The organism is Streptomyces sp. NPDC051310, from assembly GCF_044455245.1.
GTDB lineage: Bacteria > Actinomycetota > Actinomycetes > Streptomycetales > Streptomycetaceae > Streptomyces.
The window spans coordinates 57,513-115,183 of the sequence record NZ_JBITEO010000022.1 but is presented as its reverse complement, the minus strand read 5'-3'; the positions used below and the strand labels follow the sequence as shown (position 1 = coordinate 115,183).

44 protein-coding genes and 1 pseudogene (1 of these 45 only partly in view) are annotated in these 57,671 nt (G+C 73.0%); 20 read left to right on the top strand and 25 right to left on the bottom strand.

Features of this window, described 5'->3' with window-relative positions; genetic code table 11:
* On the bottom strand, nucleotides 1-164 hold the beginning of the coding sequence (locus ACIA79_RS27130; protein WP_399430963.1) for a helix-turn-helix domain-containing protein. 1,000 nt of this gene lie to the left of the window's left edge; the window shows 164 of its 1,164 coding nt (coding positions 1-164); it begins with the start codon at nucleotides 162-164; its stop codon lies beyond the left edge, outside the window.
* Nucleotides 165-1,356: 1,192 nt separating this feature from the next.
* Here ACIA79_RS27130 and ACIA79_RS27125 point away from each other — a divergent pair.
* Both ACIA79_RS27125 and ACIA79_RS27120 read left to right on the top strand, forming a co-directional pair.
* Nucleotides 1,357-1,878: a universal stress protein gene (locus ACIA79_RS27125; RefSeq protein ID WP_399430962.1), complete on the top strand. Its 522-nt coding sequence runs from the start codon at nucleotides 1,357-1,359 to the stop codon at nucleotides 1,876-1,878.
* Nucleotides 1,879-2,092: 214 nt separating this feature from the next.
* The gene (locus tag ACIA79_RS27120) at nucleotides 2,093-2,662 is read left to right on the top strand and encodes a GPR1/FUN34/YaaH family transporter (RefSeq protein WP_399430961.1); all 570 of its coding nucleotides are present in this window, start codon (nucleotides 2,093-2,095) and stop codon (nucleotides 2,660-2,662) included.
* Nucleotides 2,663-2,841: 179 nt separating this feature from the next.
* Here ACIA79_RS27120 and glmS read toward each other — a convergent pair whose 3' ends face one another.
* The 3 genes from glmS to ACIA79_RS27105 form a co-directional block, all read right to left on the bottom strand.
* The gene (gene glmS, locus ACIA79_RS27115) at nucleotides 2,842-4,659 is read right to left on the bottom strand and encodes a glutamine--fructose-6-phosphate transaminase (isomerizing) (protein ID WP_399430960.1); all 1,818 of its coding nucleotides are present in this window, start codon (nucleotides 4,657-4,659) and stop codon (nucleotides 2,842-2,844) included.
* Between the two features lie 55 nt (nucleotides 4,660-4,714).
* Complete coding sequence (locus ACIA79_RS27110; protein ID WP_031076157.1) at nucleotides 4,715-4,990, bottom strand: hypothetical protein; 276 nt, start codon at nucleotides 4,988-4,990, stop codon at nucleotides 4,715-4,717.
* Nucleotides 4,991-5,080: 90 nt separating this feature from the next.
* Complete coding sequence (locus tag ACIA79_RS27105) at nucleotides 5,081-5,965, bottom strand: DUF4429 domain-containing protein (RefSeq protein WP_399430959.1); 885 nt, start codon at nucleotides 5,963-5,965, stop codon at nucleotides 5,081-5,083.
* 176 nt (nucleotides 5,966-6,141) lie between these two features.
* On the opposite strand from ACIA79_RS27105, the gene ACIA79_RS27100 reads away from it, so the two are divergent.
* A complete protein-coding gene (locus ACIA79_RS27100; RefSeq protein ID WP_399430958.1) occupies nucleotides 6,142-7,758 on the top strand; it encodes a beta-N-acetylhexosaminidase in 1,617 nt (538 codons plus the stop codon).
* 53 nt (nucleotides 7,759-7,811) lie between these two features.
* Here ACIA79_RS27100 and ACIA79_RS27095 read toward each other — a convergent pair whose 3' ends face one another.
* The 10 genes from ACIA79_RS27095 to ACIA79_RS27050 all read right to left on the bottom strand — a co-directional run bounded on the left by ACIA79_RS27095 (nucleotide 7,812) and on the right by ACIA79_RS27050 (nucleotide 20,869).
* Nucleotides 7,812-9,596 (bottom strand): IucA/IucC family protein, encoded by a 1,785-nt coding sequence (locus ACIA79_RS27095; RefSeq protein ID WP_399430957.1) that lies wholly within the window; start codon nucleotides 9,594-9,596, stop codon nucleotides 7,812-7,814.
* On the bottom strand, nucleotides 9,593-10,150 hold the full coding sequence (locus ACIA79_RS27090) for a GNAT family N-acetyltransferase (RefSeq protein WP_399430956.1): 558 nt from the start codon (nucleotides 10,148-10,150) through the stop codon (nucleotides 9,593-9,595). The genes ACIA79_RS27095 and ACIA79_RS27090 overlap by 4 nt, the downstream gene beginning before the upstream one ends.
* Nucleotides 10,147-11,409, bottom strand: a complete 1,263-nt coding sequence (locus tag ACIA79_RS27085) for a lysine N(6)-hydroxylase/L-ornithine N(5)-oxygenase family protein (protein WP_399430955.1) — start codon at nucleotides 11,407-11,409, stop codon at nucleotides 10,147-10,149. The genes ACIA79_RS27090 and ACIA79_RS27085 overlap by 4 nt, the downstream gene beginning before the upstream one ends.
* Nucleotides 11,393-12,835, bottom strand: coding sequence for a pyridoxal phosphate-dependent decarboxylase family protein (locus ACIA79_RS27080; protein WP_399430954.1), 1,443 nt, complete (start codon nucleotides 12,833-12,835; stop codon nucleotides 11,393-11,395). The genes ACIA79_RS27085 and ACIA79_RS27080 overlap by 17 nt, the downstream gene beginning before the upstream one ends.
* 154 nt (nucleotides 12,836-12,989) lie before the next feature.
* A complete protein-coding gene (locus ACIA79_RS27075) occupies nucleotides 12,990-13,871 on the bottom strand; it encodes a siderophore-interacting protein (RefSeq protein ID WP_399430953.1) in 882 nt (293 codons plus the stop codon).
* Between the two features lie 5 nt (nucleotides 13,872-13,876).
* Nucleotides 13,877-14,929 carry an ABC transporter substrate-binding protein gene (locus tag ACIA79_RS27070; RefSeq protein WP_399430952.1) on the bottom strand — a complete coding sequence of 351 codons (1,053 nt, stop codon included), beginning with the start codon at nucleotides 14,927-14,929 and terminating at the stop codon, nucleotides 13,877-13,879.
* Nucleotides 14,930-15,131: 202 nt separating this feature from the next.
* Nucleotides 15,132-16,292 carry an acyl-CoA dehydrogenase family protein gene (locus tag ACIA79_RS27065; RefSeq protein ID WP_399430951.1) on the bottom strand — a complete coding sequence of 387 codons (1,161 nt, stop codon included), beginning with the start codon at nucleotides 16,290-16,292 and terminating at the stop codon, nucleotides 15,132-15,134.
* A gap of 7 nt (nucleotides 16,293-16,299) precedes the next feature.
* Nucleotides 16,300-17,286, bottom strand: coding sequence for a hydroxymethylglutaryl-CoA lyase (locus ACIA79_RS27060; RefSeq protein ID WP_399430949.1), 987 nt, complete (start codon nucleotides 17,284-17,286; stop codon nucleotides 16,300-16,302).
* Nucleotides 17,283-19,220 (bottom strand): acetyl-CoA carboxylase biotin carboxylase subunit, encoded by a 1,938-nt coding sequence (locus ACIA79_RS27055; protein ID WP_399430979.1) that lies wholly within the window; start codon nucleotides 19,218-19,220, stop codon nucleotides 17,283-17,285. Before ACIA79_RS27055 ends, ACIA79_RS27060 begins: the two co-directional genes overlap by 4 nt.
* A gap of 32 nt (nucleotides 19,221-19,252) precedes the next feature.
* Nucleotides 19,253-20,869, bottom strand: coding sequence for a carboxyl transferase domain-containing protein (locus ACIA79_RS27050; RefSeq protein WP_399430948.1), 1,617 nt, complete (start codon nucleotides 20,867-20,869; stop codon nucleotides 19,253-19,255).
* Between the two features lie 98 nt (nucleotides 20,870-20,967).
* Between ACIA79_RS27050 and ACIA79_RS27045 the strand changes: the two genes are divergently transcribed.
* The 3 genes from ACIA79_RS27045 to ACIA79_RS27035 all read left to right on the top strand — a co-directional run bounded on the left by ACIA79_RS27045 (nucleotide 20,968) and on the right by ACIA79_RS27035 (nucleotide 23,814).
* On the top strand, nucleotides 20,968-21,600 hold the full coding sequence (locus ACIA79_RS27045) for a TetR/AcrR family transcriptional regulator (RefSeq protein WP_399430947.1): 633 nt from the start codon (nucleotides 20,968-20,970) through the stop codon (nucleotides 21,598-21,600).
* Nucleotides 21,601-21,815: 215 nt separating this feature from the next.
* Entirely contained in the window at nucleotides 21,816-23,027 is a 1,212-nt protein-coding gene (locus ACIA79_RS27040) for a DUF418 domain-containing protein (protein WP_399430946.1), read from the top strand.
* A gap of 16 nt (nucleotides 23,028-23,043) precedes the next feature.
* The gene (locus tag ACIA79_RS27035) at nucleotides 23,044-23,814 is read left to right on the top strand and encodes a phosphatase (protein WP_399430945.1); all 771 of its coding nucleotides are present in this window, start codon (nucleotides 23,044-23,046) and stop codon (nucleotides 23,812-23,814) included.
* A 30-nt stretch (nucleotides 23,815-23,844) separates the two neighbouring features.
* Here ACIA79_RS27035 and tesB read toward each other — a convergent pair whose 3' ends face one another.
* From tesB to ACIA79_RS27020, 3 genes are all read right to left on the bottom strand, one after another.
* The gene (gene tesB, locus ACIA79_RS27030) at nucleotides 23,845-24,717 is read right to left on the bottom strand and encodes an acyl-CoA thioesterase II (protein ID WP_399430944.1); all 873 of its coding nucleotides are present in this window, start codon (nucleotides 24,715-24,717) and stop codon (nucleotides 23,845-23,847) included.
* 5 nt (nucleotides 24,718-24,722) lie between these two features.
* A complete protein-coding gene (locus tag ACIA79_RS27025) occupies nucleotides 24,723-25,880 on the bottom strand; it encodes an acyl-CoA dehydrogenase family protein (RefSeq protein ID WP_399430943.1) in 1,158 nt (385 codons plus the stop codon).
* A 104-nt stretch (nucleotides 25,881-25,984) separates the two neighbouring features.
* The gene (locus tag ACIA79_RS27020) at nucleotides 25,985-27,166 is read right to left on the bottom strand and encodes a helix-turn-helix domain-containing protein (protein WP_399430942.1); all 1,182 of its coding nucleotides are present in this window, start codon (nucleotides 27,164-27,166) and stop codon (nucleotides 25,985-25,987) included.
* Nucleotides 27,167-27,332: 166 nt separating this feature from the next.
* Here ACIA79_RS27020 and ACIA79_RS27015 point away from each other — a divergent pair, with 166 nt between their 5' ends.
* Complete coding sequence (locus tag ACIA79_RS27015) at nucleotides 27,333-27,938, top strand: hypothetical protein (RefSeq protein WP_399430941.1); 606 nt, start codon at nucleotides 27,333-27,335, stop codon at nucleotides 27,936-27,938.
* 290 nt (nucleotides 27,939-28,228) lie between these two features.
* Nucleotides 28,229-28,585, top strand: a pseudogene (locus ACIA79_RS27010) (M48 family metallopeptidase); the annotation flags it as partial.
* A gap of 52 nt (nucleotides 28,586-28,637) precedes the next feature.
* Here the strand turns inward: ACIA79_RS27010 and ACIA79_RS27005 are convergent.
* The gene (locus ACIA79_RS27005) at nucleotides 28,638-30,035 is read right to left on the bottom strand and encodes a PucR family transcriptional regulator ligand-binding domain-containing protein (RefSeq protein ID WP_399430940.1); all 1,398 of its coding nucleotides are present in this window, start codon (nucleotides 30,033-30,035) and stop codon (nucleotides 28,638-28,640) included.
* A gap of 143 nt (nucleotides 30,036-30,178) precedes the next feature.
* On the opposite strand from ACIA79_RS27005, the gene speB reads away from it, so the two are divergent.
* The 6 genes from speB (at nucleotide 30,179) to ACIA79_RS26975 (ending at nucleotide 39,934) form a co-directional block, all read left to right on the top strand.
* A complete protein-coding gene (speB, locus tag ACIA79_RS27000) occupies nucleotides 30,179-31,174 on the top strand; it encodes an agmatinase (protein WP_399430939.1) in 996 nt (331 codons plus the stop codon).
* A gap of 152 nt (nucleotides 31,175-31,326) precedes the next feature.
* Complete coding sequence (locus ACIA79_RS26995; RefSeq protein ID WP_399430938.1) at nucleotides 31,327-33,009, top strand: thiamine pyrophosphate-binding protein; 1,683 nt, start codon at nucleotides 31,327-31,329, stop codon at nucleotides 33,007-33,009.
* An 80-nt stretch (nucleotides 33,010-33,089) separates the two neighbouring features.
* A complete protein-coding gene (locus ACIA79_RS26990; RefSeq protein ID WP_399430937.1) occupies nucleotides 33,090-34,028 on the top strand; it encodes a serine hydrolase in 939 nt (312 codons plus the stop codon).
* A 166-nt stretch (nucleotides 34,029-34,194) separates the two neighbouring features.
* Nucleotides 34,195-37,923 carry an ABC transporter ATP-binding protein gene (locus tag ACIA79_RS26985; protein WP_399430936.1) on the top strand — a complete coding sequence of 1,243 codons (3,729 nt, stop codon included), beginning with the start codon at nucleotides 34,195-34,197 and terminating at the stop codon, nucleotides 37,921-37,923.
* 113 nt (nucleotides 37,924-38,036) lie between these two features.
* Entirely contained in the window at nucleotides 38,037-38,444 is a 408-nt protein-coding gene (locus ACIA79_RS26980) for a hypothetical protein (RefSeq protein ID WP_399430935.1), read from the top strand.
* A gap of 89 nt (nucleotides 38,445-38,533) precedes the next feature.
* Complete coding sequence (locus ACIA79_RS26975) at nucleotides 38,534-39,934, top strand: S28 family serine protease (protein ID WP_399430934.1); 1,401 nt, start codon at nucleotides 38,534-38,536, stop codon at nucleotides 39,932-39,934.
* 40 nt (nucleotides 39,935-39,974) lie between these two features.
* Here the strand turns inward: ACIA79_RS26975 and ACIA79_RS26970 are convergent, their stop codons facing one another.
* From ACIA79_RS26970 to ACIA79_RS26960, 3 genes are all read right to left on the bottom strand, one after another.
* Nucleotides 39,975-40,586 carry a hypothetical protein gene (locus tag ACIA79_RS26970; protein ID WP_399430933.1) on the bottom strand — a complete coding sequence of 204 codons (612 nt, stop codon included), beginning with the start codon at nucleotides 40,584-40,586 and terminating at the stop codon, nucleotides 39,975-39,977.
* 89 nt (nucleotides 40,587-40,675) lie between these two features.
* Complete coding sequence (locus ACIA79_RS26965) at nucleotides 40,676-42,490, bottom strand: glycoside hydrolase family 3 protein (protein ID WP_399430932.1); 1,815 nt, start codon at nucleotides 42,488-42,490, stop codon at nucleotides 40,676-40,678.
* A gap of 576 nt (nucleotides 42,491-43,066) precedes the next feature.
* Nucleotides 43,067-43,975: a LysR family transcriptional regulator gene (locus ACIA79_RS26960; RefSeq protein ID WP_399430931.1), complete on the bottom strand. Its 909-nt coding sequence runs from the start codon at nucleotides 43,973-43,975 to the stop codon at nucleotides 43,067-43,069.
* An 88-nt stretch (nucleotides 43,976-44,063) separates the two neighbouring features.
* Here ACIA79_RS26960 and ACIA79_RS26955 point away from each other — a divergent pair, with 88 nt between their 5' ends.
* The gene (locus tag ACIA79_RS26955) at nucleotides 44,064-45,014 is read left to right on the top strand and encodes an EamA family transporter (RefSeq protein ID WP_399430929.1); all 951 of its coding nucleotides are present in this window, start codon (nucleotides 44,064-44,066) and stop codon (nucleotides 45,012-45,014) included.
* A 47-nt stretch (nucleotides 45,015-45,061) separates the two neighbouring features.
* Here ACIA79_RS26955 and ACIA79_RS26950 read toward each other — a convergent pair whose 3' ends face one another.
* Both ACIA79_RS26950 and ACIA79_RS26945 read right to left on the bottom strand, forming a co-directional pair.
* Nucleotides 45,062-45,844 (bottom strand): sugar phosphate isomerase/epimerase family protein, encoded by a 783-nt coding sequence (locus ACIA79_RS26950; RefSeq protein ID WP_399430928.1) that lies wholly within the window; start codon nucleotides 45,842-45,844, stop codon nucleotides 45,062-45,064.
* A gap of 130 nt (nucleotides 45,845-45,974) precedes the next feature.
* Nucleotides 45,975-47,054, bottom strand: a complete 1,080-nt coding sequence (locus ACIA79_RS26945; RefSeq protein WP_399430927.1) for a LacI family DNA-binding transcriptional regulator — start codon at nucleotides 47,052-47,054, stop codon at nucleotides 45,975-45,977.
* A 130-nt stretch (nucleotides 47,055-47,184) separates the two neighbouring features.
* On the opposite strand from ACIA79_RS26945, the gene ACIA79_RS26940 reads away from it, so the two are divergent.
* The 5 genes from ACIA79_RS26940 (at nucleotide 47,185) to ACIA79_RS26920 (ending at nucleotide 54,284) form a co-directional block, all read left to right on the top strand.
* Nucleotides 47,185-48,336 (top strand): Gfo/Idh/MocA family protein, encoded by a 1,152-nt coding sequence (locus tag ACIA79_RS26940; RefSeq protein WP_399430926.1) that lies wholly within the window; start codon nucleotides 47,185-47,187, stop codon nucleotides 48,334-48,336.
* Complete coding sequence (locus tag ACIA79_RS26935; RefSeq protein ID WP_399430925.1) at nucleotides 48,333-49,475, top strand: dihydrodipicolinate synthase family protein; 1,143 nt, start codon at nucleotides 48,333-48,335, stop codon at nucleotides 49,473-49,475. The genes ACIA79_RS26940 and ACIA79_RS26935 overlap by 4 nt, the downstream gene beginning before the upstream one ends.
* A gap of 29 nt (nucleotides 49,476-49,504) precedes the next feature.
* A complete protein-coding gene (locus ACIA79_RS26930; RefSeq protein WP_399430924.1) occupies nucleotides 49,505-50,284 on the top strand; it encodes a sugar phosphate isomerase/epimerase family protein in 780 nt (259 codons plus the stop codon).
* 301 nt (nucleotides 50,285-50,585) lie between these two features.
* A complete protein-coding gene (locus ACIA79_RS26925) occupies nucleotides 50,586-52,817 on the top strand; it encodes an ATP-dependent RecD-like DNA helicase (protein ID WP_399430923.1) in 2,232 nt (743 codons plus the stop codon).
* A 177-nt stretch (nucleotides 52,818-52,994) separates the two neighbouring features.
* A complete protein-coding gene (locus ACIA79_RS26920) occupies nucleotides 52,995-54,284 on the top strand; it encodes a citrate synthase (RefSeq protein WP_031076091.1) in 1,290 nt (429 codons plus the stop codon).
* Nucleotides 54,285-54,645: 361 nt separating this feature from the next.
* On the opposite strand, the gene ACIA79_RS26915 is transcribed toward ACIA79_RS26920, so the two are convergent.
* Together ACIA79_RS26915 and ACIA79_RS26910 are read right to left on the bottom strand one after the other, a co-directional pair.
* Entirely contained in the window at nucleotides 54,646-57,147 is a 2,502-nt protein-coding gene (locus tag ACIA79_RS26915) for a heavy metal translocating P-type ATPase (protein WP_399430922.1), read from the bottom strand.
* Nucleotides 57,148-57,228: 81 nt separating this feature from the next.
* Nucleotides 57,229-57,552, bottom strand: coding sequence for a heavy-metal-associated domain-containing protein (locus ACIA79_RS26910; RefSeq protein ID WP_399430921.1), 324 nt, complete (start codon nucleotides 57,550-57,552; stop codon nucleotides 57,229-57,231).
* Nucleotides 57,553-57,671 lie beyond the last annotated feature (119 nt).

Here is a 57,671-nt window from a genome sequence, read left to right as displayed (position 1 = left end):
TAGCGGGGCACTCCTGCGTCCTGGCGGTCAATCCCGAACACAGAGAGCGGAATGGAACTCTCGAAGATGGGGCCGCCGCTGAACAGCAGCACTGCGACGACCTCGCGACGGCGCCGTCCGGACAATTTTCGCCCGTTCTCCGGCGCGGCGGAGTCCTGGCTCATGACGCTAAGCCCCCCTCGGTGTTCGCGTCTCCTCGGTCCTGTCGCTCCTGCACGTTTCCCCTCGGTTTTGCACGAGTCCCCAGTCTTCGATACTCATGATCGAATCTACTGTGTCCCGTGGCGCCGGCGTGACAAGTTCCGCATCCGGGACTATGTCGACAAGGCAACTTGGCGCGAAGCATTCGATCACGAAGCGTTCCACTCGCGGGGCCCGCAGGGAAGTGCGCCTCGCGTGCATGGCCCATCCGCATAGGGTTCCGCGGACGGGGAAGGTGCTTTCTCGCCTGGTGACAAGGGGGTTGGCAGGCCATTTCGGCAAGGAACCGCCACATCCCGGAAGTTGGCTGAAAACATACGGGTGCGCGTGTGCGGCCGCTCAATCCAGGGGTGTACAACGGCCCCCGCGCCGGCCTCCGCCCCCGTTCGGCGTGCCGCCCCCGCGGTGCGCTCCCCCCGCCGCACGGCAGTGCCGCCCGCGGACCGGCCCGCCCTCCGCCCCCGCGGCCGCCTGCGCGGCCGCCTGCGCGGCCGCCTGCGCGGCCAGCCGCTCCGAGCGCCGCAGCAGGGCCCGGCAGGCGGCGGTCACCGCGGCCAAACCGAGCGCGGTCGCCACCGCCCCGCCGACCGACGTCCCGTGAGCCACGAGCACGACCGGGACCAGGGCGCAGCTGAAGGCGGACCACCGCACCACGTCGGCCGCCGCCTGCGAGGCGGGGGAGGGCGCGGGCGGGGCGGCGGGCGGGGGCGCGGGGAGGGGCACGAGGAGCTCCTGGGGCGTGCGGGCCGGCGGACCGGGGCGGACCCGGCGCGACCGGCGGAGGCGGGGGACTGAGGGGCGCGGAGGGGCGCGGACCCGGCGGACGTGTGGCCAACGAGGGGTCCGTGCTCCGGTCACTGCGCGGCCCCGCCGGACCCCGGGGCGGCCGCCCGGTATGCCCGTGAGGTCACCCGGCGGTCGCGCAGGGTGACCGGGGGACGCCTGTAAGACACAACCGGCATTGCCATCCGGGGCGGGCTCGGGCATGCTCCCTGGAACGCCTGTGACCGCCGTGGGCAGGGCGGCGAGCACTGGGCGGGGCGGGAGTGTCGCCGTACCCTTGGGGGTATGGGGTTGGGAAGATGATTCCCGGACACGCCGCCTCCCGTTGTTCCCCCGTTCCTTCTCACGAGGACTGTCTTCGCCGAGACTCCGATGGCCGGTCACGAAATCCCTGAACCCGCGGACCGCAGGCAGGTCGCCGATTCCACGGTCGATCCCCTCGCGGTGGACCAGACGCGCCACCCCTGCGATCCCGCCTTCCTGCACGGGGTCGTCGTCGGTTTCGACGGCTCGACCTCCAGTGAGCGCGCCCTCGCCTACGCGATCGGCATGGCCCGGCGGTCCGGATCCGGCCTGATCATCGTGCACGTCGCCAACCGGCTGCCCACCACCGTCTGGGCAGGCTGCGAGCCTCCCGTCTTCGTCGACGTGCCGGACCACCGCACCGAGGTGCTCGGTCTGGAGCTGGCCTGCGCGGACTACCTGGCCGAGGTGCCGTGGATCCTCGTGGAGCGCGGCGGTGACATCTGCCACGAACTGGAGGAGGTCGGCCGGGAGTATTCGGCCGACGCCATCGTCGTCGGCTCGACGCACGGCCTCGTCGGGCGGATCTTCGGCTCGGTGGCGGGACGGCTGGCGCGGCGCGCGCAGCGGCCGGTTGTCGTCATCCCGTAACCCCCTCCCGCCGGCCCCCAGTCCTCCCGTGGCCGACCTGTAATCAAGGCGTTGCCCCGGCGTCATCGCTGGTGAGGCGGCGTCAACTTCCTTGCCCCGCACCGCGATCCGGTCACGGCGGCAGGTGGATTGTGTGCTTGTGAAGGGTATATCCAGGTGGCTGGGAAGCAGTGCTCAGCACAGGCAGCACACCTGCACACGAAGGGAGCCCGCCGTGGACAACGACGTCTCTGCGGGGAGCACCACCACCTCCACTCTCGGCCACCTCGCACTCGGACTGACGCTGCTGGCCTTCGGCCTCGGCCACACCGGTGTGATCGACAACGTCGCCGCGGCCGATGCCTCGGCACTCGCCACCTGGGTCGGCGGAGTCGCCCTGTTCATGGCCGGCCTGCTCGCGCTGCGCGCGGGCGACGGCACCGACGGCACGGCCTTCGCGGGGCTCGGCGCCTTCTGGTTCACCTGGGGCACGGCCGTCGGCGGCGGGGCCTCGACGCAGGCCACGGGCCTGTTCCTGCTGGTGTGGTCACTGCTCGCGCTCAGCCTGACGGCCGCGGCCTCGGGTCGCGGGGTGCTCGCGCAGGGCGTGTACGGACTGCTGTTCCTCTCGCTGCTGCTCTCCGGCGTCGGTGCCTTCGCGGACGCGTCCGTGCTCGGCAGGATCGGCGGCTGGACCGCCGCGCTGGCGGGCCTGGCGGCCTGGTACGGCGCGACGGCCGCGGTCGCCGCGTGGCCGGCGCTCGGCGGGCGCCCCGCGCGCCGGGGTGTGACGGCCACCGGCTAGGCGACCCGTCCCGCGGCGGCCACGCGGCCACGAGGCCGGTGCGACACGCCCTCCGGGGCGGCACCGGCCGTACGGAAAAAGGGTGACCCCCGGCGCGTCGGTGGCGCGCGCCGGGGGTCACCCGCGTCCGGGCAGGGAACCGGAACGCAAGTCCGGTGCCGGGGACTGCTCGGCCGTGACTACTCGACCGTGACCGACTTCGCCAGGTTGCGCGGCTTGTCGATGTCCCGGCCCAGGGCCAGGGCCGTGTGGTACGCGAAGAGCTGGAGCGGGATGCCCATCAGGATCGGGTCCAGCTCGTCCTCGTTCTTCGGGACGATGATCGTGTGGTCGGCCTTCTCCTGCTCGGCGTGGGCGACCGCGAGGATCCTGCCGCTGCGGGCCTTGATCTCCTCCATCGCCGCCCGGTTCTTCTCCAGCAGGGAGTCGTTCGGGACGATCGCGACGGTCGGCATCGCGGGCTCGATGAGGGCCAGCGGGCCGTGCTTGAGCTCGGAGGCCGGGTACGCCTCGGCGTGGATGTAGGAGATCTCCTTGAGCTTCAGGGAGGCCTCCAGCGCGACCGGGTAGCCCCGGACGCGGCCGATGAACATCATCGACTTGGCGTTCGCGTACTCCGCGGCCAGCTTCTTGATGTCCTCCTCGCCCTGGAGGATCTCCTGGATCTGCTCCGGCAGCCTGCGCAGGCCCTCGATGATCCGCTTGCCGTCGGAGACCGACAGGTCGCGGATGCGGCCCAGGTGCAGCGCGAGGAGCGCGAAGGCGACGACCGTGTTGGTGAAGCACTTGGTGGAGACCACGCAGACCTCCGGGCCGGCGTGGACGTACACGCCGCCGTCGGCCTCGCGGGCGATGGCGGAGCCCACCACGTTGACGACGCCCAGCACGCGGGCGCCCTTCCGCTTGAGCTCCTGCACCGCGGCCAGCACGTCGTACGTCTCGCCCGACTGCGAGACGGCGATGTACAGCGTGTCGGGGTCCACCACCGGGTTGCGGTAGCGGAACTCGGAGGCCGGCTCGGAGTCGGCCGGGATGCGGGCCAGGCCCTCGATCAGCGAGGCGCCGATGAGGCCGGCGTGGTACGAGGTGCCGCAGCCGAGGATCTTCACGCGGCGGATGCCGCGGGCCTCGCGGGCGTCCAGGTTCAGGCCGCCGAGGTGCACGGTGGAGAACTTGTCGTCGATGCGGCCGCGCAGGACGCGGTCCACCGCGTCGGCCTGCTCCGAGATCTCCTTGTGCATGTACGTGTCGTGGCCGCCCATGTCGTAGGAGGCGGCCTCCCACTCCACCGTCTCGGGCGTCGCGGTGGTCAGCGTGCCGGAGGTGGTGTAGGTACGGAAGTCGTCGGCCTTCAGCGTGGCCATCTCGCCGTCGTCGAGGGTGACGATCTGGCGGGTGTGGGCGATCAGCGCGGCGACGTCGGAGGCGACGAGCATCTCCTTCTCGCCGATGCCGAGGACGACCGGGGAGCCGTTGCGGGCGACGACGATGCGGTCGTTGAAGTCGGCGTGCATGACGGCGATGCCGTACGTGCCCTCGACGACCTTCAGCGCCTCGCGGACCTTCTCCTCCAGGGTCTCGGCCTGGGAGCGGGCGATCAGGTGGGTGAGGACCTCGGTGTCGGTCTCGGAGGCGAACACCACCCCGTCGGCCTCGAGCTTCGCGCGCAGCTCGGCGGCGTTGTCGACGATGCCGTTGTGCACGACCGCGACCTTGTTCTCGGGGTCCATGTGCGGGTGCGAGTTGATGTCGCTGGGGGCTCCGTGGGTGGCCCAGCGGGTGTGGGCGATGCCGGTGGTGCCGGTGAAGCGCTTGGGGACGCGGGCCTCCAGGTCGCGGACACGGCCCTTGGCCTTGACTATCTTCAGGCCGGGGGACTTGGGGCTGGTGATCACCATGCCCGCGGAGTCGTACCCGCGGTACTCCAGCCGCGCCAGGCCCTCCAGCAGCAACGGAGCCACATCACGCCTGCCGATGTAACCGACGATTCCGCACATAAAGTTCTGCCCCTCCGAGTGATTGCGTGTGTGCCCGGCCCTCTGTGGCCGTGGATCAGCCGTAGACGATGCGGCGCAGCTGCCGGAGCGAGAGCTCCGGCGGCGCCACGGCGCGGTGCGGCAGCTCGGCCGCGATGCGCTCGAAGATCGTGGAGTTCACCTCGCCGCCCGCCTGCAGCTCGCGGTGGCGGCGGCGGACGAACTCCTCGGTCGTCTCGTCGAAGTACGCCAGCACGTCGAGCACCACCCGGGCTGCCTCACCGCGCGGGAGCGCGGTGCTGCGCACCAGGTGGTCGATGAGATCGTCATGCGACGGGCGGCGTTCGAGCACCCGTAGATACTGAGGGTTATGAGGGCCGTTTCGCAAGAATCCTGCCCGATATCGGGCAGGCGTCTCCGTGTCGACGGTCTGGGGCGCCTTCTACAGCTGCCGCAGCACCGCCTGCTTGGCCGTCGTGAACTCCTCGTCCGTCAGTATCCCCGCCCGGTGCAGCTCGCCCAGTTCCCGGAGCCGGCGCAGCAGGACGTCCTGGTCCGCGGCCTGTGCCGCCGCGGGGGCGGGAGCCGGGGCCGGCTCTCCGGCGGGGACCTCCGCCGCGTTCGGGTGCGGCATCCGGGCGACCACCGCCGCGCCCACCAGCGCCATCAGCGGGTCCTTGCGGAAACCCCACAGCTCGACGGCGTGCGGGTCGTACTTGGGCGCCGGGGGAGCGGCCGACGTGCCGCCCCGGCCCACCCGGAAGCGCAGGTAGCCGTTCTCCAGGCCGATGGACGGCAGCCACTCGACGGCGTCCACGTCGGCCAGCGCGATGGTCCGGGCGCCGCCGGACGCCTTGGACTCCTCCGTCTTCCAGTTCCACTCCAGCCGGACGCGCTCGCCGTCGAAGGTCGCCGTGCCGTCCCCCGCGCCGACGGTGAGGGGCAGGGACGGCCCGGGCAGGAGGTACGCGTCGACGGGCCCGCTGTCCACCTGCTCCAGCAGCAGCGCGTTGCGCACCTCGTCCACGAGGTACTCCGCGACCCCGGCGCGGTCGTTCGCCACGGTGAGCCGGTACGGGTCGGAACCGTCCTCCAGATGGCCCCCGGTGATCGCCAGCAGCGGGCAGGCCCCGTCCCGCAGGCGCAGCCGCAGCCGCCCCGACTTCTTCCCCGCCTCGAACGAGATCCCGGCCACCGCCCGCAGCGGCACGGTGACCTCACCGAGCGTCCTGCGCACCAGCCCGACACCCTTGTCGGTGCCCGGCACGATTCGGATGACGTCCCCGTCGAAACTCCAGGTCCCGTCCTTCTGGATGATTTCCGCCATGGCATGGATTCTGGCATCGGGGCCGCGGGGCCGCGGGGACGGGCGGTCCGGGGGGAGCCTGAAGGTGGTCGCCCCGAATGGTCTACACCTTGACCCGCCCTGAGGTGCACGGTACCCATGGTGAGCGTTCGGTTGCTCCGCACCACAGTTGCGATGCCCGTCGAAGGGACCAGCTCGTGAGACAGCACAGAACGTTCCCCCGCCTCCGCCTCCTCGGTTCGCTGCTGCTCGTCCTGGCCGCCGGGGTCGCCGGGACCGGGGCCGCGCCGGACGGGGCCACCGCCGCGCCGGCCGTCCGGCCGCTGGGCGACATCGTGCCCGCGCCCGCCTCCGTACGCCCCTCCGGGAGCCCGTACACCCTCACCGCCCGCACCGCGATCCGCGTGGACGGCGACTCCCGCGCGGCGCGCCGCGTCGGGGCGTACCTGGCGTCCGTGCTGCGGCCCTCCACCGGCTACCCGCTGCCGGTCGTCGACGACGACGAGGCCCGCGGCGGCATCCGGCTGCGGCTCGACGCCCGCGGGCGGGAGCTGGGCGACGAGGGGTACCGGCTTCAGTCCGGCCGCCAGGGCGTCACCCTCACCGCCCGCACGCCCGCCGGGCTCTTCCACGGCGTCCAGACGCTGCGCCAGCAGCTCCCCGCCGCGGTGGAGCACGACACCCCCCGACCCGGGCCCTGGAGGGTCGCCGGCGGCACGATCACCGACACGCCCCGGTACGCCTACCGCGGCGCGATGCTCGACGTCTCCCGGCACTTCTTCACCGTCGAGCAGGTCAAGCGCTACATCGACCGGATGGCCCTGTACAAGATCAACACGCTGCATCTGCACCTCAGCGACGACCAGGGCTGGCGCATCGCCGTCGACTCCTGGCCGCGCCTGGCCGCGTACGGCGGGTCCACCCAGGTCGGCGGCGGGCCCGGCGGTTTCTACACCAAGGCCCAGTACCGCGAGATCGTCGCGTACGCCGCCTCCCGCCACCTGGAGGTCGTGCCCGAGATCGACATGCCCGGCCACACCAACGCCGCCCTCGCCTCGTACGCCGAGCTCAACTGCGACGGCGTCGCCCCGCCCCTCTACACGGGCACGGAGGTCGGCTTCAGCAGCCTCTGCGTGCACAAGGACGTCACGTACGACTTCGTCGACGACGTCATCCGCGAGCTGGCCGCGCTCACCCCCGGCCGGTATCTCCACATCGGCGGCGACGAGGCGCACTCCACCAGCCACGAGGACTACGCCGCCTTCATGGACCGGGTGCAGCCGGTCGTCGCGAAGTACGGCAAGACCGTCATCGCCTGGCACCAGCTCACCGGCGCCCGCCCCGCCCCGGGCGCGCTCGTGCAGTACTGGGGCCTGGACCGCACCGGCGACACCGAGAAGGCCAGGGTGGTGCGGGCGGCGCAGAACGGCACCGGGCTGATCCTGTCGCCCGCCGACCGGCTGTACCTCGACATGAAGTACACCAAGGACACCCCGCTCGGGCTGTCCTGGGCCGGATACGTCGAGGTGCGGCGCGCGTACGACTGGGACCCGGGCTCCTATCTGCCGGGGGTGCCCGCGGACGCCGTCAGGGGTGTCGAGGCGCCGCTGTGGACGGAGACCGTCTCGTCGAGCGCGCACATCGACCGGATGGCCTTCCCGCGGCTGCTCGGTGCCGCGGAGCTGGGCTGGTCACCGGCCGCCGCCCACGACTGGGAGACGTACCGGCAGCGGCTCGCGGGACAGGGGCCGCGCCTGGAGGCGATGGGCGTCGACTACTACCGGTCGCCGCAGGTGCCCTGGCGCACGGAGTAGCGCACGGGCCGGCGCCCGGGGGGACCGTACCCCCGGGCGCCGGCCCGCCCGGATCACGCGAACCGCGCGATCGGGTTCTTCAGCGTGCCGATCAGCTGGAGCGCGGCCGACGGGTCCGACAGGTCCACCATCTGCTTGTTGTTGCGCAGCTGGAGCCGGTTGAGGCAGGACAGCGTGAACTCCTCGGCGAACATGTCGTACTGCCGGAACTTCTCCGCCAGCTCCGGCTTCGCGTCCTGGTACCCCTTCACGCACTCGGCGACCGTGCGCCAGAAGCCGTCCTCGTCCAGTACGCCCTCGGCGGCGAGCGTCGCCCCCAGGAAGCGGAAGAAGCAGTCGAAGACGTCGGTGAAGACGGACAGCAGCTTCGTGTCCTCGGGCACGTCGGCCCGGATGCGCTCGACGGCCGGCGGCAGGACCGCGTCGGCGTCCATCACCACGATCTCCTCGGCGATGTCCTTGAAGATCGCGCGCTGGACGATGCCGTCCTCGATCACCAGGATCACGTTCTCGCCGTGCGGCATCCACGCCAGGTCGTAGGCGTAGAAGGTGTGCAGGATCGGCAGCAGGTACGCGTCCAGGTAGCGGCGCAGCCACACGGTCGGGGCCAGGCCCGACTCGGCGATCAGCGCGCCGGCGAAGGACGCGCCCTCGTGGTCCGTGTGCAGCAGCGACGCCATGGTGGCCAGGCGCTGGCCGTCCTCGATCGTCGGCACCGGGCTCTCGCGCCACAGCGCGGCGAGCATCTTGCGGTACGGGGAGTACCGGTCGGTCGCGGCCTCGTACTCGAGGTGGCGGTAGCCGACGGCCGCGCGCTCGCGGATGATCGAGAAGCGGGCCGCCTTCAGGACGTCGTCGCCGTCGATCAGGTGCGCCAGCCAGTCGTTGATGGCCGGCGTGGCCTCCATGTAGGCGGCGGACAGGCCCCGCATGAAGCCCATGTTGAGGACGGAGATGGCCGTCTTCACGTAGTGCTTGGCGGGGTCGGTGGTGTTGAAGAAGGTACGGATCGACTGCTGGGCCAGGTAGCGGTCGTGGCCCTCGCCGAGGAAGACCAGGCGCCGCTGGGCGATCTCGGCGGCGAAGGTGACCGACAGCTTGTTCCACCACTGCCAGGGGTGGACCGGCATGAGGAGGTAGTCCGCGAGGTCCAGGCCCAGGCCGGCCAGCGTCCTGGCGAAGCCGTCCACCGTCGTGTCGCCGAGCTCGGCGCGGATGAAGGCGTCGTACTCGATGCCCTCGCCCGCCGTGAAGGTGGTGCGGTCGCGGCGCGCGGCCAGCCAGATCAGCCGCAGGGGGCTCGCGGCCTCGGGCGCGTAGGCGTGGTACTCGTCGATGCCGAAGCCGAGGCGGCCGTTGTTGGCCACGAAGCACGGGTGGCCCTCGGTCATGCCCGTCTCGACGGCCTGGAAGCCGGACTTCGCCAGTTCGGCGGCCGGGACCGGCGGCTTGGCCGACTTGTACGCCGTGCCCGAGAGGGTGGAGGAGATCTCCTCCAGGTAGACCGGGAGGACCTCGTCGCTCAGGCCGAGCGAGCCGCGCAGCTCGATGACGAACCGCAGCGCGTCGAGGGGGAGCTCCTCGCCGCCGTGGTGGCGGCTGATGGACGCGGCGTCGACCTGCCAGTGGTCGAGGGCGTACCGGTCGGCGGTGAAGCGGTACTCGGTCGTGCCGTCGTCGCTGAGGACGCGGTAGCGGTTCTCCCCCAGGGGCTCGGGCGTGAGCAGGCGCTCGTGGGCGAACTCGGCGAGGCCCTTGCGGATCAGGAGGCGGTTGGCGTGGGCCCAGCGTTCGGGGGTGAGGTGCGCGACCGGGTCCGGCGCGCCGGCCGGGCTCATCGGGCGGCCCCCACGGCGGCCAGGAACTGCTCGCGGGTGCACACGCTGAGGTAGGCGTCCTTCTCCGGCTTGGCTATCCGCTCGACGATCTCGAAGCCGACGGCCGCGTTCAGGGCGTGGACGGCCTCGTTGCGGACGTCGGGCTCGACGACGACCCGCTCGGTGGCCGGGTCGCGGAACAGCTCCGCCATCACGGCGGTGATGACGGCGCGGGTGAAGCCGTGCAGCGGGGTGTCGGTCGGGGCGACCAGGAAGTGCATGCCGACGTCACCGGGCCGCGCCTCGTACAGGCCGACGAGCTCGGCCTTCGAGGGGTCGTAGCGCTCCATCAGGAAGGCGGGCTCGCCGTCGTGCAGGCCGATGAAGGCGTCGTGGTGCGGGTGGGCGGCGATCGCCGCGTAGTCGCGCCGCACGTCCGCGACGGAGTGGTCCTGCATCATCCAGAAGGCGGCCTTGGGGTGGGTGACCCAGGAGTGGACCAGCTCGGCGTCCGCGAGCGGGTCGAGGGGCCGGAACGCGAAGGTCCCGATGGCGCGGGTCGTGGCGGTGCTCATACGGAGAACTCCTGGAACGCGATGGTCTTCTCGACGGGGTAGTACTCGGAGCCCAGCAGTTCGCCGATGATGTACGCGTTGCGGTAGGCGCCCATGCCCAGGTCGGGGCTGGTGATCGAGTGGGTGTGCACGCCGGCGTTCTGCAGGAAGATGCCGCGGCCGGTGGTGTCGATGGAGTAGTTGCGGGCGACGTCGAAGCGGCCCTGGCCGTCCCAGCGGATGCGGTCGCGCACCGGCTCCAGGAAGGCGGGCGTGACGTACTTGTAGCCGGTGGCCAGGATCAGGCCCTCGGTCTCGATCTCGTAGTCCTTGCCCTGCTCCTCCTGGCGCAGGCCGAGGACGTACGTGCCGTTCTCGTACGCCGCGGTGTTCAGCGACGAGTTGGTGAGCAGGCGGGTCGGGACCGGGCCGGCGAGGTTCTTCTGGTAGAGCAGGTCGAAGATCGCGTCGATCAGCTCGCCGTCGATGCCCTTGAACAGGCCCTTCTGCTGCGACTCCAGCCGGTAGCGGGTGGCCTCCGGCAGGGCGTGGAAGTAGTCGATGTACTCCGGGGAGGTCATCTCCAGGGTGAGCTTGGTGTACTCCAGCGGGAAGAACCGCGGGGAGCGGGTGACCCAGTTCAGCTTGTAGCCGTGGACGTCGATCTCGCTGAGCAGGTCGTAGTAGATCTCCGCCGCGCTCTGGCCGCTGCCGACGAGGGTGATCGACTTCTTCTTCTGCAGCGCTTCCTTGTGGGGGAGGTAGCGCGAGTTGTGGATGTAGTCGCCGCCGAGGTCCCGGCAGGCCTCGGGGAGGTACGGCGGGGTGCCGGTGCCCAGCACGAGGTGGCGGGCCAGGAACGTTTCTCCACCCTCGGTGGCGACCGCGTACAGACCGGCCTCGTCGTCGTACTCGACCGTCGTCACGGTCGTGCCGAACCGGATGCTGCTCAGCTTGGCGGCGGCCCAGCGGCAGTAGTCGTTGTACTCGGTCCGCAGCGGGTAGAAGTTCTCGCGGATGTAGAACGAGTACAGCCGGCCGTTCTCCTTGAGGTACTGGAGGAAGGAGTACGGCGACGTCGGGTCGGCGAGGGTGACGAGGTCCGACATGAACGGCGTCTGCAGGTGTGCGCCTTCGAGGAACATCCCCGAGTGCCACTCGAAGTCCGGCTTGGACTCCAGGAAGAGGCCGTTCAGCTCGTCGATCGGCTCGGTCAGGCAGGCGAGGCCGAGGTTGAACGGACCCAGTCCGATACCGATGAAATCAAGAGGCGTGGACAAGGTTCTCTCCAAGGTACTGCTCGGCGTGGCCGGCGATCAGGTCGAGGACGGCGGCGATGTCGTGCACGGTCGTCTCAGGGTTGAGCAGGGTGAACTTGAGGTACTGGCGGCCGTCGACCTTCGTACCGGCGACGACGGCCTCGCCCGACGCGAACAGCGCCTTGCGGGCGTGCAGGTTGGCGCGGTCGATCTCCGTGGGGGAGGTGACGTCGGCCGGGATGTAGCGGAAGACCAGGGTGGACAGGGAAGGCTGCACGACGACGTCGTAGCGCGGGTCGCCGGCGAGCAGGTCCCAGCCGGCCGCGGCGAGGTCGCACACCTCGTCGAAGAGCTGCCCGATGCCGTCCGCGCCCATGACGCGCAGCGTCATCCACAGCTTGAGCGCGTCGAAGCGGCGGGTCGTCTGCAGCGACTTGTCGACCTGGTTGGGGATCCTCTCCTCCACGGTGCGCCGCGGGTTGAGGTAGTCCGCGTGGTACGTGGCGTGGCGGAGCGTCGCCCGGTCCCGGACCAGCACGGCGGAGGAACTGACCGGCTGGAAGAAGGACTTGTGGTAGTCGACCGTGACCGAGTCGGCGCGGTCGATGCCGTCGAGGAGGTGGCGGCGGGTGGGGGAGGCGAGCAGCCCGCAGCCGTAGGCGGCGTCGACGTGCATCCAGGCGCCGTACTGGGCGGCCAGCTCGGCGATCTCCGGGAGCGGGTCGATGGAGCCGAAGTCCGTGGTGCCGGCGGTCGCGACGATCGCCATGGGCGTGAGGCCCTGGGCGGCGCACAGCTCCAGCTCGGCGGCGAGGGCGACGGACTGCATCCGCTTGTCGCGGTCGGTGGGGACGGCGACGACCGCCTGCGGGGACAGGCCGAGGAGTTTGGCGGACTTCTGGACGCTGAAGTGGCTGCACTCGGAGGTGAAGATCCGCAGTTTCGCCAGGTCGTCGGTCTTGGCCTCCTCGCGGGCGAGGAGCAGCGCCTGCAGGTTGGACTGCGTGCCGCCGCTGGTGAAGATGCCGTCGGCGGCGGGGCCCAGGCCGATGCGGCCGGCCGTCCAGTCGATCAGGCGGCGCTCGATGAGGGTGCCGCCCGCGCTCTGGTCCCAGGTGTCCAGCGAGGAGTTGACGGCGGAGAGGACCGCTTCGCCGAGCACGGCCGGGATGACGACCGGGCAGTTGAGGTGGCCGAGGTAGCGGGGGTGGTGGAAGTAGACGGCGTCGCGCAGGTAGACCTGCTCCAGCTCGTCGAGCGCGGCGGAGGCGTCGCCGAGCGGCTGGTCGAGGTCGACCGCGGCGATGACGGGAGCCAGCTCGTCCGGGGTGACGCCGGTGAACGGCCGCTGGGTGGAGGCGAGTTTGTTCGCCACCCGCTCGACTCCTTCGGTGACACAGCGCCGGTACTGGTCCGCCGTCGCGTCATTGAGCAGGTGCGAGCGCATGCGTTGTCCTTCCGGGGACAGGGGGGTGTCGGCCCCCCGGGACATGGGGAGGGGGGCGAGGGGCGACATTCGAACTGAGGTTAGCCTAACCTAAGTTCCATGCGCAATCTTCCCTCGCCCCCCATGGGGAACGGCAGTTACTGCGTGATCTGCGTTACGCGGCGTCGCCCGACGCCTCGTCGTCGGACGGCTCCGGCGCCTCGCGCAGGGCGTCCTCGCTCAGCCCCATGCGCCAGTAGCCGACGAACGTCACGCGCCTGCGGTCCAGCCCGCGTTCGTTCACCAGGTGGCGGCGCAGCGCCTTGACCGACCCCGACTCGCCCGCGATCCAGGCGTACGGCGCGGAGCCCCGCAGTACGGCGGCGCGCACGGCCTCGACGGCACTCGGCGCCCCCTCCTCCCGGACGAGCCAGGTGATCGTGGCGTCCGCCTCCGTCACCGGCTCCAGGCGGTCGGCCGCGTACGGCACTTCGAGCCACACCTGGGCCCGCAGGCCCGCCGGCAGCGACTCCAGGATCGACGAAGCGGCGGGCAGCGCCGTCTCGTCGCCCCAGATCAGCACCTCGTCGGCGTCCTCGGGGAGCCGGAACCGCACACCGGTGTTGTCGGCGACGGCCGGACCGAGGACGACCACGCGGTCGCCCGCGGTGGCGTTCTGCGCCCAGCGGCAGGCCGGTCCGCCGTCCTCGTGGACGGCGAAGTCGATGTCGACCTCGGTCGTCCCGTCGCCGGCCGGGCGCTGCTCGCGCACGGAGTACGAGCGCATGACGGCCCGTACGTCGTCGGGCATGGCGCGCCAGGCGCCGAGGACCCCGTACAGGTCGTCGGTGTCCAGCGGCGGCAGGACCGGCTCCGGCTGGCCCGGATGCGGCAGGAACAGCGACAGCGACTGGTCGCGGCCGCCCGAGGCGAAGCCCTCCAGCTCCCCGGCGGTCGCGCCCGTGAAGGTGACGCGGACGAGCGACGGGCCGAGCCGCCTCGTCCGGTCGACCTGGAGGGCGAAGAAGCGGAACGGGACGGTCTCGGCTGTCGTCATCGGGGTCAGGCCACCTTCTTGGCGTTCTCGATCGCCTTGGCGAGGTCCTCGAGGATCGGGGCGCACTTGCCGTACGAGTAGACGGGCTCGGTCACGCGCGGGACGACCTGGCCGGCCTTGACGGCGGGCAGCTGCGCCCAGGTCGGCTTGGACTTGAGGGCCGCGGGCTGGAGCGCGGAGGAGCGGTTGTCCAGCAGGATGACGTCGGCCTTGTACTTGTCGACGGTCTCCCAGCTGAGGCTCTCGAACCAGCCGCCCTGGTCCAGCTTCGTGGGTGTGACCAGGTTGACGCCGAGCTCCTTGAAATACAGCGTGTCGCTGGGCCGGGCCGGGGTGGAGACGTAGAACAGGTCGGCGGCGGCGGAGCCGATCAGGACCTTGATCTCCGGCTTGGCCTTGGCCGCCTGGCGCAGCCGTGCGGCCGCCTTCTCGAAGCGGGCCTTGTCGTCGACGATCTGCTGGGCCTTCACATCGGCGCCGAGGGCCCGGGCCAGGTCGACGTGGCGCTGAAGCACCTTGGGCATCGACAGGTCGGAGGCCCACAGGGCGATGCTCGGCGCGATCTTGAGGATCTTGTCCTTCTGCTCTTCCGGGACGTACCAGAGCTGGTCCTTCTCCCACATGTCCGTGATGAGCAGCTCGGGCTGGAGCTTGAGGTACTCCTCGATCTTGAACTCGCCCCAGGTGTTGCCGATGATCTCGACCTTGTCGATGTCGAGGTCGCCGGCCTGGACGTCGGGGGTCCTCTTCTTGGTCTTCGGGTCCTCGACGTACGTCGGGCCGAAGACGCCCTTGACCTCGACGCCGAAGTCGTGGAGCGCAGCGGCGGTGCCGGTGAAGGCGACGATGTTCTTGGGGGCGGCCTTGAGCTCGACGGTCGTGCCGCGGTCGTCCTTGAAGGTGAACGGACCGGACTTCCCGGCGGCGGCGCCGGAGTCCTTGTCGCCCTTGCCGTTGTCGGTGCCGCACGCGACGAGCGCGGCGCCGAGCCCGAGGGCACCGCCTGCGGCGAGCAGACCACGACGGGTGAGATGAGTGGCTCGGGCGTTGCTGGGCATGGCGGGATCGCTTTCGTACGAGCCGATGATCGGCCTGGGCAAGTTCGAAGGTAGGTTAGCCTAACCTCAGGACTTGTCCAGGGGGTGCCCCTGGCATATTCGTCCGGGCCCGCGGCGCCCTTCCGTGACGACGGCTCCCCCGCACACGCCGGCGGGCCCGGCGCGGGGTCGTCCCCGGCCGGGCCCGCCGTAGCTGCCTGCGTCAGGCCGAGAGGCCCAACTCGCGTGCGATCAGCATGCGTTGCACCTCGCTGGTGCCCTCGCCGATCTCCAGGATCTTGGAGTCGCGCCACATGCGGGCCACCGGATACTCGTTCATGAAGCCGTAGCCGCCGTGGATCTGGGTGGCCTCACGGGCGTTGTCCACCGCGACCGTCGACGAGTACAGCTTCGCCAGCGCGGCCTCCTTCTTGAACGGCTCCCCGCTCACCAGCCGGGAGGCGGCGTCGCGCCAGCCGATACGGGCCATGTGCGCCCGCATCTCCATGTCGGCGATCTTGAACTGGATGGCCTGGTTGTCGCCGATGGGCCGCCCGAACGCCCGCCGCTCCTTGGCGTACTTCACCGACTCGTCCACGCATCCCTGCGCAAGACCGGTCGCCAGGGCCGAGATGGCGATACGGCCCTCGTCCAGGATGCGCAGGAACTGCGCGTACCCGCGGCCCTCCTCGCCCAGCAGGTTGGCGACGGGCACCCGGACCTCGGAGAAGGACAGCTCGCGGGTGTCCGAGGCGTTCCAGCCGACCTTGGAGTACGGGGCGGCCACCGTGAAGCCCGGGGTTCCGGACGGCACGATGATGGACGAGATGAGCGGCTTGCCCTCCGGGGTGCGGCCGGTGACGGCGGTGACCGTGACCAGACCGGTGATGTCCGTACCGGAGTTGGTGATGAAGCACTTCGACCCGTTGATGACCCATTCGTCACCCTCGCGGCGGGCCGTGGTCTTCGTCCCGCTCGCGTCCGAGCCGCCCTCCGGCTCCGTCAGCCCGAACGCACCCAGGATTTCGCCACTGCACATGCGCGGCAGCCACTGCTGCTTCTGCTCCTCGGTGCCGAAGCGGTAGAGCGGCATCGCCCCGAGCGAGACGCCCGCCTCCAGGGTGATGGCCACGGACGAGTCGACGCGCGCGAGCTCCTCGAGGGCGATGCCGAGGGCGAGGTAGTCACCGCCCATGCCGCCGTACTCCTCCGGGAAGGGCAGGCCGAACAGGCCCATCTGCCCCATCTCCCGGACGATTTCGTAGGGGAACTCGTGGCGCTCGTAGAAGTCGCCGATCTTCGGTGCGACGACCTCGTGGGCGAACTCCTCCACGGTGCGGCGCAGTTCCTCGTGCTCCGGTGAGAGCCGGTGGTCCAGGGACATCGGTCGGTCACTCCTTGTGGGAGGCGGCGCCGGCGAGGGCGCGGACTGTGCGGGAGGGGCTGGGACGGCCCAGCCGGCCGGCCAGCCACACGCTCGTGGCGGTGAGCAGGCCGAGGTCGACCCCGGTGTCGATACCGAGGCCGTGGAGCATCCACACGAGGTCTTCGGTGGCGAGGTTGCCCGTGGCGGACTTGGCGTACGGGCAGCCGCCGAGGCCGCCCGCCGAGGCGTCCACGGTGGTCACGCCGTGCTGGAGCGCGGCGAGGGTGTTGGCGAGGGCCTGGCCGTAGGTGTCGTGGAAGTGCACGGCCAGCGTGCCCACCGGGATCCCGGCGTCGTCCAGCGCGGCGAGCAGCTCCCGTACGTGGCCGGGGGTGGCCACGCCGATGGTGTCGCCGAGGCTCAGCTCGTCGCAGCCCATGTCCCTCAGGCGGCGGGCGACGCCGACCACCCGGGCGACGGGGACGGGCCCCTCCCACGGGTCGCCGAAGCACATGGACAGATAGCCGCGCACCGTCAGGCCCGCCTCCACGGCACGGGTGACGACGGGCTCGAACATGTCGAGCGACTCGTCCACCGTGCGGTTGAGATTGGCCTTCGCGAACGACTCGGTGGCGCTCGCGAACACGGCGACGTGCCGGGCCCCGAGGGCCAGCGCCCGGTCCAGCCCGCGCTCGTTGGGCACGAGCACCGGCAGGCGTACGCCGTCGAGGTCCCGGACGAGCGGGAACACCTGCTCGGCGTCCGCCAGCTGGGGCACCCACTTGGGGTGCACGAAGCTGGTCGCCTCCACGGTGGTGAGACCGGCGGCGGCCAGCCGCCGGATGAACTCGGCCTTCACCTCGGTGGGGACGGTGCCCTGCTCGTTCTGCAGGCCGTCGCGCGGGCCGACCTCGTGGATCCGCACGCGCGCGGGGAGCCCGGGCGCGGGCACGGTCATGGGCAGCCCGGCGGGTCCGGTGGGTCCGGTGGGTCCGGTGGGTCCGGTGGTCATTCCTCCTCCTTCGGGACGACCACGGCCAGGACCTGGTCCATGGCGACGGTGGTGCCGGGCGTGACGTCCAGCTCGGCGACGGTGCCGTCGTGCGGGGCGGAGATGACGTGCTCCATCTTCATCGCCTCCACGACGACCAGCCCCTGCCCGGCGACGACGTCGTCCCCGACGGCGACCTTCACCACGGTCACCGTCCCGGGCATGGGCGCGGTGAGCGAGTCGGCTCCGCCGTGCGCGGCCCGGCCGAGGGACGCCTCGACGGGGTCGTGGTCCAGGACGTTCCAGCTGTCCCCGTCCCGGCCCAGCCACGTCCCGGCGCGGCGGAAGGCGTGGGTGACGCCGTCCAGGGTGACCGTGACCGTGTCGTCCGTGACCCGCGCCCGGCCCCGGCTCCGGTGCGCGACGGGTTCGCTGCCCGCCACCCGCAGCCAGTGCGTCAGGGGCGCCGGTTCACCGCCGAGGCGCCATCCACTGGGCACGGAGAAGGGGTCCACCCAGCCACCGCTGTCCGGCCGGGGCCGCAGTGCGGCCTCCCGGACCGCCGCGGCCGCTTCGTAGACCTCCTCCGGGACGCCGTCGGGGACGAGGCCGTCCACCTCCCGCTCGACCAGTCCGGTGTCCAGGTCGCCGGAGACCACGTCGGGGTGGGCGAGGAGGCGGCGCAGGAAACCGGCGTTGGTCGGGACGCCGAGGGTGACCGTGCCGGCGAGCGCGGCGCGCAGCGTGCGCAGGGCGGTCGGCCGGTCCTCGGCGTGGACGATGACCTTCGCGAGCATCGGGTCGTACAGGCTGGAGATCTCCGAGCCCTCGCTCAGGCCGGAGTCGGTGCGCACGCCCGCGCCCCGCGGCTCGTCGAGCGCCAGGACGGTGCCGCCCGAGGGGAGGAAGCCCCGGGAGGGGTCCTCGGCGCAGAGGCGCGCCTCGACGGAGTGCCCGGTGAGCCGGATGTCCTCCTGGGCGAAGCCGAGCGGCTCCCCGGCGGCCACCCGCAGCTGCCACTCCACCAGGTCGATGCCGGTGACCAGTTCGGTGACCGGGTGCTCGACCTGGAGGCGGGTGTTCATCTCCATGAAGTAGTACGAGGAGGGGTCGCCGCCCGGGACGATGAACTCGACCGTGCCGGCGCCGCGGTAGCCGCAGGAGCGGGCCGCCTGCACGGCCGCCTCGCCCATCGCCGCGCGGGTCGCCTCGTCGAGCAGGACGCTCGGCGCCTCCTCGATGATCTTCTGGTGGCGGCGCTGGAGGGAGCACTCGCGCTCACCGAGGTGGACGACGTTGCCGTGCCCGTCCGCCAGCACCTGGATCTCGATGTGCCGGGGCCGGTCGATCCACCGCTCCACCAGCAGGGTGTCGTCGCCGAACGAGGCGCGGGCCTCGCGCCGGGCGGCCGCGATCTCGTCCAGCAGCGCCGACTCGACGCGGGTGAGCCGCATGCCCTTGCCGCCGCCGCCCGCCGACGGCTTCAGCAGCACCGGCATGCCGATCTCGCGGGCGGCCGCCGCCAGTTCGTCGTCGGTCAGTCCGCTGCCCGAGGAGCCGGGCACCACCGGGACTCCGGCGGCCCGCACGGTCTCCTTGGCGCGGATCTTGTCACCCATGAGCGCGATGGCCTCGGCCGGCGGCCCGATGAAGACGAGCCCCGCGTCCGTGCACGCCCGCGCGAACGCGGCGTTCTCCGCGAGGAACCCGTACCCCGGGTGGACCGCCTGGGCGCCGGTGCGCCGCGCCGCCTCCAGCAGCCGGTCCACGCGCAGATAGCTCTCGGCGGCGGGCGGCGGACCGATCCGTACCGCCGTGTCCGCCTCCCGTACGTGCCGGGCGTCGGCGTCCGCGTCGCTGAAGACCGCGACCGACCGGATGCCGAGGGCCCGCAGCGTACGGATGACGCGGACCGCGATCTCGCCTCGGTTGGCCACCAGGACGGTGTCGAACATCGTCGTCCCCATCGTCATCGTCGTAGGTCCCCTCACATCCGGAAGACGCCGAAGCCCGGCTCGCCGAGCGGGGCGTTGGCACACGCGGTCAGGGCCAGCCCCAGCACCTGGCGGGTCTCCATCGGGTCGATCACGCCGTCGTCCCACAGGCGGGCCGTCGCGTAGTAGGCGCTGCCCTGCCGCTCGTACTGCGCGCGGATCGGCGCCTTGAACGCCTCCTCGTCCTCCGCGGGCCAGGTGTCGCCGCGCGCCTCCAGCTGGTCGCGCTTGACGGTGGCGAGGACGGACGCCGCCTGCTCGCCGCCCATGACGGAGATCTTGGCGTTGGGCCACATCCACAGGAAGCGGGGGGAGTACGCCCGGCCGCACATGGAGTAGTTCCCCGCGCCGTACGAGCCGCCGACGACGACCGTCAGCTTCGGCACGCGCGTGCAGGCGACGGCGGTGACCATCTTGGCGCCGTGCTTGGCGATGCCGCCCGCTTCGTAGTCCCGGCCGACCATGAAGCCGGAGATGTTCTGCAGGAAGAGCAGCGGGATGCCGCGCTGGTCGCACAGCTCGATGAAGTGGGCGCCCTTCTGGGCGGACTCGGCGAACAGGATGCCGTTGTTGGCGACGATGCCCACCGGGTGGCCGTGGATGCGGGCGAAGCCGGTGACGAGCGTCTGCCCGAACTCCGACTTGAACTCCTGGAACCGCGAGCCGTCCACGATCCGCGCGATGATCTCGCGGGCGTCGTAAGGCGTGCGCGAGTCGACCGGCACCGCGCCGTACAGCCCCGCGGGGTCGACCTTGGGCTCCTCGGCGGGCTCCACGGACCAGGGCAGCGGGCCGCGGGCGGGGAGGGTGGAGACGATGTTCCGCACGATGCGCAGGGCGTGCGCGTCGTCCTCCGCGAGGTGGTCGGTGACGCCGGAGATGCGGGAGTGCACCTCGCCGCCGCCGAGCTCCTCGGCGGTGACGACCTCGCCGGTCGCCGCCTTCACCAGCGGCGGACCGCCCAGGAAGATCGTGCCCTGGTTGCGCACGATCACGGCCTCGTCGCTCATCGCCGGGACGTACGCCCCGCCGGCCGTGCAGGAGCCGAGGACGGCGGCGATCTGCGGAATGCCCGCGCCCGACATGCGGGCCTGGTTGTAGAAGATCCGGCCGAAGTGCTCGCGGTCGGGGAAGACCTCGTCCTGCATGGGCAGGAAGGCGCCGCCGGAGTCCACGAGGTAGACGCACGGGAGCCGGTTCTCCAGGGCCACCTCCTGGGCGCGGAGGTGCTTCTTGACCGTCATCGGGTAGTACGTGCCGCCCTTGACGGTCGCGTCGTTCGCGACGACGACGACCTCCCGGCCGGCGACCCGTCCGATGCCGGCGATCACCCCGGCGGCGGGCGCCTGGTCGTCGTACATGCCGTTGGCCGCGAGCGGGGCGAGCTCCATGAACGGGGATCCGGGGTCCAGGAGCGTGTCGACGCGGTCGCGCGGCAGCAGCTTGCCGCGCGCGGTGTGCCGGGCGCGGGCCTTCTCACCGCCGCCCAGACGGACGGCGACGAGCCGGGCCCGCAGCTCGTCCGCGAGCTCCTGGTGCGCGGCCTCGTTGGCCTGCCAGGCCGCGGAGGCCGGGTCGGCCGTGCTGCTCAGCACGGGTGCTTGCTGCATCGTGTCGAGCTCCCTTGCTCGTACGACTGAAGTTAATGAGCGTTAACGCGTTTCGTTCAGGTTAACGAGCGCTAACCGCCTTGTCTAGAATCAATCCCATGAGCACCCGCACCGATGCCCCGACGCGCCGCGAGCAGATCCTGAAGGAGGCCGCCCGCCTCTTCGCCGAGCGCGGCTTCCACGGCGTGGGCGTCGACGAGATAGGGGCCGCGGTCGGCATCAGCGGGCCCGGTCTCTACCGCCACTTCCCGGGCAAGGACGCGATGCTCGCGGAGCTCCTGGTCGGGATCAGCGAGCGGCTCCTCGACGGCGGCCGGCAGCGCGTCCGGGAACGCGAGCGCGCCGCCGCCCCGGCCCGGGAGCTGCTCGACGCGCTCATCGAGGGCCACATCGACTTCGCCCTCGACGACCGCCCGCTCATCACCCTGCACGACCGGGAGCTGGACCGCCTCCGGGAGAGCGACCGCAAGCGCGTCCGCCAGCTCCAGCGCCAGTACGTCGAGCTGTGGGTCGAGGCCGTCCGCGAGACCTACCCGGTCCTCGCCGAGTCCGCCGCCCGCGCCTCCGTCCACGCCGTCTTCGGACTGCTCAACTCCACCCCGCACCTCGGCCCCGCCGGCGCCCTGCCCGGCCGCGCCGCGACCGCGGCGCTGCTGCACCGGCTGGCCAGTGGGGCGTTCGCGGCGGCGGCCGACGGCGGGGAACCGCCCACGCCGGCCCCCGGTGCCTGACCCGCGTCCGCGCCCGTCCCCGGCACACCTCTCCACCCCGGGTCGGAGAGGCTGTCCTGCCCAGGTGTGACGCCGTTGCGCCATCCGGCTGACATGCTCGTCACCGGAACCGGCCCACCGGCCGCCGGCTCCCACCGGAACCGGCCCACACCACCGACGCCACCGACCTGGGACGTGAAGTGACGCAGGACCACGCGGACATACCCGCTCGGCCGGTGGCCGCGCGACCGGCCACCGGACCGCGCATCCTCGAAGTGGACGCGCTGCGCGGCTTCGCCCTCGGCGGCATCCTCCTGGTGAACATCCTGGTGATGTCGGGCACCTACGGCCGCACGGCGGCCGACCCGGCCGTGGCGGGTGCCGACCTGGTCGCCCACTGGCTGGTCACCGCCCTCGTCGAGACCAAGTTCTACCTGCTGTTCTCCTTCCTCTTCGGGTACAGCTTCAGCCTGCAGGAGCAGTCGGCGCGGAGCGCCGGAGCGCCGTTCGTCCCCCGGATGCTGCGCCGGCTCCTCGGCCTGTTCGTCCTCGGCGCCCTGCACATGGCGCTGCTCTACAGCGGCGACATCCTCACCATGTACGCCGTGCTGGGCCTCGTCCTGCTCCTCGTCCGCAACGCGGCGGCCGAGCGCCTGCGGCGCGCCGCGCGCTGGGTGTACGCGGTCCCCATCGGCCTGCTGTTCCTCCTGGGCGCCCTCGCCGCGCTCGCACCGGAGCCCGGCGCCGCCGAGACGGCGCAGGCCGCGCGGGACGCCGCCCGGCTGGCCGCGGACATGCGGGGCGACGCCGCCGACGTCATCGCCGCCAACCTCTCCGCCTGGTCCGACGCACTGGTCGCCCTGCTGCTCGCCGGCGGATCCGTCGTCGCGGCCTTCCTGGTGGGTCTGGTGGCCGGACGGCGGCACCTGCTCACCGGCGGCACGGCCGACCCGGCCCGGCTGCGGCGCACGCGCACCATCGGGCTGGCCGTGGGCCTGCCCGGCGGGCTCGTCATGGCCGCGGGAACCGTCGCGCCCCTCCCGGAGCGCTGGGAAGTCCTGTGCTACACCGTGGGCCTGGCCACCGCTCCGGCGCTCACCGCCGCCTACGCGAGCGCGCTGATGCTCTGGTTCGCCGGGCCGCGCGGCGCCCGGGCGGCCGCCCTGCTCGCGCCCGCCGGGCGCATGGCGCTCACCAACTACCTGTGCCAGTCACTGGTGATGGCACTGCTCTTCACCGGATACGGACTCGGGCTGTACGGCCGCGCGGGCGCGGCCGCCGCCGTGGCCGCGGGCCTCGCCGTGTACGCGGCGCAGCTGTTCGTCAGCCCCCGTGTGCTGGGGCGCTTCCGGCAGGGGCCGGTGGAGTGGCTGCTGCGCACGGTGACGCTGGGGCGGCCGCCCCGGCACTCCGGCATATGGGACGGCGGGCCTTCCGGGCCCCGCTGACGGCAGAATGGGGGGCATGCCGATACCCAGCCGCGCCGCCCTCGTCGAGCACCTCGTCCGCACCCGGATCGCCGGAGACGTCGCCACACCCCGCGACAACAACCTCTCCCACTACCGCAAGCTCGCGAACGGCGACCGCCACTACTGGCTCGGCCTGGAGCTGGGCACGCGGTGGACCGACGAGCAGGACGTGCTCGCCGTCATGGCCGAGCGGTGCGGGGTGAACGACGACCCGGCGCACCGCGCCGGGCAGGACACCATCGACCCCGAGCTGACCGTCGACGGGCTCGACCGGCTGGCCGCGCGGCTGCGCAAGGCCGCCGCCGGCAAGGAGCGGGTGCTGTTCGCGACCGGCCACCCCGGCGCGCTGCTGGACGTGCACAGCCGCACGGCGGCCGCCCTGCGGGCCGCCGGGTGCGACATCGTGCGCATCCCGGGCGGGCTGACGGCCGACGAGGGGTACGTGGTGCAGTTCGCGGACGTCGCCGTCTTCGAGCGCGGCGCGAGCCTGTGGCACACCCACTCGCCGGAGCCGATGAACGCCATCCTCGACCACCTGGCGGTCCAGCCCGACCTGGTGGTCGCGGACCACGGCTGGGCGGGCCGGGCGGGCCAGCGCGGCATCGACTCCGTTGGGTACGCCGACTGCAACGACCCCGCCCTCTTCATCGGCGAGGCCGAGGGCACCCTGCAGGTCACGGTGCCGCTCGACGACCACGTCGTCGACCCGCGCTTCTACGAGCCGATGACGGAGTACCTGCTGGACGCCGCGGGCCTCGTGTCCTAGGGGCGTCGTTCCTCGCCCGCGGGGCGGGTCTCAGGCCCTGGGGACGCGGACCACGCCCTCCTGGATGACGGAGATCGCCAGCCGGCCGTCCTGGGTGTAGATGCGGGCCTGGCCCAGTCCGCGGCCGCCCGACGCGGAGGGGGACTCCTGGTCGTACAGGAGCCACTCGTCGGCGCGGAAGGGCCGGTGGAACCACATCGCGTGGTCCAGCGAGGCGCCCACCACGTCGCCGACCGCCCAGCCGCCGCGGCCGTGCGCGAGCAGCACCGAGTCGAGCAGCGTCATGTCGGAGACGTACGTGGCGAGGCACACGTGCAGCAGCGGGTCGTCCGCGAGTTTGCCGTTGGTGCGGAACCAGACCTGGGAGCGCGGCTCGCGCGGCTCCCCGACGCTGCCCCACGGCGGCACCTCGGCGTACCGCAGGTCGACCGCCGCGCGGGCCTCCACCAGCCGCTCGGCGACCGGGGCGGGCAGGTGGCGCGGCAGCATCTCGGCGGCCGTCGGCAGGGTTTCGGGGTCCGGGGCGGGCGGCATGTCCGCCTGGTGCTCCAGGCCCTCCTCGTACGTCTGGAACGACGCCGAGAGGTGGAAGATCGGCTGCCCGTGCTGGACGGCGACGACCCGCCGCGTGGTGAAGGAACGGCCGTCGCGGATGCGGTCCACGGTGTAGACGATCGGCGCGCCCGGGTCCCCGGGGCGCAGGAAGTACGCGTGGAGCGAGTGGGCGAGCCGGTCCCCGGGGACCGTGCGGCCGGCCGCGACCAGCGCCTGGGCGGCGACCTGGCCCCCGAAGACGCGGGGGACCAGGGCCGACCGGGACTCGCCGCGGAAGATGTCCTGCTCGATCCGCTCCAGGTCGAGCAGATCGAGCAGGTCGTCGAGCGGCTGGACGCTTTGGGGCACAGGACCTACAGGCCCATCGACTTGGCGATGATGGACTTCATGATCTCGCTGGTGCCGCCGTAGATGCGGTTGACGCGGTTGTCCGCGTACAGGCGGGCGATCGGGTACTCGTTCATGTAGCCGTAGCCGCCGTGCAGCTGGAGGCAGCGGTCGATGACGCGGTGCGCGACCTCGGTGCAGAAGAGCTTGGCGCTGGCGGCCTCGGCCGGCGTCAGCTCGCCCGCGTCCAGCGCCTCCAGGGCGCGGTCGGCGACGGCCTCGGCGGCGTCGACCTCGGCCTGGCAGGCGGCCAGCTCGAACTTGGTGTTCTGGAAGTGGGCGACCGGCTTGCCGAAGACGGTGCGCTCGGTCACGTACTGCTGCGCGAACCGGACGGCCGCCTTGGCCTGGGCGTACGCGCCGAAGGCGATGCCCCAGCGCTCGGAGGCCAGGTTGTGGCCGAGGTAGTAGAAGCCCTTGCCCTCCTCGCCGAGCAGGTCCTCGACCGGGACCTTGACGTCGACGAAGGCCAGCTCGGCGGTGTCGGAGGTGCGCAGGCCGAGCTTGTCCAGCTTGCGGCCGATGGAGTAGCCCTCGGACTTGGTGTCCACGGCGAACAGGGAGATGCCGAAGCGGCGGTCCTGCTCGCTGGGGGCGGAGGTGCGGGCGCAGACGATGACGCGGTCGGCGTGCACACCACCGGTGATGAAGGTCTTGGCGCCGTTGAGGACGTAGTGCGTGCCGTCCTCGGAGAGCTTGGCGGTGGTCTTCATGCCCGCGACGTCGGAGCCGGTGCCCGGCTCGGTCATCGCCAGCGCCCACATCTCCTCGCCGGAGACGAAGTTCGGCAGGTAGCGCTTCTTCTGCTCGTCGCTGGCGAGCATCTTGATGTACGGCAGGGCGAGGAGCACGTGCACGCCGGAGCCGCCGAACTGGACGCCCGCGCGCGCGGTCTCCTCGTAGAGCACGGCTTCGAACTTGTGCGTGTCGAGGCCCGCGCCGCCGAACTCCTCGGGGACGTTGATGCCGAAGATCCCGAGCTCGCCGAGCTTGTAGTAGAAGTCGCGCGGCGCCTGACCCGCCGCGAACCACTCGTCGTAGACGGGGACGACCTCGGCCTCGATGAAGGCGCGGATGGTCTCCCGGAACGCCTCGTGGTCCTCGTTGAATACGGTACGGCGCACGAGCCGCCTCCTTCGGTTCCTGTCCTGGTCCGGCCGGTCGCTCCGGCGCTCCGGCATGTGCCTAAGCGCTTGCTCAGCCTGTGTCAGTCGAAGTTACTCATCGGTCACCCGGTCTGTCCAGACTCCGTGTCTGTGATCCAGCGCGCTTCGGCGGGGTCGTACACGTACGCCGGCCTCCCTCCGGTCCCGCTCGTGCGGAAAGGCTTCCCGCCGTCCGTGATCCGCACCGTCCCCGAACGGCCCCCGGCGCTCCACTCCAGCTCCAGGTACCAGCGGCAGTCGCAGCCCGCCGTCCGGGCGGAGACGAGCAGCTCCTCGGGGTCGGAGGAGGTGACCTTGTACGGGAAGGAGACGGCCGGGATCGTCCGGACCTCGGCGCCGGAGGCGTCAAGGCCGTCGACGGGCCTCGCGAGCGGGCGCGGCCGGTCGAGGTCCACGGCGAAGTGGCGCGGGGTGACGGCGCCGCCGCAGCCGTTGTCCATCCGGTACGCGCTCCACGGCAGCGGCGCGGCCCGGTCGACCACGCGCACGTGCAGGGCCTGGAGGACGACGGCGTCGGACGGCGACCGGCCCTGGAGTGTGATCCGCACCAGCGCCTCCCCGCCGTGCACGGCACCGTGCGTCCCGGCCCACGCACCGGAGTCGGCCGCAACCGGCGGCGGGGCGACCGCGCGGGGGGCACGGTCCACGAGGTAGGTGTGCCCGCATCCGCCCTGCCAGAGCTCGGAACCGATGGTCCAGGTGAAGGGGAGGGGGGCTGCGGTCCGCCCCGGAGGGGTGGAAGCGGGAGCGGGGGCGGAAGCCGTACGGGTGGGGTGGCCGAGCAGGGCGGCGGCGAGGGCGAGCACGACGAGGGCGACGGCGGCGGCGACGAGGAGGGGAGCGGAGGCGGCACGACGGGGGCGGGCGCGGGGCGCCTCCGGCGCGGTCGGGTCCGGGGCGGGGTCGGGGCCCGGTTCCGGCGCGGACGGTTCCGGGTCCGATTCCGGCGCGGCCGGCACAGGCGTGGGCGAGGGCAGGGGCGAGGCCGCTCGGCGGCGGGCGCGGTCCGCCTCCGTCCAGGCCGCCTCCAGGGCCCGCCGTTCCTCCTCGTCCGCCCCGCACAGCAGGGCGAGGCGGTCGACCACGGCGAACTCCTCCGGGACGGTCGCGCCGGAGCAGTAGCGGTGGAGGGTGGACGCGCTGACGCTCAGGCGCCGGCCCAGCGCCTCGAAACTCCTCCCGTCCCGCGCCTTCAGCGCGTGCACGAGCCCCGCGAACTCCTCGACGGCGGCGTCCTTCGGCATTCCATCCCCCTCGACCCTGCGTCCCACCCTCACGTCCTTGCACGTCAACGGGGGTGGAATGGTTCCGGGACGGATGGTGGGCGCGTGATCGTTGCAGGCGGCGGGCGCCGGCCCCACGCTGGTTGAGCACTGACCGAACGAACGACCCGACGGGGGATCCACCACCATGAACAAGCTCCGTACCGCACTCGCCACCGCCGCCGCTGCCGCCCTGGGCCTCGCGGCCCTCGCCACGGCCCCGGCGCAGGCCGCCGCCCAGCCCGCCTTCCTCGCCGCCTCCCAGATGCCGCCGTCGTCGACGCCGTGGACCGCCACCCAGGTCTTCACCGGCGTCCCGGAGAACGGCGGCGTCCTCTGCGCCCCGTACAAGATCCCGGCGCAGAACACCCGCTACCGCGAGTTCAGCACCGAGCTCGACACCAACGGCGTCCAGGTCACCACCGTCGCCCGCACCGAGGCCGACGCCGTGAAGCTGGTCGACACCCTCCGCAAGGCCCTCGCCGGCTGTGGGCCCCTGCTGGAGCAGCAGAATCCGGGCCTGAAGGCCGTCAGCGCCTCCCACGGCAAGCTCGACGTCGAGGAGGGAGCCTGGGTCTACAGCCTGGACACCGCCGACCCGCAGATCGGCATCACCGACATCCACCTGTTCTCCGTCGGCCGCGACGGCCGCACCGTCACCCTCGTCCGCTGGGGCCAGATGGGCGACCTCAAGGACGCCCCGCTGACCGCCTTCCGCACCACGACGAAGACCGCCGTCAACAAGCTCCACTGACCCGGGGGCTCTTCCAAGGGCTGACCACAACTCCGCAGCGGCGCGGCCGGAACCCGGGCGCGCCGCTGTCGTGCACACCTGCGGCGGAGAGGGGCCGGCACGCTGCTGAGATTCCGAACGGCCAATGTGCGGCCACTGCGCGACGAACAAGAACTGACCTTCGTCGTGCCCGAGGACGCGTCGAGCGCTGCCACCCGGCGCGTTCGGAGGCCCCTGTCCGGCTGGTCGCAGGACGGCTCGTTATCAGTGCGGCACAAGCCGCCGAGGCCACCCTGTGACGGGCGGCGCTCACCACCTGGTACTGCCGGGCCGGCCGTCGTTGGGCCGTGGGACGCCTCCAGCCGTGGGCGGCCCGCATGGGAGTGCCCGAGCCCACCCTGGACGCGTCCGATCTCGGACGCTGGGCCGGTTTCCGGCCCGGTCCCGACAAGCGGGAGAAGGGGCGGATGAGCCTCGGCTGGCCGCTGTTCCAGCTCCCCATGCACCTCGTGGACTACGTCGTGGCCCACGAGCTCGCCCACGTGAGGGTCCACGGCCACGGCCCGGACTTCTGGGCGCTGCTCGGACGGGCCCTCCCTGAGTACGAGGAGCGCAAGGCGGAACTCGACGAGCTGGGGCGGCGCATGTGGATGGGGGACATCGCGTAGGGGCCGTGCTTGCGTCCCCGGCGCCTGCGGTGGTCCGGGTGCTGCCCCAGGGTCACAACCACCGCAGCGCGAACCACAGCTCCATGCGGACCTCGGCGTCGTCCAGGTCGGCCTCCAGGAGGGCGGCGCAGCGCGCGATGCGCTGGCGGACCGTGTTGCGGTGCACGCCCAGCGCCGTGGCCGTGCGGTCCCAGTTGCCGTGCAGCGACAGCCAGGTGCGCAGGGTCTCCGTCAGGGGCTCGGTGAGCGGCCCGAGCAGCGCGCGGGCGTGGGCGGCGGCCTCCTCCGGGTCGACCAGCGCCGCCAGGCCGGCCTCGCGGTGCCGGGCCAGCGGGGTGTGCGCGGCCCGGGCCCGGCGCAGCGCCCGGGCCGCCTGGCGGTCCGCGGCGCCGAGCCCGCCGGGGTCCGCAGGCGCGCTGACCCCGAACGTCCAGCCCGGGGGCGGCGGCGCCGGCTCGCGGCCGGACGGCAGGAGCGCCCGGACCGTCCCCTCCCCGGCGTCCACCAGAGGGGTGCCCAGCGCCGGCACGGGCCCCTCGCCGCGCGCGTGCACCACGGTCCACGGCGCGTCGCCCAGCAGCGGGGCCACCTCCGCGGGCGCCGCGCCCAGCAGCAGGCGCACCAGGGCGCCCGAGCGGGCGGCCTCCTCGGCACCCTGGTGCGGCGCCGTCAGCAGCGACAGCAGCACCACCGCCACCCCCGCGACCGTGTGGTCCCCCGGCTCCCGCCGGGCCGCCGCGACACCGAGCGCGAGGCGCCGCTCGCCGCCGAGGGCGTACGCCGCGAGGTGCACCCCGGCGGCGGTGTCGGTGGCGGAGGAGGGGCGGGCCCCGGTGCGGAGCACCCCGGCCAGCCGCACCAGCGCCGCGGCCGCCTCCGGCGCGACGGGCCGCCCGGCCGCCGCGTACTCCGTGCCGTCCGGCGTGTAGAGCGCGGCCCGGCCGCCCAGCCGGGACGCCAGCGCCGCGAGCACCGCGGGCACCGGATCGGGCCGCGCCGCGGCGGACGCCAGCGCCTGCTGCGCCTGCGTCACGCGCCGCAGCTCGTGGTGGCGGGCCTGCTCCATCAGCCGCCACACCGCGCGCCCCACCGCCGCGAACGGCGTCCCGGGCGGCACCTCCAGCAGCGCCAGCCCGTGCCGCGCGCACGCCGCGACCAGTCCGTCCGGCACGGTGTCGTGCACCGGCGCCACCCCGAAACCGAGCGCCGCCGCGCCCGCCGCCACCACCCGCGCGACGTACCGCTCCGGGTCGGCGAGCTGCACGCCCGCGGTCAGCAGCAGCTCGCCGCCGAGCAGGTACGGGTACGGGTCGGCCATCTCCGAGGCGTGCACCCAGTGGACGCCGGTCCCGGGCGAGCCCGCGATCAGCCGCAGGCCCAGGTCCTCGCGGGCGAGGAGGTCGCCGAGCGGGACGGCCGGCCCCGGAGGGGGCGGCGTGGCCTCGGACATGGACGGTTCCTCCATCCGGAGCGTGCGTGATGGAGGAAACGTACACTTCTGCACCGCGCCCGGACCACCTACTGTCGTCACCGGCCCACGATTAGCCTTATGGGTCGAAAAGCGTAGAAGTCCGTGAAAGAAGGCATCTGGACATGAGCAGCAACGAGAACGTGACGCCGCGCGGCCCCATCGACTCGTCCCGCGTCCCGCGGTACGCCGGACCCGCCACGTTCGCGCGGCTGCCGCGGCTCGACGAGGTCGGCACCGCCGACGTCGCCGTCGTCGGCGTGCCCTTCGACTCCGGTGTCTCCTACCGCCCCGGCGCCCGCTTCGGCGGCAACGCCATCCGTGAGGCCTCGCGCCTGCTGCGCCCGTACAACCCGGCCCAGGACGCCTCGCCCTTCGCGCTCGCGCAGGTGGCGGACGGCGGCGACATCGCCGTGAACCCGTTCAACATCAACGAGGCCGTGGAGACCGTGGAGGCCGCCGCCGACGACCTGCTCGGCACCGGTGCCCGCCTGATGACGCTGGGCGGCGACCACACCATCGCGCTGCCCCTGCTGCGCTCGGTGGCGAAGAAGCACGGCCCGGTCGCCCTGCTCCACTTCGACGCCCACCTCGACACCTGGGACACCTACTTCGGCGCCGAGTACACGCACGGCACGCCGTTCCGCCGGGCCGTCGAGGAGGGCATCCTCGACACCGAGGCGCTGTCGCACGTCGGTACGCGCGGACCGCTGTACGGCAAGCAGGACCTGACGGACGACGAGAAGATGGGCTTCGGCATCGTGACGTCGGCCGACGTCTACCGCCGCGGCGCCGACGAGATCGCCGACCAGCTCCGCCAGCGCATCGGCGACCGCCCGCTGTACATCTCCATCGACATCGACTGCCTGGACCCGGCCCACGCGCCCGGCACCGGCACCCCCGAGGCGGGCGGCATGACCTCCCGCGAGCTGCTGGAGATCCTGCGCGGCCTGGCCTCGTGCAACCTGGTGTCGGCGGACGTCGTCGAGGTCGCCCCGGCGTACGACCACGCCGAGATCACCTCGGTCGCCGCCTCCCACACGGCGTACGAGCTGACCACGATCATGTCCCGCCAGATCGCGGCGCAGCGCGCGGCGGCCGCGGAGTCCCCCGCGCAGTAGCCGTACCGCCGTCGTCCGGCCCTGCGGCCGCCTGCCTCGGCCGGCGCCGGCCCCCGCGGGTACCGTTCCCGCGGGGACCGGCCTCCCCACGGAGCGTCCGGGCCGCCCACCGGCGCCCCGGAGGCGAACCGAGCCCTGAGGAGAAGGCAGACGTGACGCACGACCACGACCTGGTGCTGCGGCCCACCGCCGCACAGACGGAGGCCGCGCTGAACCCGCCGCCCGGCCGGACCGGGGGCGACCTCGTCGTGGAGACGCTCGCGGGGCTGGGGGCCACCACGGTCTTCGGGCTGCCCGGCCAGCACGCGCTGGGCGTGTTCGACGCCCTGCGCCGCTCCTCGCTGCGGTACGTCGGCCTGCGGGCCGAGAACAACGCGGGTTTCGCCGCCGACGCGTACGGCCGCATCACGGGTGAGGCGGCGCCGCTGCTGCTCTCCACGGGGCCCGGCGCCCTGATGGCGCTCCCCGCGCTCCAGGAGGCGGCCGCGGCCAGCGCTCCCGTCGTGGCCATCGGCAGCCAGGTCCCGGCCGCCGGGCTCGGCGGCGGCCGCCGCGGTCACCTGCACGAGCTGCGGGACCAGCAGGCGTCCTTCCGCGACGTGGTGAAGTCCGTGCACACGGTGCGGTCCCAGTCGCAGATCCCGTCGGCGGTCGCCGCCGCCTGGGAGTCGGCGCTGACCGTGCCGCACGGTCCCGTCTGGGTGGAGATCCCGCAGGACGTCCTGGTCGCCGAGACGGCCCTGCCGGTGGTCACGGCTGTCGACGCCACTCCGGAGGAGCTCGCCCCGCGCCCGGAGCTGACGGCCGTGGCCGCGGATCTGCTCGCCCGTGCCGAGCGGCCCGCGATCATCGCGGGCGGCGGCGTCGTGCGCTCCGACGCGTCCGGCAAGCTGCGGGCGCTGGCCGAGCGGCTGAACGCTCCGGTCGTCACCACGTTCGGCGGCAAGGGCGCCTTCCCCTGGGAGCACCCGCTGTCGCTCCAGTCGTGGCTGGAGGACCGGCACACCACCGACTTCCTGGAGGACGCGGACGTCCTGCTGGTGGTCGGTTCCGGGCTGGGGGAGCTGTCCTCGAACTACCACACGTTCGCCCCGCGGGGCCGGATCGTCCAGATCGAGGCCGATCTCGGCAAGCTGGAGTCCAACCACCCCGCTCTCGGCATCCACGCCGACGCCCGGCTGGCGCTCATGGCGCTGCTGGAGACGGTTCCGGCGCGCGAGGACCCCGGCGCCGCCGGGCGCGTCCGCTCGGTGCTGGCGAAGGTGCGTGAGCGGCTCGCCACCCAGGACCTCGCCCTGGAGCAGGAGGTCCTCGCGGCGGTGCGCGCCGCCCTGCCGGACGCCGCGCCGAGCTTCTGGGACATGACGATCCTCGCCTACTGGGCCTGGTCGGCCTTCGACGCCCGCCGGCCCAACACCATGCACTCGGCGCAGGGCGCCGGCGGCCTCGGTTACGCCTTCCCGGCGGCGCTGGGCGCGGCGGTCGCCGACCCGACGGGGCCGGTCCTGGCCGTCTCCGGCGACGGCGGCGCCATGTACTCCCTCGCGGAGCTGGCCACGGCGAAGCAGTACGGCCTGGACGTCACCTGGCTGATCGTCGACGACGGCGGCTACGGCATCCTGCGCGCGTACATGACCGACGCCTTCGGCACCGCCACGGGCACCGAGCTGGACGGCCCCGACTTCGTCGCCCTGGCCGAGTCGTTCGGCGTGCCCGCGGTCCGTACGACCCCGGAGGACCTGCGCGCGGACCTGGCGGCCTCCCTCGCCACGCGCGGGCCGTCGGTGGTCGTCCTCCCGGCCCGCCTGCGGATGTTCGCGCCGACGCACGTGTGAGCCGGGCGCCCGCCGGCGGACACTCCGGCGGGCCCGCCGCCGCCGTACAACCTTCCGCGCACCCGCGTGTCTGACAGGGCGTGACATCCATACACCGCACCCGACGCGGCGCGCTGTGCACGGCCCTCGCCCTCGGGGTGCTGCTGCCCACCGCCGCCACGGCGACTCCCGCCGCCGCCGCGACCCCGGCCGTGACGTGCACGTCCGGCAAGGCGGGGCTCGCCACCAAGCTGTCCCAGGACATCGCCGCCGCCCTGAAGGGCCGTGCCTCCACGACGGCCGTCGCCGTCTACGACCGCACCACCAAGACGCACTGCGAACTGCGCGCCACCCAGAAGTTCGACTCGGCCAGCATCGTCAAGACGACCGTGGTGGCCACCCTGCTGTGGGATGCCGGGAAGCAGAAGCGCCGGCTGACCCAGCGCGAGATCGACCTGAGCACCGCCGCGATCACCAAGTCCGACAACGCCGCGACCAGCGCGCTGTGGAAGCAGCTCGGCGTGGCGAAGATCAGCGCCTTCCTGCAGACCGCCGGGATGACGCAGACCGTGCCCGGCTCGGGCGGCTACTGGGGCCTGACCCAGGTGACCGCGCGGGACCAGCGCAAGCTGCTCGGTCTGCTCACCAACCAGAACGGCGTGCTGAGCGACAGCGCCCGCGCGTTCGTGCAGGGCCTCATGCGCCGGGTGATCTCGTCGCAGCGCTGGGGCACGCCGGCCGGTACGCCGAGCGGCGTCACCGTGCACGTCAAGAACGGCTGGCTGTCGCGCGCCACGCACGGCTGGCGGGTGCACAGCATCGGCGCGTTCACCAGCGACAAGGCGAACTACTCGATCACCGTCCTGACGCACGACAACGCGACGATGACCGACGGCGTCAACACCATCCAGGCCGTCGCGCGGGTGGTCCACCGGGACCTCAACCCGACCGCCTCCACGACCGGCCGGTCGTTCTTCACGCCGCCCGCCGTGCCGCACGAGGTCATGCCGCCGGTGCCCGAGACCGGCCCGGCCTCCTAGCCCAGGCCCCACGCCCACGCCCCGGTTCCGCTCGCGGTCCGTCCCGTCGCGGCACGTCGCGCGCATGCTGCGGCACCGCGGAACGTTGCGACGGGATGAAATTCGTACCGGGGCGTGTTGGTGCCTTCCGTCGGATTGTGTCCGGACGGACAAACGGGAGGCACCAGTGGCGGCGGCTGAGGCGGCGGAACAAGGGTGGGCACGGCGGCTGGCCGGCTACGCCTGGCGGTACCGGCGCAACGTCGTCCTCGCCCTGGGCTCGTCCCTCGCCGGCATGGCCGTCATGGCCGTCGTCCCGCTGATCACCAAGGTCGTCATCGACGACGTCATCGGCGACGGCACGAGATCCCTCGCCGTGTGGACCGGCCTCCTGCTCGTGGCCGCGCTCGTCGTCTACGCCCTGACGTACGTGCGCCGCTACTACGGCGGGCGCCTCGCCCTCGACGTCCAGCACGACCTGCGCACCGATATGTACGGGACGATCACCCGGCTCGACGGGCGGCGCCAGGACGAACTGTCCACCGGGCAGGTCGTCGGCCGCGCCACCAGCGACCTCCAGCTGATCCAGGGCCTGCTCTTCATGCTCCCGATGACCATCGGGAACGTCCTGCTGTTCCTGATATCGCTGGTCATCATGGCGTTGCTGTCGCCGCCCCTCACCCTCGTCGCCCTCGCCGTCGCGCCCGCCCTGTGGTTCATCGCCCGCCGCAGCCGCACCCGCCTGCACCCCGCCACCTGGTACGCCCAGGCCCAGGCGGGACACGTGGCGGGCGTCGTCGACGGCGCGGTCTCCGGCGTCCGCGTGGTCAAGGGCTTCGGGCAGGAGGAGCAGGAGACCGGCAAGCTGCGCGACGCGAGCCGCAAGCTCTTCGCCGGCCGGCTGCGCACCATCCGCATGAACGCCCGCTACACCCCGGCGCTGCAGGCCGTGCCCGCCCTCGGGCAGGTCGCCATGCTCGCCCTCGGCGGCTGGCTGGCCACCCGCGGCCAGATCACCCTCGGTACGTTCGTGGCCTTCTCCACCTACCTGGCGCAGCTCGTCGGGCCCGTCCGGATGCTCGCCATGGTGCTGACCGTGGGCCAGCAGGCCCGCGCGGGCGTCGAGCGCGTCCTGGAGCTGATCGACACGGAGCCGGTGATCCGTGACGGGACGAAGGAGCTGCCCGCCGACGTCCCCGCGGGCGTCGAGTTCGACGACGTGTCGTTCGCGTACGAGGACGGGCGGCCCGTCCTCGACGGCTTCTCGCTGGAGATCCGCCCCGGCGAGACCGTCGCCGTCGTCGGCGCCTCCGGCAGCGGCAAGTCCACCGTCTCGCTGCTGCTGCCCCGCTTCTACGACGTGACGCACGGCGCCGTCCTGGTCGGCGGGCACGACGTGCGCGAGCTGACCCTCGCCTCGCTGCGGGCCGCCATCGGGCTCGTACCGGAGGACAGCTTCCTCTTCTCCGACACCGTCCGCGCGAACATCGCGTACGGCAAGCCCGGCGCGACCGACGAGGAGATCCGCGCGGCGGCACGGGCCGCGCAGGCCGACGGCTTCATCAGCGAGCTGCCGGACGGGTACGACACCAAGGTCGGCGAGCACGGCCTGACCCTCTCGGGCGGCCAGCGCCAGCGCGTCGCCCTCGCCCGCGCGATCCTCACCGACCCGCGGCTGCTGCTCCTCGACGACGCCACCTCCGCGGTCGACGCGCGCGTGGAGCACGAGATCCACGAGGCACTGCGCTCGGTGATGGCCGGGCGCACCACCCTGCTCATCGCCCACCGCCGCTCCACCCTGAACCTCGCCGACCGGATCGCCGTCCTCGACGACGGCCGGCTGTCCGACATCGGCACGCACGAGGAGCTCCAGGCGCGTTCCGCGCTCTACCGGCGGCTGCTCACCGACCCCGACGAGCTGGGCGGCGTCTCGCCCGGCCACGCCGTGCCGGTGTCCGCGCCGGAGGAGGACCGCACCGTCCGCGAGGAGCTCGACGCCGAGTACGACGCGGAACGCGGCATCACACCCGCCCTGTGGGAGCGCGACGCCCGCGCGGCCGGCGACTCCGACACCCCCGGCGCCACCCCGGAGCTGCTCGCCCAGGTCGAGGCCCTGCCGCCGGCCACCGACGCGCCGGACGTCGACGAGGCACGGGCGGTCACGCCCGAGGAGTCGTACGGACTGCGCCGGCTGCTGCGCGGCTTCGGGCTGCCCCTGCTGGTGAGCCTGCTGCTGGTGGCGGTCGACGCGGGGTCGGGCCTGATGCTGCCGGTGCTGATCCGGCACGGCATCGACGAGGGTGTCGAGCAGCTCGCCCTGGGCGCCGTGTGGGCGGCCTCGGCGCTGGCGCTGGGGACCGTGGCCGTGCAGTGGCTGGCGCAGACCGGTGAGATCCGGATGACCGGCCGCACCGGCGAGCGCGTGCTGTACGCACTGCGCCTGAAGATCTTCGCGCAGCTCCAGCGCCTCGGGCTCGACTACTACGAGCGCGAGCTGACCGGGCGGATCATGACCCGGATGACCACGGACGTGGACGCCCTGTCGACGTTCCTCCAGACCGGGCTCGTCACCGCGTTCGTGTCGGTCGTGACCTTCTTCGGGATCATGGTCGCGCTCCTCGTCATCGACGTGCAGCTGGCGCTGGTCGTCTTCGCCACGCTGCCGCCGCTGATCGTCGGGACGTTCTTCTTCCGGCGCTCCAGCGTCAAGGCGTACGAGCTGGCGCGTGAGCGGATCAGCGTGGTCAACGCCGACCTCCAGGAGTCGGTGGCGGGGCTGCGGATCGTGCAGGCGTTCGGGCGCGAGGGTACGGGCGCGCGGCGGTTCACCGAGCTGAGCTCGGAGTACCGCGCGGCCCGGGTGCGCGGCCAGTGGCTGATCTCGGTCTACTTCCCGTTCGTCCAGCTGCTGTCGTCAGTGGCGGCCGCGGCGGTGCTGATCGTCGGCGCCGGGCGCGTCGAGGCGGGCACGCTCACGACCGGCGCCCTCGTCGCGTACCTGCTCTACATCGACCTGTTCTTCGCGCCCGTGCAGCAGCTGTCGCAGGTCTTCGACGGCTACCAGCAGGCCACGGTGTCGCTGGGGCGCATCCAGGAGCTGCTGCGGGAGCCCACCTCCACCGCCGCACCCGAGCGGCCCCGCCCGGTGTCCTCCCTGCGGGGCGAGATCGCCTTCGAGAAGGTCTCCTTCGCGTACAACGCGGACACCGGCGGCGCCGAGGAAGCCGCCCTCACCGGCGTGGACCTGCGGATCCCGGCGGGGCAGACGGTGGCGTTCGTCGGCGAGACCGGCGCGGGCAAGTCGACGCTGGTCAAGCTGGTCGCGCGGTTCTACGACCCGACGACGGGCCGCGTCACCGCCGACGGCACCGACCTGCGCGAGCTCGACCTCACGGCGTACCGGCACCGCCTCGGCGTGGTGCCCCAGGAGGCGTACCTCTTCCCCGGCACGGTCCGCGACGCCATCGCCTACGGGCGCCCGGACGCGACCGACGCGGAGGTGGAGGCGGCGGCGCGCGCGGTCGGCGCGCACGACATGATCGCCACGCTGGACGGCGGCTACCTCCACGAGGTCGCTGAGCGCGGCCGGAACCTGTCGGCGGGCCAGCGCCAGCTGATCGCCCTGGCCCGCGCGGAGCTGGTCGACCCGGACATCCTGCTCCTCGACGAGGCGACCGCGGCGCTGGACCTTGCCACCGAGGCGCAGGTGAACGCCGCCACCGACCGGCTGACCGGCCGGCGCACCACCCTGGTGGTCGCCCACCGCCTCACCACGGCGGCGCGGGCGGACCGGGTGGTCGTGATGGACCACGGACGCGTCGCGGAGGACGGCACCCACGAGGAGCTCCTGGCCCGGGGCGGCCGGTACGCCCGGCTGTGGGCCACCTTCGTGGGCGAGGCACCGCTCGTGGCATGAGGCCGGCGGGTGCGGGGGCGCACCGTCCCCGCCCGCCGGCGGGCGCCCACGCAACCATCCACCGGCCCCTTGCGTCGTACGCATGTACGCTCACGAGGCGAAGAGGAGCAAGCGTGTTCGGTGAGGCGCAGGTGGCCGGAACGACGAAACGACTGTTCGTGCACGTCCTCGCGGTGCTGGTCGCCGTGAGCGCCCTCACCCTCGCCGGACCCGGTACCTCCCGCGCCGAGGCGGTGGCCGCCTGCTCCGGGCGTCTCGTCAAGACCCTGCCGTTCCCCACCGGAACCCTGAAGGTCTACAAGAACCGCCAGTACGCCTGCGCCGTCGCCGTCGCGAAGAAACCGGGCGCCCGCCGGGCGATGGCCGTGTCCGTGCAGCCGCGCGGCGGCCGCGCCGCCGTCGACGCGGGGCGGTTCACCCGGCAGGCCGGGCCCGTCACCGTGCACGCCCTCAACCGCTGCGTCCGCGTCTCCGGTTCCGTCGCCGGCCGCGGCGGCACCACGGGGTGGATCCTCTGCTGAATCCCGCCGGTGTCCGCAAGTCACTCTGGTCCCGGCGGTGTTGACCCCGCTAGGTTCACGGCGACCACCGTGAACCCAGTGGAGGGTGCATGCGCAAGGCGCTCAGATGGCTGCTGTCCCTCGTGGTGCTCATAGGCACCGTGAGCGCGGCCGGCACGGCCACCGCCGCCGGCCCGGCCGACAGCCGCACGACCACGGACATCAAGGACCGCATCCTGGCCATCCCCGGGATGAGCCTGATCGAGGAGAAGCCCTACCCCGGCTACCGCTTCTTCGTCCTCGAGTACACCCAGCCGGTCGACCACCGCGACCGTTCCCGGGGCACCTTCCGGCAGCGCCTCACCCTGCTGCACAAGGACACCGGGCGCCCCACGGTCTTCCACACCAGCGGCTACGAGGTCAGTACCCGGCCCTGGCGGTCCGAGCCGACGTCCATCGTCGACGGCAACCAGGTCTCCCTGGAGTACCGCTTCTTCACCCCGTCCCGCCCCGCTCCCGCCGACTGGTCGAAGCTGGACATCTGGCAGGCCGCCTCCGACCAGCACCGCGTCTTCACCGCGCTGAAGCCGCTCTACGACCGCCGGTGGCTGGCCACCGGCACCTCCAAGGGCGGCATGACCGCCACCTACTACGAGCGCTTCTACCCGCGCGACATGGACGCCGTCGTCGCGTACGTCGCCCCCAACGACGTGGTGGAGAAGGAGGACTCGGCCTACGACCGGTTCTTCGCCACCGTCGGCACCGCGGAGTGCCGCGCCCGCCTCGCCGCCCTGCAGCGCGAGGCGCTGGTCCGCCGTGCGCCGCTGCAGGAGAAGTACCGCGCCTGGGCCGACGCCGAGGGCGCCACCTTCCGGACCGTCGGCAGCCTCGACCGGGCGTACGAAGCCGTCGTCCTCGACTTCGCCTGGGCCTTCTGGCAGTACCACGGCGAGTCCGACTGCGCCGGCATCCCGGACGCCGCCACCGCCACCGACCAGGTCGTCTACGACACCATCGACACCTACTCGGGCTGGGCCTACTACACCGACCAGGGCCTCGAACCGGCCGTCCCGTACTACTACCAGGCCGCCACCGAACTGGGCTCGCCCGGCCTGCGGATGGACCACCTGAAGGGCCTGACCCGGTACGGCTACCAGCCCGCCCGCAACTTCGTGCCGCGGGAGATCCCGCTGCCCCGCTTCAAGCCCTGGGTGATGCGCGACGTGGACACCTGGGTGCGCACCCGGGCGCAGCGGATGCTCTTCGTGTACGGCGCGAACGACCCGTGGGGCGCGGAGCGGTTCCGCGTCGACAAGGGCGCCCGCGACAGCTACGTCTTCGCCGCCCCCGGCGCCAACCACGGGGCCGGCGTGGCGGACCTCGTCGAGGCCCAGCGCACGAAGGCCACGGCGCGGATCCAGGCGTGGGCGGGCATCGCCCCCGAGGCCGTCCGCACCGATCCGCGCCTCGACCGGCGCGTCCTGGACCGGCAGCGCACCCTGCGTCCCTGACGCACCGCCGGCGGGGCGCGGACGCACCCCGCCGGCACCCTCAGAGGCGGCGCGCGCAGCCCACCCGCCCGTCGCCGGCCAGCGCCACGTACAGGGCCGTCGACGCGGGACAATGCGCCCGGCGCTCGACGGCCGCGGTGACGCGGTACCGCGGCCGGGGCTCGCCCGGCCCCTCGCAGGCCGTCTCCCGCACCCGCCCCGCGCGGGTGGCGGAGAGGCAGTCGCCGACCAGGGTGTGCGGGCCCCCTCCGCCGCCCGGGTCGCCGGGGTGCGGCGGCTCCAGGTTGCGCATGCACGCGTAGCCCTGCGGCACGGCGCCGTCACCGTCCTCGTCGGCGGCGGGGCGGCGCTCCGAGACGTGCAGCACGAAATCGGTGGCCCTGGGGCAGACCGGCCCGCCGGCCGCCGGATCCGCGTACCGCGCCAGCACCCGGGCCGCCGCCCGCTCGCTGCCGCACGGCACCTCGCGGACCTCCCGGCCGCGGGTGCCGCAGTCGCCGGCCCCGAGGAAGACCTCCCCGTACCCGGTGGAGGCCGCCGGCGCCGGCAGCCCGGCCGCACCCGCCCCGGCGGCCCGGTGGCAGCCGGTGGTGAGCGCCGCCGCCACGAGGACGACGGCGCACACCACCCCGATGGTCCGTATCCGGCGCATCCGGCACCCCCCCGATCGCTCGCTCCAGCGTGGCCCGCCGTGGCGGGTCCACGCCACCGGAGCGCGAGAGGTTGCGTCGCCGAGTACGTCTAGTACGTCAGGCCGTACCCCACCGGATACAGCACCCGGGTCGGATCGTCCGCGCGCTGGACCGGGACGGGCAGCCGCCCCTCCGGCCGCGCCCGCCCGGCGATCACCCGCGCGGCGGCGCGCAGTTCGACGTCGGTCCAGGAGTACGTGGCCAGCGTGGCGCGCTGGCCGCCCAGCCGCGCCACGTCGTACGGGTTGCGGATCGCGACGGTGACCACCGGCAGGCCGGTCGCCGCGAGCCGGGCTACCAGCGTGCGCTGCGTGCTGGTGGCCGAGACGTTGTACGTCCCCACGACGATCGCGTCCTTGCCGGCCGCGGCCGCCACCGCCTCGTCGATCCGCGCCGCGGACGGGGCCGTACCGGTGGACAGGGCCGCCACCGTGAACCCGAGCTCGGTGAGGGCGGTGGCGAGTGTGGCGGTCGGCGGGCCGGTGGTGCCGGAGGGGGACGCCGGATCGGCGCCGACGACGAGCAGGTCCGGCATTGCGCGGCGGTCGAGCGGCAGCAGTCCGCCCTCGTTGAGCAGCAGGGTCGTGGTCCGCTCGGCGATCCGGTCGGCCGCGGCGAGGTGGGAGCGGGTACCGACGGCGCGGTCGACACCCTCGTGGGAGACGTAGGGATCGCGGAACAGGCCGAGCTTCGCCTTCAGGCGCAGGATGCGGAGAATCGATTCGTCGATGCGGGCCTCGCTGATCTCGCCGCTCCGCACGGCCCCGAGCACGGCGTTCCAGGCGGTGGCCAGGCTCGGCGGGTTGAGCAGCTGGTCGCAGCCCGCCTTCAGCGCGAGGACGGGCACGCGGTCGTCGCCGTACTTGGTCCGCACCCCCTCCATGCCGAGCGAGTCGGTCACCACGACCCCGTCGTAGCCGAGGCGTTCCCGCAGGATGCCGGTGAGGATGGGGCGGGAGAGGGTGGCGGGGTCCTCGGCGGCGTCGAGGGCCGGGACGACGATGTGGGCCGTCATGATGGAGTCGATGCCGGCGGCCACGGCCGCCCGGAACGGCGGCGCGTCGAGCGCCTCCCACTGCGCGCGCGTGTGGCCGATCCGCGGCAACCCGTAGTGGCTGTCGGTCTCGGTGTCCCCGTGCCCGGGGAAATGCTTGGACGTGGCCGCCACGCCCGCCGCCTGATAGCCGCTCACCTGCGCGGCGACCAGCCGGGCGACGGCCTGCGGGTCGGCGCCGAAGGAGCGCACGCCGATGACGGGATTGGCGGGGTTGACGTTGACGTCGGCGACGGGCGCGTAGTTCTGGCGGATGCCCATCGCGGCGAGCTCAAAGCCCGCGATCCGCGCGGCCCGGCGCGCGTCGGAGCGGGAGCCGGCCGCGCCGAGCGCCATGGCGCCGGGCATCAGCGTGGCGGGTTCCCCTATCCGGGCGACGATGCCGTGCTCCTGGTCGATGGAGATCAGCAGCGGGACCGGCGTGGGGCGGTCCAGCGCGGCGCGCTGGATGCCGTTGGACAGGTCGGCGATCTGGTGGGGGTCGCGGGTGTTGTGCGCCCACGAGAAGTAGATGATGCCGCCCACGTGGTACCTGGCGATGAGCTCGGCGGCGGTACGGACGCCGATCTCCTTGAGGTTGGCGTCGGCGTCGGCCTGGTCGGGGGCGGTGGCGGAGTGCCCGTACACCCGCATGACGAAGAGCTGGCCGACCTTCTCCTCCAGGCTCATGCGGGAGATGAGCGCGTGGAGGCGGCGGTCGCCGGAGGCCCCGGCGTGGGCGGACGCCGTGGCGCCGGTCGCGGCGGCGGCCGCCGCGGCGGCGGTGACGGTGAGGAGGGTACGTCTGGAGGTGGTGGCCCGGTGGTGCACTGGTGCTCCTTCCGGCCGTGCGTGGAGGGAAGTGGAGGTGGTGAAGGAAACTTCCAAGGTGCCACGCATAGCCGGAAAGTAACTGCCAGGTCAAGGACCCCGGCAGCCGCGGGGGCGGCGGGTCCGCCACCGGCGCCGCGGAGGGGGGCGGACCGGTGGCGGCGTACTGCCGGCCGCGGGGCGGCGATCGCACGGCGGTGAGGCCGGCACCGCGCTGCGGTGACTCCCCGGCAGTACGTCCCGTTCGACGGACCCGGCCGCCACCGGGTTCCCGCCCGACGCGTCCGGCTGGGGGCGCGGCATGCCGTACGGGGCGGGCGCTCGGCCAATCGCGTGCCGGCGGCGTCCTCGGGCGGTGGGGCGGAGTCCGGCGCGGGGCGCCGGACGGCGTGGTGGTGCGCCGGGGCGCTCGGCCGGATCGGGTGCGGACGGGGCGTCAGGGGGCGCGGCGGATGGGAGCCAGGCGGCGGGCTCCGGGCCGCCACGCGGCGGGGGCCGGCCGGGTCCGGCGGGGCGTCAGGCGGCGGGCCCGGGGCCGCTCGCGGCGGGGGCCGCGGCGGCGGGGGCGGACGGGTGTCAGGCGGCGGCGACCGAGGGCCACAGCTCCTGCAGGGTGCGGACCGTCTCGGTGATCGCCGGCCGCCGCGCGGCACCCACCCGCCACAGCGCCGACAACCGCCGCTTCGGCACCGGGTCGAGGCGTACGGTCACCACCCCCTCCGGCAGCGCGCCACGGCCCAGGCGCGGGACCAGCGCCACTCCCAGACCGGCCGCGACCAGGGCCACCTGCGTGTGGTTCTCCTCCGCCCGGTGCACGATGTCCGGCTCGCGCCCGGCCGCCCGCAACGTGCGGACCAGCCAGTCGTGGCACACCGTGCCGGGCGGCGGCGAGATCCACCGTTCCTCGGTGAGGTCCTCCCGGCGGACGGCGTCACGCGCCGCGAGTGGATGCCCGAGCGGTACGAGGACGTCGCACAGGTCGTCGCCGATGACGGCCTGCTCGACCCCCGGCGGCGCGGGCAGCGGCGCGATGTCCCAGTCGTGCGCCACCGCCAGGTCGATCACGCCCCGCCCGACGAGGTCGACCGACAGGTGGGGATCCACCTCCGTCAGGCGGGCGTCGAGCGCCGGGTGACGCCGCGCCAGCTCCGCGAGGGCGCGCGGCATCAGCCCCCGGGCGGCGCTGGCGAAGCACCCCACGCGCAGCCGCCCGGAGGGCAGGCCGCGCCGCTCCTCCAGCCGCACCTCGGCCTCCTCGACGATCGACAGCAACCGCTGTGCCGTCGCGGCGAGTTGGTGCGCGTCGTCGGTGAGGCGGACCCCGCGCCCCTGCCGCTCCAGCAGCGTGGTGCGGGTCTCCCGCTCCAGCTTGGCGATCTGCTGCGAGACGGCCGACGGGGTGTAACCGAGGGCGGCCGCGGCTGCGCCGACCGTGCCGTACACCGAGACCGCGTGGAGCGCCCGCAGCCGTCCGAGGTCCAGCACGGCGGCCCCCCTTTCGTAAGCGATGCTTCATCCAACCATGAAGAGATTCGTGCTGGTGCTACATGGTTCGGCCCGGGATGCTCGACGCATGCGCCCGTCCCACATCGCCCTCGCCACGCTCGTCGCCGCAGTCTGGGGGGTCAACTTCGTCGTCATCGACATCGGACTCGACCACTTCCCGCCCCTGCTCTTCTCCGCCCTGCGCTTCCTGGTGGCCGCCCTGCCCGCCGTGTTCTTCGTCGGCCGCCCGAAGGTGGCGTGGAAGTGGATCGCCGGGGTCGGCCTGGCGCTCGGCGTCGCGAAGTTCGGCCTGCTCTTCACCGGCTTGGACCGGGGCGCCCCGGCGGGGCTGTCCTCGCTGGTTCTCCAGGTCCAGGCCGTCTTCACCGCGCTGTTCGCCTTCGCGGCGCTCGGGGAACGGCCCGGCCGCACCCGGCTGGCCGGCATGGCCGTCGCGCTCGGCGGGATCGCGGTCGCGGCGGCCGACGAGGGCGCGTCCGGGCCCCTGCTGGGCCTCGCGCTGTGCGTCGCGGCCGCCGCGTTCTGGGGCGTGTCCAACGTCCTGACCCGCAAGGCGGCCCCGCCCGACGCGCTCAACTTCATGGTGTGGGTCAGCACCGTCCCCGTCCTGCCGCTGCTGGCCCTGTCCCTGCTGTTCGAGGGCCCGGCACGGGGCGCGGCGGCGCTGCGGTCGCTGGACTGGACGGGCGCGGGCGTCATCGTCTATGTCGCCTGGATCACGACGGTCTTCGGATTCGGCGCCTGGGGATGGCTGCTGCGCCGCCACCCGGCCTCCTCCGTCGCACCGTTCTCCCTCCTGGTCCCCGTCTTCGGCATGTCCTCGGCGGCCCTGTTCCTCGGGGAGCAGGTCACCCCCTTGCGCTGGTGCGCGGCCGCGCTGCTGGTGGGCGGGGTGGCGCTGACGTCACTGGGGCGTGCGGGGACCCGGCCCGCGGCCCCCGCGGCGGAGGCGGTAGCCGCGGTGCGGGGCGAGCGGCACGCGGAGCCCGCCGGGGCGTCCCCGCCGCGGGCGGGATAGCGGCGGCACGCGGCGGCACGTGGCAGGGCGCGCGCCCGGCGGCGCGGTCAGGCGCGCGGTGTGCCCGACAGGCGCTCGCGTCCCGCCGCGAGCAGGGGCGGCAGTTCGGCGGCGTCCGCGTACCAGCGCTTCTCGTACTCCCAGCACACCCAGCCCTCACCGCGCATCAGCGACAGGCACGCGTCGAGCGGGAGCACCCCGGCGCCGAGGGGGAGGGGCGTGGTGTCCTCTCGGGACGCGATGTCCTTGACCTGCACATAGCCGAGGTACGGGGCCAGGACGGCGTGCGTGGCCTCGGGCTCCTCGCCCGCGAGCCAGGTGTGCATGAGGTCCCACACCACGCCCACGTGCTTGTGACCCACCGTCCCCGCGATCCGGGCCACGTCCGCACCCGCGCGGTGCGAGTCGTGCGTCTCCAGGAGGACGCGCACGCCGAGCTCGGCGGCGACCTCCGCGGCCGCGCCCAGCCGCCGGGCCGCCGTCGCGTCCGCCTCCGCGGGGTCCTGGTCCCCGCCGCCCGGGAACACCCGTACGTAGGGGGCGCCCAGGTCGGCCGCGAGATACAGGAGCCGGTGCAGTTCCTCGTACACGGGCTCGTCGTCACCCGCCGCAGCGACCTGCGCGTACCCCGCCACGGCGAGGATGTCCACGCCCGCCCGGGCGAACTCACCGGCGATGGCCCGCCGTTCGTGCGCCACGAGGCCGGGGTGCACCGGTTCGTCGGGGTGGACACGCAGTTCGACGCCGTCGTACCCCGTCTCGGCGGCGAGCCGTACGACGTCGGCGACGGGCATTCCGGGAACACCGAGGGTGGAGAAGGCGTACTTCATGACGGCGAACCTACCCGCTCGTCCGCCACCCATGACCGAACGTCCCGCCGTCGCGCGCCCTGCCCCGTCGGCGGCCCCGCGCCCTACCCGCCGGCGGAGCCACGGCCCACCCTCCGGCGCCCCCCGCGCCCTACCCCCGCGGCCGCCCCGTCGACGCCCGCACCATCAGTTCCGCGCCGATCGTGGCGATGCCGCCCGGAGGCGGGGTCTCCGTGCCGATCGCCAGCCGGCCCGCCCGTGCGCCCGCCTCCGGCAGGGGCAGCCGCACCGTGGTCAGCGCGGGGACCGCGTCCACCGAGAAGGGCAGGTCGTCGAAGCCCGCCACGGAGACGTCCTCGGGGATGCGCAGCCCCTGGTCCCGCAGGGCCGCGCAGGCGCCCAGCGCGACCGTGTCGTTGGCGGCGACCACCGCGGTCAGCTCCGGGTCGCGCCGGAGCAGTTCGAGCGTCGCGTCGTACCCCGAGCGGCGGTCGTACGGGCCGTGCACGGTGAGCCGCCGCAGCTCCTCGTCCGCCGCTCCCGCGGCCGCCATCGCCTCGCGGTGGCCCTCCAGCCGGTGCCGGGTCGTCGTGCGCTCGGCCGGCCCGGCCACGTACCCGATCCGCCGGTGGCCGAGCGCCAGCAGGTGCTCGGTGAGCCGCCGCCCGCCGCCGCGGTTGTCGAAGGCCAGCGCGGCCGTGATCGCGGCGTCCCCGCCGGCTCCCGGCGCTCCCGGCGCGGGCGGGCGCCCGCACAGCACCACGCGCGTGCCCGCGTCCGCGAGCTTGGCGAACCGCGCTGCCATCGCCGCCGTGTGGCCCGGGTCCTCCAGCGCGCCGCCGGTGAGCACGACGGCCGCCGCGCGCTGGCGCTGGAGCAGCGTCAGGTAGCGCAGCTCCCGCTCGGGGGAGCCGCCCGTGTTGCAGACCACCGCGAGCTTCTCGCCCCCCGCGCGCCCCGACGCACCCTCGCCGATCGCGCTCTGTGCCGCGCCCGCCATGATCCCGAAGAAGGGGTCGGCGATGTCGTTGACGAGGATCCCGACCAGGTCGGAGGTGGCGGCGGCGAGCGAGCTGGCCGGCCCGTTCAGTACGTAGTCGAGTTCGTCGACCGCGCGCAGCACCCGCTCGCGCGTGGACGCGGCGACCGGGTAATTGCCGTTCAGGACGCGCGACACGGTCGCCGGGGACACCCGGGCGCGCGCCGCCACATCGGCCAGGGTGACTGTCATCGCTTTCCTCCGCGGAGAGTCGGGCGTGGCTCTTGTACGGGCCGCTGCCCGCAGGCTAGCGTCACCCCCCGTAGAAAGCGCTTGCTACGGCCGGTCGGCGCGGCAGGCCGACGAGACCTGGAGGACCTTCGTGACACGCAGGACGATGCGGATCGCCATGAACGGCGTCACGGGCCGGATGGGCCACCGCCAGCACCTGGTGCGCTCCATCCTGGCCATCCGCGAACAGGGCGGCCTCGACCTGGGGGACGGCCGGGTCCTGTGGCCCGAGCCCGTCCTCGTCGGCCGCCGCGAGCACGCCCTGCGCGCGCTCGCCGAGCGTCACGGCCTGACCGAGTGGACCACCGACCTCGACGCGGCCCTCGCCGACGAGAGCACGGAGATCTACTTCGACGCACAGGTCACCTCGGCCCGCGCCGGCGCTCTGACGAAGGCCATCGCGGCCGGCAAGCACGTCTACACCGAGAAGCCGACCGCCACCGGTACCGCCGCCGCCCTGGAACTGGCCCGCCTCGCCCGGGACGCCGGCATCAAGCACGGCGTCGTCCAGGACAAGATCTTCCTGCCGGGCCTGCTCAAGCTGAAGCGCCTCGTCGACGGCGGCTTCTTCGGCGAGATCCTGTCCGTGCGCGGCGAGTTCGGCTACTGGGTCTTCGAGGGCGACTGGCAGCCGGCCCAGCGCCCCTCCTGGAACTACCGCGCCGAGGACGGCGGCGGCATCGCCGTCGACATGTTCCCGCACTGGGAGTACGTCCTGCACGAGCTCTTCGGCCGGGTGACCTCCGTCAGCGCCCACGTCACCACCCACGTCCCGCAGCGCTGGGACGAGGACGGCAAGCCGTACGCCGCCACCGCCGACGACGCCGCGTACGGCATCTTCCAGCTGGAGGGCGGTGCCGTCGCACAGATCAACTCCTCCTGGGCGGTGCGCGTCCACCGCGACGAGCTCGTCGAGTTCCAGGTCGACGGCACCCACGGCTCGGCCGTCGCCGGTCTGCGCGGCTGCCGCGTCCAGCACCGCTCCGCCACCCCCAAGCCGGTGTGGAACCCCGACCTGCCGGCGACGCACGCGTTCCGCGACCAGTGGCAGGAGGTACCGGACAACACCGAGTTCGACAACGGCTTCAAGGCGCAGTGGGAGCTCTTCCTGCGCCACGTCGCGCTCGACGAGCCGTACCACTGGGACCTGCTGGCGGGCGCGCGCGGTGTGCAGCTCGCCGAGCTGGGCCTGAAGTCCTCGGCGGAAGGCCGCCGTTACGACGTGCCGGAGCTGACGCTGTGACGATCCGGCTGCCGCACGGCACGTACACACCGCGGACGGAACCCGCCGCCTTCACCGCGGGCGGCCCCCCGCTCGCCTCCCGCACGGTCTTCTCCGCCGCCCACGTCGTGGCGGACCCGTACGCGGACGTGTCCCCCGACGCGCCCGCGGCGGTGGACTGGGACGCCACCCTCGCCTTCCGCCGCCACCTGTGGTCCCACGGCCTCGGCGTCGCCGAGGCGATGGACACCGCACAGCGCGGCATGGGCCTGGACTGGGCCGGCGCCGCCGAGCTGATCCGCCGCTCGGCGGCCGAGGCGAAGGCGGTCGGCGGGCGCATCGCGGCGGGCGCGGGCACCGACCAGCTGTCCGGCCCGGCGGACCTGGCCGCCGTCCGCGCCGCGTACGAGGAGCAGCTGGCGCTGGTCGAGGAGACCGGCGCGCAGCCCATCCTGATGGCCTCCCGCGCGCTGGCCGCGGCCGCGCGGTCCGCCGACGACTACCTCACCGTCTACGGGCACCTGCTGCGCCAGGCGGGCGAGCCGGTGATCCTGCACTGGCTGGGCCCGGTGTTCGACCCGGCGCTGGAGGGCTACTGGGGCTCGTCCGACCTGGACGCGGCGACCGACACCTTCCTCAAGGTCATCACCGAGCACCCGGACAAGGTCGACGGCATCAAGGTGTCCCTGCTGGACGCGGAGCGCGAGGTCGACCTGCGCCGCCGCCTCCCGGACGGCGTGCGCTGCTACACCGGCGACGACTTCCACTACCCCGAGCTGATCGCGGGGGACGAGCACGGCTTCAGCCACGCCCTGCTGGGCGTCTTCGACCCACTGGGCCCGGTGGCGGCCGAGGCGATCCGCGTCCTCGACACCGGGGACACGGCCGGCTTCCGCGCGCTCCTCGACCCCACCGTCGCCCTGTCCCGCCACCTCTTCCAGGCGCCGACCCGGTTCTACAAGACGGGCGTGGTCCTCCTGGCGTGGCTCGCAGGCCACCAGGACCACTTCGCCATGGTCGGCGGGCTGCAGTCGGCCCGCTCCCTGCCGCACCTCGCCCGGGCCTACGAACTGGCCGACGGACTGGGCCTCTTCCCCGACCCGCAGCTCGCGGAGGCGCGCATGAAGTCCCTGCTCACCGTGTACGGAGTCGACCAGTGACGGACCTGGCCCGCTTTAGCGTCAACCAGATGACGGTCAAACAGCTGTCCCTGCCGGAACTGACCGAGGGCTGCGTGCGCCTGGGCATCCCCGGCGTCGGGCTGTGGCGCGGGCCGGTCGCCGAGTACGGCCTGGAGGCCACCGCCGAGCTGGTCCGCGACGCCGGCCTGGCGGTCACCACGCTGTGCCGCGGGGGCTTCTTCACCACCGCCGCCGACCTCGACGACAACCGCGCCGCCGTCGACGAGGCCGTCGCCCTCGGGACGGACACCCTCGTCCTGGTCTCCGGCGGCCTGCCGCCGGGCGGCAGGGACCTGGCGGCCGCCCGTGGACTCATCGCCGACGCGCTCGCCGAACTCGTCCCGTACGCGGCCGAGCGGGGCGTCCGGCTCGCGATCGAGCCCCTGCACCCGATGTACGCGGCCGACCGCTGCGCCGTCTCCACCCTCGACCAGGCGCTGGACCTCGCGGCACCGTTCCCGGCGGGGCAGGTCGGGGTCGTCGTGGACACCTACCACGTCTGGTGGGACGACCGCGCCCCGGCGGCGGTCGCGCGGGCGGGCGAGCAGGGCCGTATCCACGCCTTCCAACTGGCCGACTGGACCACCCCGTTGCCCGCCGGCGTTCTCAACGGGCGCGGGCAGCTCGGCGACGGCACCATCGACCTGCGTGCCTGGTGCGACCGCCTCGACGCGGCGGGCTACACCGGCCCGGTCGAGGTCGAGCTCTTCAACGACGAGCTGTGGGCGCGGGACGGCGCGGAGGTCCTGGAGGAGACGGCACGGCGCTTCGCCCGGCTGGCCGGTTAGCGACCACGATCCGGAAGAGGAATTCCGGAAAAATTACCGCGTGCATCCGTGCAACCCTTCCGACGTGACGGGTGTCGTACATGGCATCAGGGCTTCCGGGGAGGGATCCGGGGGGATGGGGAAGCCCCGACGGAGGGGGAGCACGCAGGGGCCCGGTCGACGGACCGGGCCCCTTGGCGCAGTCCCTGCCACGGGTCCCCTCTTTGCGGCAGCCGTTCGCGCGCCCTCGGGGCGGGCCCGGGCCGGGCAGTTGTCCACAGGGGCCGCCGGCATGTCCGACCCGGCGGGTAGCGTCGGAGGCATGTCCAGTGCAGCAGTGGTCGAAGGGGTCCTCGAGCGGATCACGTACGCCAACGAGGAGAACGGCTACACGGTCGCGCGGGTCGACACGGGCCGCGGCGCCGGCGAACTCCTCACGGTCGTCGGCTCGCTGCTCGGCGCGCAGCCGGGGGAGTCGCTGCGCATGGAGGGCCGCTGGGGCTCCCACCCCCAGTACGGCAGACAGTTCACGGTGGAGAACTACACCACCGTCCTGCCGGCCACCGTCCAGGGCATCCGCCGCTACCTCGGCTCCGGCCTGATCAAGGGCATCGGCCCGCGCATCGCCGAGCGGATCGTCGACCACTTCGGCGTCGAGACGCTCGACGTCATCGAGCAGGAGCCGCAGCGGCTCATCGAGGTGCCGGGGCTCGGGCCGAAGCGGACCCGGCTGATCGGCGCCGCCTGGGAGGAGCAGAAGGCGATCAAGGAGGTCATGGTCTTCCTCCAGGGCGTCGGCGTCTCCACCTCCATCGCGGTGCGGATCTACAAGAAGTACGAGGACGCCTCGATCTCCGTCGTGAAGAACCAGCCCTACCGCCTCGCCGCCGACGTGTGGGGCATCGGGTTCCTCACCGCCGACCGGATCGCGCAGGCCGTGGGCATCCCCCACGACAGCCCCGAGCGCGTCAAGGCCGGGCTCCGGTACGCCCTGTCCCAGTCCAGCGACCAGGGCCACTGCTTCCTGCCCGAGGAGCAGCTGATCGCCGACGCGGTCAAGCTGCTCCAGGTCGACACCGGTCTGGTCATCGAGTGCCTCGCCGAACTCGCGGCCGACGAGGAGGAGGGCGGCATCGTGCGGGAGCGGGTGCCGGGCCCCGAGGGGCAGCCGCTGACCGCGGTCTACCTCGTGCCGTTCCACCGCGCCGAGATCTCCCTGTCCGCCCAGCTGCTGCGGCTGCTGCGCACCGACGAGGACCGGATGCCGGCCTTCCGGGACGTCGCCTGGGACAAGGCCCTGGCGTGGCTCGCGGAGCGCACGGGAGCGGACCTCGCGCCCGAGCAGGAGGAGGCCGTCCGGCTCGCGCTCACCCGGAAGGTCGCCGTCCTCACGGGTGGCCCCGGCTGCGGCAAGTCGTTCACCGTCCGGTCCATCGTGGAGCTGGCCCGCGCCAAGAAGGCCAAGGTCGTCCTCGCGGCACCCACCGGCCGTGCCGCCAAGCGGCTGTCGGAGCTCACCGGCGCCGAGGCGTCCACCGTGCACCGCCTGCTGGAGCTGAAGCCGGGCGGGGACGCGGCGTACGACCGCGACCGGCCGCTCGACGCCGACCTGGTCGTCGTCGACGAGGCGTCCATGCTGGACCTGCTGCTGGCGAACAAGCTGGTCAAGGCGGTGGCGCCGGGAGCTCATCTGCTCCTGGTCGGTGACGTGGACCAGCTGCCGAGCGTCGGCGCCGGCGAGGTGCTCAGCGACCTGCTGGCCCCGGACAGCCCCATCCCGTCCGTACGGCTCACCAGGATCTTCCGCCAGGCGCAGCAGTCCGGGGTCGTCACCAACGCCCACCGGATCAACTCCGGCCAGCAGCCGATCACCTCCGGGCTGCCGGACTTCTTCCTCTTCGTGACCGAGGACACCGAGGAGGCCGGCCGGCTCACGGTCGACGTCGCGGCCCGCCGCGTCCCGGCGAGGTTCGGCCTGGACCCCCGCCGCGACGTGCAGGTCCTCGCCCCCATGCACCGCGGCCCGGCGGGCGCGGGCACCCTCAACGGCCTGCTCCAGCAGGCCGTCACGCCCGCCCGGCCCGACCTGCCCGAGAAGAGGTTCGGCGGAAGGGTGTTCCGCGTCGGCGACAAAGTCACCCAGATTCGCAACAATTACGAGAAGGGGGCGAACGGCGTCTTCAACGGCACCGTCGGCGTGGTCACGTCGCTCAACGTGGACGACCAGCGCCTGACGGTGCGGACGGACGAGGACGAGGAGGTCCCCTACGACTTCGACGAGCTGGACGAACTGGCGCACGCGTACGCCGTCACCATCCACCGCTCCCAGGGCAGCGAGTACCCGGCCGTGGTGATCCCCGTCACCACCGGCGCGTGGATGATGCTGCAGCGCAACCTGCTCTACACCGCCGTCACCCGCGCCAAGAAGCTCGTCGTGCTCGTCGGGTCGCGCAAGGCGATCGCCCAGGCCGTCCGCACCGTGTCCGCCGGCCGGCGCTTTACCTCACTGCGCCACCGGCTGACAGGTGAGGTGCGGGTGGGAAACATCACCTAGAAGATCACAGGACTTTCGCAAGCGGGGCGAAGGGGGCAGGATGAGCAGGTTGACGGCACTGAGTGCCGCCAATTGGCCGAATGGTCGACCCCGAGTGCACTCTGCTGAGCCAAGTGGGGGATGGTAGAGACAGTCAGGGCACCTCGAAGAAGAGGCACTACGTCGGTGAGGGATGACGTGAGCGACAACTCTGTAGTACTGCGGTACGCGGACGGTGAGTACACCTACCCGGTGGTCGAGAGCACCGTCGGTGACAAGGGCTTCGACATCGGGAAGCTCCGAGCCCAGACCGGTCTGGTGACCCTGGACAGCGGGTACGGCAACACCGCCGCCTATAAATCCGCGATCACCTACCTCGACGGCGAGCAGGGCATCCTGCGGTACCGCGGCTACCCCATCGAGCAGCTGGCCGAGCGCTCCACCTTCCTCGAGGTGGCCTACCTGCTGATCAACGGTGAGCTTCCCAAGGTCGACGAGCTGGCGGCCTTCCGGAACGAGATCACGCAGCACACGCTGCTGCACGAGGACGTCAAGCGGTTCTTCGACGGCTTCCCGCGCGACGCGCACCCGATGGCGATGCTGTCCTCGGTGGTCAGCGCCCTGTCGACGTTCTACCAGGACAGCCACAACCCGTTCGACGAGAAGCAGCGCCACCTGTCCACGATCCGGCTGCTCGCCAAGCTGCCGACGATCGCGGCGTACGCGTACAAGAAGTCGATCGGCCACCCGTTCGTCTACCCGCGCAACGACCTCTCGTACGTCGAGAACTTCCTGCGGATGACCTTCTCGGTGCCGGCGCAGGAGTACGAGCTGGACCCGGTCGTGGTCGCCGCGCTCGACAAGCTGCTGATCCTGCACGCGGACCACGAGCAGAACTGCTCCACCTCGACCGTGCGCCTGGTCGGCTCGTCGCAGGCGAACATGTTCGCCTCGATCTCGGCCGGCATCTCGGCCCTGTGGGGCCCGCTGCACGGTGGCGCCAACCAGTCGGTGCTGGAGATGCTCCAGGGCATCCAGGCCAGTGGCGGCGACGTCGACTCCTTCATCCGCAAGGTGAAGAACAAGGAGGACGGCGTCCGGCTGATGGGCTTCGGCCACCGCGTCTACAAGAACTTCGACCCCCGGGCGAAGATCATCAAGGCGGCGGCGCACGACGTCCTCTCGGCACTCGGCAAGTCCGACGAGCTGCTGGACATCGCGCTGAAGCTGGAGGAGCACGCGCTCGCCGACGACTACTTCGTCTCGCGCAACCTCTACCCGAACGTCGACTTCTACACGGGTCTGATCTACCGGGCGATGGGCTTCCCGACCGAGATGTTCACCGTGCTGTTCGCGCTGGGCCGCCTGCCGGGCTGGATCGCCCAGTGGCACGAGATGATCAAGGAGCCGGGCTCCCGCATCGGCCGCCCGCGCCAGATCTACACGGGTGAGGTCCTGCGCGACTTCGTCCCGGTCGAGAGCCGCTGACACCCGCGCCTCCCGGACGCGAAAGCGCCCCGCCTCCGATCCCCCCACGGGTCGGCTGGCGGGGCGCTTCCATATCCCGGAGCGGATTCCCCCCACGGGATCCGGCCGGGCGTCTGCCGGGTTTCAGCAGAAGCTCGCGATGCGATCCGCCGGGGTACGTACGGGAGGGCCGCTCAAAGCTCCCCGGTGCACGTGCCCCGGCCTACGCTTGCCTGGGATGTCCCCCAAGACATCCCATGAACGTCCCCCAAGACGTTCTGGCATCGCCCATTTAGACTCGCGAGCCGTCCAAATGGTTACCCCCAAATATCTGTGATCTAGGTCTCTTTGTGAAGGTCTTGTGTGTCACGTGAAGGCAAACTCACGTGAACGATCGCAGACGGAGACTGTTGGTTACTACAAAAACGGACGAAAAGGCCATCGTGAGTCCGGCGATCATGGGGTTCAGCAGGCCGGCCGCCGCCAGCGGCAGTGCCGCGACGTTGTAGCCGAAGGCCCAGAAGAGGTTGCCCTTGATCGTGGCGAGGGTGCGGCGAGAGAGGCGGATGGCGTCCGCCGCGACGCGCAGGTCCCCGCGGACGAGGGTGAGGTCGCCCGCCTCGATGGCGGCGTCCGTGCCGGTGCCCATCGCCAGGCCCAGGTCGGCCCGGGCGAGCGCGGCCGCGTCGTTCACGCCGTCGCCGACCATCGCGACGACCCGCCCCTCCTTCTGGAGGCGCCGGACGACGTCCACCTTCTCCTCGGGCAGCACCTGCGCGTACACCTCCTCGATCCCCACCTCGGCCGCGACCCGCTCGGCGACCGCCTTGCCGTCGCCCGTGAGCAGGACCGGCGCCAGCCCCAGCGCGCGCAGCCGCCGGACCGCCTCGGGGCTCGTCTCCTTGACCGCGTCGGCGACGGTGAGCGTGCCGCGCAGCCGCCCGTCCCAGGCGACGTGGACCACGGTCGCCTCCTCGGCGGGGCCCGTGGTGATGCCCGCGTGTTCGAGCAGCGCCGCGCGGCCGGCGAGGACCTTTCGGCCCTCGACGACCCCGCGCACGCCGAGACCGGGCACGTTCTCGAAGCCCTCCGGTGCGGGGAGGTCGCCCACCCGCTCGGCGGCGCCGGCGGCCACGGCGCGCGCCACCGGGTGCTCCGAGGCGTGTTCCAGGGCGCCGGCGACGCGCAGCAGCTCGCGCTCGTCCGTGCCCTCGCAGACGTGCACGTCCTGGAGGGTCATGCGGCCGGTGGTGACCGTTCCGGTCTTGTCGAGGACGACGGTGTCGACGCGGCGCGTGGACTCCAGGACCTCCGGGCCCTTGATGAGGATCCCGAGCTGGGCGCCGCGCCCGGTGCCGACCAGCAGGGCGGTCGGTGTGGCGAGGCCCAGCGCGCAGGGGCAGGCGATGATCAGGACGGCGACGGCCGCGGTGAAGGAGGCGGTGGCGTCGCCGGTCACGGCCAGCCGGATCAGCAGCGTACCGAGCGAGACGACCAGCACGACCGGGACGAACACGGCGGAGATCCGGTCCGCGAGGCGCTGGACCTGCGCCTTGCCGCTCTGCGCCTGCTCCACCAGCCGGGCCATCCGGGCGAGCTGGGTGTCCGCGCCAACGCGGGTGGCCCGGACGACGAGCCGGCCGGAGGTGTTGAGCGTGGCACCGGTCACCGGGTCGCCCGCGGTGACGTCGACGGGTACGGACTCGCCGGTCAGCATCGAGGCGTCCACGGCGGAGGCGCCCTCGGTGACGACGCCGTCCGTGGCGATCTTCTCGCCGGGGCGGACCACGAAGCGGTCGCCGGTGCGCAGCTCGCCGACGGGGACGCGTACCTCGCGGCCGTCGCGCAGGACCGTCACGTCCTTGGCGCCCAGGTGCAGGAGCGCGCGCAGGGCCGCGCCGGCGCTGCGCTTGGCACGGGCCTCCAGGTAGCGGCCGAGGAGGATGAAGGTCGTGACGCCGGCGGCGACCTCCAGGTAGATGGCCGACGCGCCGTCCGCGGGGGTCGCGGTGAGGTCGAAGCCGTGGCGCATGCCGGGCATGCCGGCGTGCCCGAGGAACAGTGCCCACAGGGACCAGCCGAAGGCGGCGAGCGTTCCCATGGAGACCAGCGTGTCCATGGTGGCGGCGCCGTGCCGGAGGTTGGTCCACGCCGCCCGGTGGAAGGGCAGGCCACCCCAGACGACGACGGGGGCGGCGAGGGTGAGGGAGAGCCACTGCCAGTTGTCGAACTGGAGCGGGGACACCATCGCGAGCAGTACGACGGGCAGGCTGAGGAGGGCGGAGACGACGAGGCGCTGCCGCAGCGGGATCTCCGGCCCGGGGCCGGCGGTCGCCTCGGCGTCGGCTTCGGGGGCCTCTGCGCCGGGAGCCTCCGGGTCGGGGGCTTCTGCGTCGGGGGCTTCTGCGTCGGGGTGGGCGGCGGGGCCGGTGACACCACGGCCGCCGGGGGAGGGTTCGGAGCCTCCGGAGGAGGGGGCGGTACGCGGGGCGGCGAGGTCTTCAGTGGTGCGGGGGGCCGCGGGGGCATGGGCGGTACGCGGGGCCGCGGGGTCTTCGGTGGTACGCGGTGCCGCAGGTGTATCGGTGGTGCGCGGGGCCGCGGTGGCGGATGCGACCGGTGGGTCCGGCCGGGCCGCAGGGGGCGGCGCGGGGCGCTCCTTCGCCGTGTACCCCGTCTTGACGACCGTCGCGATGAGATCGGCGACCCGCACCTCCGGCGGGTGCCTGACGGTCGCCTTCTCGGTCGCGTAGTTGACGGTCGCGGTGACGCCGTCCATGCGGTTGAGCTTCTTCTCCACGCGAGCCGCGCATGAGGCGCAGGTCATGCCACCGACGAGGAGTTCGGTGGTCGCGGTCTCCGGGGTGCTCGTGGTGCTGGTCATGTGCGCTTCCAGTGACGGGAGCCGGGCCGGCCGTCGTCGCGGCGGCCCGGCGGGGGAGGCGTTTCTCGCGGGTGTTCCCGCTCAGGCCCGGCCGACGAGCTCGTAACCCGCCTCGTCGACGGCCGCGCGTACCGCGGCCTCGTCCAGCGCGGCCTCGGACACCACGGTAACGCGGCCCGTGGCCGCCTCCGCCGTGACGGAGGTGACGCCGGGGATCTCCGAGATCTCGCTGGAGACGGCGCCCTCGCAGTGCCCGCACGTCATGCCCGTGACCTGGTAGACGGTGGTGACCGCGCCGGCGGCGGGGGTCTTTGCCGCACTGTCGTGGCAGGAGCCGGAGGGCGAGCAGCAGGAACCCGAGCCCGTGTCGGCCTGGGGAAGCTCGGTCTTCGTCTCGGTGGACATGGCGTACTCCTCTGGAGGTCGGTCATGGTGCGCCAGGGGGCCGCGGGAAGGGCGGGACTCCCTGACACTCCTCACTGTATACCCCTAGGGGGTATGAATTCCAGGAAGGGCTCGCGGAG

Bases quoted from the DNA above. Each gene is read 5' to 3' on its own strand.
- ACIA79_RS27125 (WP_399430962.1), top strand. From the start codon at position 1,357: ATGGCCGGTCACGAAATCCCTGAACCCGCGGACCGCAGGCAGGTCGCC.
- glmS (WP_399430960.1), bottom strand. From the start codon at position 4,659: ATGTGCGGAATCGTCGGTTACATCGGCAGGCGTGATGTGGCTCCGTTG.
- ACIA79_RS27105 (WP_399430959.1), bottom strand. From the start codon at position 5,965: ATGGCGGAAATCATCCAGAAGGACGGGACCTGGAGTTTCGACGGGGAC.
- ACIA79_RS27095 (WP_399430957.1), bottom strand. From the start codon at position 9,596: ATGAGCCCGGCCGGCGCGCCGGACCCGGTCGCGCACCTCACCCCCGAA.
- ACIA79_RS27090 (WP_399430956.1), bottom strand. From the start codon at position 10,150: ATGAGCACCGCCACGACCCGCGCCATCGGGACCTTCGCGTTCCGGCCC.
- ACIA79_RS27080 (WP_399430954.1), bottom strand. From the start codon at position 12,835: ATGCGCTCGCACCTGCTCAATGACGCGACGGCGGACCAGTACCGGCGC.
- ACIA79_RS27075 (WP_399430953.1), bottom strand. From the start codon at position 13,871: ATGACGACAGCCGAGACCGTCCCGTTCCGCTTCTTCGCCCTCCAGGTC.
- ACIA79_RS27070 (WP_399430952.1), bottom strand. From the start codon at position 14,929: ATGCCCAGCAACGCCCGAGCCACTCATCTCACCCGTCGTGGTCTGCTC.
- ACIA79_RS27065 (WP_399430951.1), bottom strand. From the start codon at position 16,292: ATGTCCCTGGACCACCGGCTCTCACCGGAGCACGAGGAACTGCGCCGC.
- ACIA79_RS27060 (WP_399430949.1), bottom strand. From the start codon at position 17,286: ATGACCACCGGACCCACCGGACCCACCGGACCCACCGGACCCGCCGGG.
- ACIA79_RS27055 (WP_399430979.1), bottom strand. From the start codon at position 19,220: ATGTTCGACACCGTCCTGGTGGCCAACCGAGGCGAGATCGCGGTCCGC.
- ACIA79_RS27050 (WP_399430948.1), bottom strand. From the start codon at position 20,869: ATGCAGCAAGCACCCGTGCTGAGCAGCACGGCCGACCCGGCCTCCGCG.
- ACIA79_RS27045 (WP_399430947.1), top strand. From the start codon at position 20,968: ATGAGCACCCGCACCGATGCCCCGACGCGCCGCGAGCAGATCCTGAAG.
- ACIA79_RS27035 (WP_399430945.1), top strand. From the start codon at position 23,044: ATGCCGATACCCAGCCGCGCCGCCCTCGTCGAGCACCTCGTCCGCACC.
- ACIA79_RS27020 (WP_399430942.1), bottom strand. From the start codon at position 27,166: ATGCCGAAGGACGCCGCCGTCGAGGAGTTCGCGGGGCTCGTGCACGCG.
- ACIA79_RS27015 (WP_399430941.1), top strand. From the start codon at position 27,333: ATGAACAAGCTCCGTACCGCACTCGCCACCGCCGCCGCTGCCGCCCTG.
- ACIA79_RS27005 (WP_399430940.1), bottom strand. From the start codon at position 30,035: ATGTCCGAGGCCACGCCGCCCCCTCCGGGGCCGGCCGTCCCGCTCGGC.
- speB (WP_399430939.1), top strand. From the start codon at position 30,179: ATGAGCAGCAACGAGAACGTGACGCCGCGCGGCCCCATCGACTCGTCC.
- ACIA79_RS26975 (WP_399430934.1), top strand. From the start codon at position 38,534: ATGCGCAAGGCGCTCAGATGGCTGCTGTCCCTCGTGGTGCTCATAGGC.
- ACIA79_RS26970 (WP_399430933.1), bottom strand. From the start codon at position 40,586: ATGCGCCGGATACGGACCATCGGGGTGGTGTGCGCCGTCGTCCTCGTG.
- ACIA79_RS26955 (WP_399430929.1), top strand. From the start codon at position 44,064: ATGCGCCCGTCCCACATCGCCCTCGCCACGCTCGTCGCCGCAGTCTGG.
- ACIA79_RS26950 (WP_399430928.1), bottom strand. From the start codon at position 45,844: ATGAAGTACGCCTTCTCCACCCTCGGTGTTCCCGGAATGCCCGTCGCC.
- ACIA79_RS26945 (WP_399430927.1), bottom strand. From the start codon at position 47,054: ATGACAGTCACCCTGGCCGATGTGGCGGCGCGCGCCCGGGTGTCCCCG.
- ACIA79_RS26930 (WP_399430924.1), top strand. From the start codon at position 49,505: ATGACGGTCAAACAGCTGTCCCTGCCGGAACTGACCGAGGGCTGCGTG.
- ACIA79_RS26925 (WP_399430923.1), top strand. From the start codon at position 50,586: ATGTCCAGTGCAGCAGTGGTCGAAGGGGTCCTCGAGCGGATCACGTAC.
- ACIA79_RS26915 (WP_399430922.1), bottom strand. From the start codon at position 57,147: ATGACCAGCACCACGAGCACCCCGGAGACCGCGACCACCGAACTCCTC.
- ACIA79_RS26910 (WP_399430921.1), bottom strand. From the start codon at position 57,552: ATGTCCACCGAGACGAAGACCGAGCTTCCCCAGGCCGACACGGGCTCG.